The sequence below is a fragment of the Amycolatopsis sp. La24 genome, from assembly GCF_029087445.1.
Taxonomy (GTDB): domain Bacteria; phylum Actinomycetota; class Actinomycetes; order Mycobacteriales; family Pseudonocardiaceae; genus Amycolatopsis; species Amycolatopsis nivea.
The window spans coordinates 1-51,080 of sequence record NZ_JARACH010000069.1; the positions used below are offsets into that span (position 1 = coordinate 1).

The 51,080-nt window shown below is 69.8% G+C and carries 49 protein-coding genes; 23 read left to right on the top strand and 26 right to left on the bottom strand.

Going from position 1 to position 51,080, the window contains the following annotated elements; all coding sequences use genetic code 11:
- Positions 1 to 134: 134 nt before the first annotated feature.
- From PUT80_RS39155 to PUT80_RS39165, 3 genes are read right to left on the bottom strand one after another with little or no spacing between them, the layout of a single operon-like run.
- Positions 135 to 1,286, bottom strand: coding sequence for an acetyl-CoA C-acetyltransferase (locus PUT80_RS39155; RefSeq protein WP_275295134.1), 1,152 nt, complete (start codon positions 1,284 to 1,286; stop codon positions 135 to 137).
- Positions 1,287 to 1,299: 13 nt separating this feature from the next.
- Positions 1,300 to 2,100: an SDR family oxidoreductase gene (locus PUT80_RS39160; RefSeq protein WP_134728652.1), complete on the bottom strand. Its 801-nt coding sequence runs from the start codon at positions 2,098 to 2,100 to the stop codon at positions 1,300 to 1,302.
- Positions 2,097 to 3,275, bottom strand: a complete 1,179-nt coding sequence (locus PUT80_RS39165; protein ID WP_275295135.1) for an acyl-CoA dehydrogenase family protein — start codon at positions 3,273 to 3,275, stop codon at positions 2,097 to 2,099. The genes PUT80_RS39160 and PUT80_RS39165 overlap by 4 nt, the downstream gene beginning before the upstream one ends.
- A 96-nt stretch (positions 3,276 to 3,371) precedes the next feature.
- On the opposite strand from PUT80_RS39165, the gene PUT80_RS39170 reads away from it, so the two are divergent.
- From PUT80_RS39170 to PUT80_RS39200, 7 genes are read left to right on the top strand one after another with little or no spacing between them, the layout of a single operon-like run.
- Positions 3,372 to 4,250 carry an enoyl-CoA hydratase gene (locus PUT80_RS39170; RefSeq protein WP_275295136.1) on the top strand — a complete coding sequence of 293 codons (879 nt, stop codon included), beginning with the start codon at positions 3,372 to 3,374 and terminating at the stop codon, positions 4,248 to 4,250.
- Positions 4,247 to 5,401 carry an acyl-CoA dehydrogenase family protein gene (locus PUT80_RS39175; protein ID WP_275295137.1) on the top strand — a complete coding sequence of 385 codons (1,155 nt, stop codon included), beginning with the start codon at positions 4,247 to 4,249 and terminating at the stop codon, positions 5,399 to 5,401. The genes PUT80_RS39170 and PUT80_RS39175 overlap by 4 nt, the downstream gene beginning before the upstream one ends.
- Entirely contained in the window at positions 5,398 to 6,351 is a 954-nt protein-coding gene (locus PUT80_RS39180) for an acyl-CoA dehydrogenase family protein (RefSeq protein WP_275295138.1), read from the top strand. Before PUT80_RS39175 ends, PUT80_RS39180 begins: the two co-directional genes overlap by 4 nt.
- On the top strand, positions 6,351 to 7,409 hold the full coding sequence (locus PUT80_RS39185; protein ID WP_275295139.1) for an acyl-CoA dehydrogenase family protein: 1,059 nt from the start codon (positions 6,351 to 6,353) through the stop codon (positions 7,407 to 7,409). The genes PUT80_RS39180 and PUT80_RS39185 overlap by 1 nt, the downstream gene beginning before the upstream one ends.
- On the top strand, positions 7,406 to 7,837 hold the full coding sequence (locus PUT80_RS39190) for a VOC family protein (RefSeq protein ID WP_275295140.1): 432 nt from the start codon (positions 7,406 to 7,408) through the stop codon (positions 7,835 to 7,837). Before PUT80_RS39185 ends, PUT80_RS39190 begins: the two co-directional genes overlap by 4 nt.
- A gap of 26 nt (positions 7,838 to 7,863) precedes the next feature.
- Complete coding sequence (locus PUT80_RS39195) at positions 7,864 to 8,736, top strand: CoA-transferase (protein ID WP_275295141.1); 873 nt, start codon at positions 7,864 to 7,866, stop codon at positions 8,734 to 8,736.
- Entirely contained in the window at positions 8,733 to 9,503 is a 771-nt protein-coding gene (locus PUT80_RS39200) for a CoA-transferase (RefSeq protein ID WP_275295142.1), read from the top strand. Before PUT80_RS39195 ends, PUT80_RS39200 begins: the two co-directional genes overlap by 4 nt.
- Before the next feature lie 5 nt (positions 9,504 to 9,508).
- On the opposite strand, the gene PUT80_RS39205 is transcribed toward PUT80_RS39200, so the two are convergent.
- On the bottom strand, positions 9,509 to 10,120 hold the full coding sequence (locus tag PUT80_RS39205) for a TetR/AcrR family transcriptional regulator (protein ID WP_078870430.1): 612 nt from the start codon (positions 10,118 to 10,120) through the stop codon (positions 9,509 to 9,511).
- A gap of 73 nt (positions 10,121 to 10,193) precedes the next feature.
- On the opposite strand from PUT80_RS39205, the gene PUT80_RS39210 reads away from it, so the two are divergent.
- On the top strand, positions 10,194 to 11,756 hold the full coding sequence (locus tag PUT80_RS39210; RefSeq protein ID WP_343076916.1) for an AMP-binding protein: 1,563 nt from the start codon (positions 10,194 to 10,196) through the stop codon (positions 11,754 to 11,756).
- Between the two features lie 10 nt (positions 11,757 to 11,766).
- Here the strand turns inward: PUT80_RS39210 and PUT80_RS39215 are convergent, their stop codons facing one another.
- From PUT80_RS39215 to PUT80_RS39225, 3 genes are read right to left on the bottom strand one after another with little or no spacing between them, the layout of a single operon-like run.
- Positions 11,767 to 12,390 (bottom strand): flavin reductase family protein, encoded by a 624-nt coding sequence (locus PUT80_RS39215; RefSeq protein WP_275295143.1) that lies wholly within the window; start codon positions 12,388 to 12,390, stop codon positions 11,767 to 11,769.
- A gap of 53 nt (positions 12,391 to 12,443) precedes the next feature.
- Positions 12,444 to 13,649, bottom strand: a complete 1,206-nt coding sequence (locus PUT80_RS39220) for an acetyl-CoA C-acetyltransferase (protein WP_275295144.1) — start codon at positions 13,647 to 13,649, stop codon at positions 12,444 to 12,446.
- Positions 13,650 to 13,662: 13 nt separating this feature from the next.
- Complete coding sequence (locus tag PUT80_RS39225) at positions 13,663 to 14,433, bottom strand: SDR family oxidoreductase (protein ID WP_275295145.1); 771 nt, start codon at positions 14,431 to 14,433, stop codon at positions 13,663 to 13,665.
- 69 nt (positions 14,434 to 14,502) lie between these two features.
- Between PUT80_RS39225 and PUT80_RS39230 the strand changes: the two genes are divergently transcribed.
- Positions 14,503 to 15,327 carry an SDR family NAD(P)-dependent oxidoreductase gene (locus PUT80_RS39230; RefSeq protein ID WP_275295146.1) on the top strand — a complete coding sequence of 275 codons (825 nt, stop codon included), beginning with the start codon at positions 14,503 to 14,505 and terminating at the stop codon, positions 15,325 to 15,327.
- Positions 15,328 to 15,606: 279 nt separating this feature from the next.
- On the opposite strand, the gene PUT80_RS39235 is transcribed toward PUT80_RS39230, so the two are convergent.
- Complete coding sequence (locus tag PUT80_RS39235; RefSeq protein ID WP_134667758.1) at positions 15,607 to 16,839, bottom strand: NADH:flavin oxidoreductase; 1,233 nt, start codon at positions 16,837 to 16,839, stop codon at positions 15,607 to 15,609.
- Positions 16,840 to 16,978: 139 nt separating this feature from the next.
- Between PUT80_RS39235 and PUT80_RS39240 the strand changes: the two genes are divergently transcribed.
- Positions 16,979 to 17,254 (top strand): hypothetical protein, encoded by a 276-nt coding sequence (locus tag PUT80_RS39240; RefSeq protein ID WP_275295147.1) that lies wholly within the window; start codon positions 16,979 to 16,981, stop codon positions 17,252 to 17,254.
- Here PUT80_RS39240 and PUT80_RS39245 read toward each other — a convergent pair.
- The 5 genes from PUT80_RS39245 to PUT80_RS39265 are packed head-to-tail and all read right to left on the bottom strand — an operon-like array spanning position 17,248 to position 21,536.
- Positions 17,248 to 18,642 carry an amidase family protein gene (locus PUT80_RS39245; protein WP_275295148.1) on the bottom strand — a complete coding sequence of 465 codons (1,395 nt, stop codon included), beginning with the start codon at positions 18,640 to 18,642 and terminating at the stop codon, positions 17,248 to 17,250. The two genes, PUT80_RS39240 and PUT80_RS39245, sit on opposite strands and share 7 nt — an antisense overlap.
- Positions 18,643 to 18,665: 23 nt before the next feature.
- Positions 18,666 to 19,427, bottom strand: a complete 762-nt coding sequence (locus PUT80_RS39250; protein ID WP_037812261.1) for an SDR family oxidoreductase — start codon at positions 19,425 to 19,427, stop codon at positions 18,666 to 18,668.
- Positions 19,424 to 20,068: a PaaI family thioesterase gene (locus PUT80_RS39255; protein ID WP_037812262.1), complete on the bottom strand. Its 645-nt coding sequence runs from the start codon at positions 20,066 to 20,068 to the stop codon at positions 19,424 to 19,426. Before PUT80_RS39255 ends, PUT80_RS39250 begins: the two co-directional genes overlap by 4 nt.
- Positions 20,068 to 20,841 carry an SDR family oxidoreductase gene (locus PUT80_RS39260; protein WP_037812263.1) on the bottom strand — a complete coding sequence of 258 codons (774 nt, stop codon included), beginning with the start codon at positions 20,839 to 20,841 and terminating at the stop codon, positions 20,068 to 20,070. The genes PUT80_RS39255 and PUT80_RS39260 overlap by 1 nt, the downstream gene beginning before the upstream one ends.
- A 50-nt stretch (positions 20,842 to 20,891) precedes the next feature.
- Entirely contained in the window at positions 20,892 to 21,536 is a 645-nt protein-coding gene (locus PUT80_RS39265) for a TetR family transcriptional regulator (protein ID WP_051728922.1), read from the bottom strand.
- Positions 21,537 to 21,678: 142 nt separating this feature from the next.
- On the opposite strand from PUT80_RS39265, the gene PUT80_RS39270 reads away from it, so the two are divergent.
- The 4 genes from PUT80_RS39270 (at position 21,679) to PUT80_RS39285 (ending at position 25,118) form a co-directional block, all read left to right on the top strand.
- Positions 21,679 to 23,172, top strand: a complete 1,494-nt coding sequence (locus PUT80_RS39270; RefSeq protein WP_134728643.1) for an FAD-dependent oxidoreductase — start codon at positions 21,679 to 21,681, stop codon at positions 23,170 to 23,172.
- A gap of 69 nt (positions 23,173 to 23,241) precedes the next feature.
- Complete coding sequence (locus PUT80_RS39275; protein ID WP_037812265.1) at positions 23,242 to 23,742, top strand: helix-turn-helix domain-containing protein; 501 nt, start codon at positions 23,242 to 23,244, stop codon at positions 23,740 to 23,742.
- Positions 23,743 to 23,754: 12 nt separating this feature from the next.
- Positions 23,755 to 24,105, top strand: a complete 351-nt coding sequence (locus tag PUT80_RS39280; RefSeq protein WP_037812266.1) for a hypothetical protein — start codon at positions 23,755 to 23,757, stop codon at positions 24,103 to 24,105.
- The gene (locus tag PUT80_RS39285) at positions 24,105 to 25,118 is read left to right on the top strand and encodes an alpha/beta fold hydrolase (RefSeq protein ID WP_037812267.1); all 1,014 of its coding nucleotides are present in this window, start codon (positions 24,105 to 24,107) and stop codon (positions 25,116 to 25,118) included. Before PUT80_RS39280 ends, PUT80_RS39285 begins: the two co-directional genes overlap by 1 nt.
- Before the next feature lie 53 nt (positions 25,119 to 25,171).
- Here PUT80_RS39285 and PUT80_RS39290 read toward each other — a convergent pair whose 3' ends face one another.
- From PUT80_RS39290 to PUT80_RS39310, 5 genes are all read right to left on the bottom strand, one after another.
- Positions 25,172 to 26,092: a VOC family protein gene (locus PUT80_RS39290; RefSeq protein ID WP_275295149.1), complete on the bottom strand. Its 921-nt coding sequence runs from the start codon at positions 26,090 to 26,092 to the stop codon at positions 25,172 to 25,174.
- Positions 26,093 to 26,121: 29 nt separating this feature from the next.
- A complete protein-coding gene (locus PUT80_RS39295; RefSeq protein WP_238605511.1) occupies positions 26,122 to 27,306 on the bottom strand; it encodes an acyl-CoA dehydrogenase family protein in 1,185 nt (394 codons plus the stop codon).
- Positions 27,307 to 27,406: 100 nt separating this feature from the next.
- Complete coding sequence (locus PUT80_RS39300) at positions 27,407 to 29,014, bottom strand: AMP-binding protein (RefSeq protein ID WP_275295150.1); 1,608 nt, start codon at positions 29,012 to 29,014, stop codon at positions 27,407 to 27,409.
- An 89-nt stretch (positions 29,015 to 29,103) separates the two neighbouring features.
- Positions 29,104 to 29,589 carry a nuclear transport factor 2 family protein gene (locus PUT80_RS39305; protein ID WP_134667745.1) on the bottom strand — a complete coding sequence of 162 codons (486 nt, stop codon included), beginning with the start codon at positions 29,587 to 29,589 and terminating at the stop codon, positions 29,104 to 29,106.
- A 1-nt stretch (position 29,590) separates the two neighbouring features.
- Positions 29,591 to 30,439 carry an LLM class F420-dependent oxidoreductase gene (locus PUT80_RS39310; protein WP_275295151.1) on the bottom strand — a complete coding sequence of 283 codons (849 nt, stop codon included), beginning with the start codon at positions 30,437 to 30,439 and terminating at the stop codon, positions 29,591 to 29,593.
- A 159-nt stretch (positions 30,440 to 30,598) separates the two neighbouring features.
- On the opposite strand from PUT80_RS39310, the gene PUT80_RS39315 reads away from it, so the two are divergent.
- The 3 genes from PUT80_RS39315 to PUT80_RS39325 all read left to right on the top strand — a co-directional run bounded on the left by PUT80_RS39315 (position 30,599) and on the right by PUT80_RS39325 (position 33,716).
- Positions 30,599 to 31,423, top strand: coding sequence for an IclR family transcriptional regulator (locus PUT80_RS39315; RefSeq protein WP_037812275.1), 825 nt, complete (start codon positions 30,599 to 30,601; stop codon positions 31,421 to 31,423).
- A 105-nt stretch (positions 31,424 to 31,528) separates the two neighbouring features.
- Positions 31,529 to 32,677: a Rieske 2Fe-2S domain-containing protein gene (locus tag PUT80_RS39320; RefSeq protein ID WP_238605507.1), complete on the top strand. Its 1,149-nt coding sequence runs from the start codon at positions 31,529 to 31,531 to the stop codon at positions 32,675 to 32,677.
- Between the two features lie 247 nt (positions 32,678 to 32,924).
- Positions 32,925 to 33,716: an SDR family NAD(P)-dependent oxidoreductase gene (locus PUT80_RS39325; protein WP_275295152.1), complete on the top strand. Its 792-nt coding sequence runs from the start codon at positions 32,925 to 32,927 to the stop codon at positions 33,714 to 33,716.
- 23 nt (positions 33,717 to 33,739) lie between these two features.
- Here PUT80_RS39325 and PUT80_RS39330 read toward each other — a convergent pair whose 3' ends face one another.
- The 5 genes from PUT80_RS39330 to PUT80_RS39350 all read right to left on the bottom strand — a co-directional run bounded on the left by PUT80_RS39330 (position 33,740) and on the right by PUT80_RS39350 (position 39,810).
- Entirely contained in the window at positions 33,740 to 34,579 is an 840-nt protein-coding gene (locus PUT80_RS39330; RefSeq protein WP_275295153.1) for an alpha/beta hydrolase, read from the bottom strand.
- A gap of 19 nt (positions 34,580 to 34,598) precedes the next feature.
- Positions 34,599 to 36,083 carry an MFS transporter gene (locus PUT80_RS39335; RefSeq protein ID WP_275295154.1) on the bottom strand — a complete coding sequence of 495 codons (1,485 nt, stop codon included), beginning with the start codon at positions 36,081 to 36,083 and terminating at the stop codon, positions 34,599 to 34,601.
- A gap of 219 nt (positions 36,084 to 36,302) precedes the next feature.
- Positions 36,303 to 37,298 carry a ferredoxin--NADP reductase gene (locus tag PUT80_RS39340; protein WP_275295155.1) on the bottom strand — a complete coding sequence of 332 codons (996 nt, stop codon included), beginning with the start codon at positions 37,296 to 37,298 and terminating at the stop codon, positions 36,303 to 36,305.
- 5 nt (positions 37,299 to 37,303) lie between these two features.
- Positions 37,304 to 38,950, bottom strand: coding sequence for an FAD-binding protein (locus tag PUT80_RS39345; RefSeq protein ID WP_275295156.1), 1,647 nt, complete (start codon positions 38,948 to 38,950; stop codon positions 37,304 to 37,306).
- A complete protein-coding gene (locus PUT80_RS39350; RefSeq protein ID WP_037812290.1) occupies positions 38,950 to 39,810 on the bottom strand; it encodes an alpha/beta fold hydrolase in 861 nt (286 codons plus the stop codon). The genes PUT80_RS39345 and PUT80_RS39350 overlap by 1 nt, the downstream gene beginning before the upstream one ends.
- Positions 39,811 to 39,939: 129 nt before the next feature.
- Here PUT80_RS39350 and PUT80_RS39355 point away from each other — a divergent pair, with 129 nt between their 5' ends.
- On the top strand, positions 39,940 to 40,470 hold the full coding sequence (locus tag PUT80_RS39355; RefSeq protein WP_037812292.1) for a flavin reductase family protein: 531 nt from the start codon (positions 39,940 to 39,942) through the stop codon (positions 40,468 to 40,470).
- Between the two features lie 45 nt (positions 40,471 to 40,515).
- On the opposite strand, the gene PUT80_RS39360 is transcribed toward PUT80_RS39355, so the two are convergent.
- The 3 genes from PUT80_RS39360 to PUT80_RS39370 are packed head-to-tail and all read right to left on the bottom strand — an operon-like array spanning position 40,516 to position 44,738.
- The gene (locus PUT80_RS39360; RefSeq protein ID WP_037812294.1) at positions 40,516 to 42,000 is read right to left on the bottom strand and encodes an aldehyde dehydrogenase; all 1,485 of its coding nucleotides are present in this window, start codon (positions 41,998 to 42,000) and stop codon (positions 40,516 to 40,518) included.
- A gap of 24 nt (positions 42,001 to 42,024) precedes the next feature.
- Positions 42,025 to 43,335 (bottom strand): MFS transporter, encoded by a 1,311-nt coding sequence (locus tag PUT80_RS39365; RefSeq protein WP_275295157.1) that lies wholly within the window; start codon positions 43,333 to 43,335, stop codon positions 42,025 to 42,027.
- 17 nt (positions 43,336 to 43,352) lie between these two features.
- Complete coding sequence (locus PUT80_RS39370) at positions 43,353 to 44,738, bottom strand: FAD-binding protein (RefSeq protein WP_275295158.1); 1,386 nt, start codon at positions 44,736 to 44,738, stop codon at positions 43,353 to 43,355.
- A 155-nt stretch (positions 44,739 to 44,893) separates the two neighbouring features.
- Between PUT80_RS39370 and PUT80_RS39375 the strand changes: the two genes are divergently transcribed.
- From PUT80_RS39375 to PUT80_RS39395, 5 genes are read left to right on the top strand one after another with little or no spacing between them, the layout of a single operon-like run.
- Complete coding sequence (locus PUT80_RS39375; RefSeq protein ID WP_037812737.1) at positions 44,894 to 45,670, top strand: IclR family transcriptional regulator; 777 nt, start codon at positions 44,894 to 44,896, stop codon at positions 45,668 to 45,670.
- Positions 45,667 to 46,872: a CoA transferase gene (locus tag PUT80_RS39380; protein WP_275295159.1), complete on the top strand. Its 1,206-nt coding sequence runs from the start codon at positions 45,667 to 45,669 to the stop codon at positions 46,870 to 46,872. The genes PUT80_RS39375 and PUT80_RS39380 overlap by 4 nt, the downstream gene beginning before the upstream one ends.
- Positions 46,869 to 47,711: a citryl-CoA lyase gene (locus PUT80_RS39385; RefSeq protein ID WP_037812299.1), complete on the top strand. Its 843-nt coding sequence runs from the start codon at positions 46,869 to 46,871 to the stop codon at positions 47,709 to 47,711. Before PUT80_RS39380 ends, PUT80_RS39385 begins: the two co-directional genes overlap by 4 nt.
- The gene (gene acnA / locus PUT80_RS39390) at positions 47,708 to 50,251 is read left to right on the top strand and encodes an aconitate hydratase AcnA (protein WP_275295160.1); all 2,544 of its coding nucleotides are present in this window, start codon (positions 47,708 to 47,710) and stop codon (positions 50,249 to 50,251) included. Before PUT80_RS39385 ends, acnA begins: the two co-directional genes overlap by 4 nt.
- Before the next feature lie 15 nt (positions 50,252 to 50,266).
- On the top strand, positions 50,267 to 50,551 hold the full coding sequence (locus PUT80_RS39395) for a hypothetical protein (protein ID WP_275295161.1): 285 nt from the start codon (positions 50,267 to 50,269) through the stop codon (positions 50,549 to 50,551).
- The last annotated feature ends 529 nt before the right edge of the window (positions 50,552 to 51,080 follow it).

Sequence of the window (51,080 nt, forward strand, 5' to 3'; positions counted from 1 at the left end):
CCTGCGGTTCGGGGGTGCTTGTCAAGGCATCTTTCCCGCCTTGACAAGCACCCCCGAACCGTCAGCACAATCAACCTTCGGGGTGCCCCACGCAACCAAGGGCCGATGTCGCCGCCAGGCGACGAGCCACACCCCTAAAGACGCTCCAACACGGTCACGTTCGCCTGCCCGCCGCCCTCGCACATGACCTGCAGGCCGTACCGCCCGCCACTCCGCTCCAGCTCATGCAGCAACGTAGTCATCAACCGCGCCCCGGTCGCCCCGATCGGGTGCCCCAGCGCGATCCCGCCGCCGTTCACGTTGACCTTCTCGTGCGGCACGCCGATCTCCTGCATCCAAGCCAACACCACCGGCGCGAACGCTTCGTTGCACTCGAACAGATCGATGTCCCCCACCGACAGCCCGGTCTTCTCCAACGCCCGCTGGGTAGCCGGAATCGGCGCGGTCAACATCCACACCGGATCAGCCCCGTACACGCTGATGTGATGCACCCGAGCCCGCGGCGTCAACCCGTGCTCCTCGACCGCCCGCTCGGAAGCGATCAGCAATGCCCCAGCACCATCACTGATCTGCGAGGCCACCGCAGCCGTAATCGGACTGCCTTCCTCCAACGGCTTGAGACCGGCCATCTTCTCCAGCGTCGTATCCCGCCGCGGACCTTCATCCACCGAAAACTCGCCGACCGGCGCGACCTCCCGCGAAAACCGACCGGAATCAATAGCGGCCGAAGCCCGGCGATGGCTCTCCAAAGCGAACTCCTCGAGCGACCGCCGGGAAAGCCCCCACTTCTCCGCGATCATCCGCGCCGAGCGGAACTGCGACACTTCCTGATCCCCATACCGAGCCACCCACCCAGGCGACTCCGCAAACGGCGTGCTGAACCCGAACTGCTGTCCCACCACCATCGCCGAAGAAATCGGAATCGCAGACATGTTCTGCACTCCCCCGGCAACAATCAGATCCGCAGTCCCCGACATCACCCCCTGCGCCGCGAAATGCACCGCCTGCTGGCTGGACCCGCACTGCCGATCGATAGTCACCCCAGGCACGTGCTCCGGCAGCCCGGCCACCAGCCAAGCAGTCCGAGCCACATCCCCAGCCTGCGACCCGATCGTGTCGCAACAGCCGAACACGACATCGTCCACCGCACCGGGGTCGATCCCGGTCCGCTCCACCAGCGCACGGATCGCGTGCGCCCCCAAATCCGCGGAATGCATCTCCGCGAGCGAACCGCCGCGCCGCCCGACCGGAGTGCGAACCGCGTCCACCACATATGCCTCAGGCACGAATCCTCCAGAATCAGGGATGCTGACTGCTCACCGAGACGACTTCACCGGTGAGATAAGACGAATAAGCACTAGCGAGGAACACCATCACATTGGCGACTTCCCAGGGTTCCGCAGCCCGCCCGAACGCCTCGCGCCCCTTCAGTTCGGTCAGCAATTCGGCAGTGGTGACCTTCTCCAGGAACGGATGCATCGCCAGACTGGGCGACACCGCGTTGACCCGGATCCCCGACGAAGCCAGATCCATCGCCGCCGACCGCGTCAACGCCATCACCCCGGCCTTGGCCGCCGCGTAATGCGCCTGCCCCTCCTGCGCCCGCCAGCCGATCACCGACGCGTTGTTCACGATCACCCCGCGGCAACCGCGAGCGATCATCCGCCGGGAAGCCGCCCGAATACACCGAAAAGTCCCGGTAAGCGTCACGTCGAGCACCAACGACCACTGCTCGTCCGTCATCTCGGTGATCGAAGCCGTACCGCCGAGACCGGCGTTGTTCACCATGACCTCGACCCCGCCGAACGGCTCGGCCGCGTCCAGCAAAGCGGCGACCTGCTCCTCCTTGGTCACGTCGCACACCACCGACGCGACCCGTTCGGCGCCGAACTCCGCCCCCAGCTTGGCCGCCGCCTCGGCGAGCCGGCGCTCATGCGTATCCCCGATCACGACCGCCCGGGCGCCTTCTTCCAGGCACCGCCGGGCAACCGCCGCCCCGATGCCCGCGCCCGCCGCGGCAGTCACGACGACCACGCGCTCGGCAAGCAACCCGTGCCCCGGCACGTAATCAGGCGCGGGCTGTTCCGGTTTAACGCTCACGGTCGCGGCTCCCTAGGCAGGCCGAGCACGCGCTCGGCAATGATATTGCGCTGGATTTCGTCCGAACCGCCGTAAATGGTGTCGGCCCGGCTGAACAAGAAAAGCGTCTGCTGCGCATCAAGATCGTAAGCACCGGCGGCAGTCAACGCAGAACCCCCGCGGACCTCCATCGCCAGTTCGCCCAGTTCACGATGCCACCGAGCCCACAACAGCTTCGACACCGAAGCCTCCGGCCCCTGCGACCCAGCCTCATACGCACTCAGCGTCCGCAACGCGTGCACCCGCAGCACCTCGAGGCCGACCTCGGCCCGCGCCAGCCGATCCCGCACCACCGGATCGTCATAACGCCCGTTCGCCCGCGCGGCAGCGACAACGCCAGCCAATTCCCGGGCGAACCCGACCTGCTGCCCGATCGTCGACACCCCGCGCTCGAACCCGAGCGTCGCCATCGCGACCCGCCACCCGTCCCCGGGCGCGCCGACGACCAGCGACTCTTCGGTCCGGGCCCCGTCGAAGAAGACCTCGTTGAACTCGCTGGTCCCGGTCAGCTGCCGGATCGGCCGCACCTCGACCCCGGGCTGGTCCATCGGCACCAGCAAGTACGACAGCCCAGCGTGCCGCCGAGACCCCGGCTCGGTCCGCACCACCGCGAAACACCACTGCGCGTGCTGAGCGAGCGACGTCCAGATCTTCTGCCCGTCGATCACCCACTCGCCGCCCTCCAGCCGGGCCCGCGTCCGCACCCCGGCCAGATCAGACCCGGCGTCCGGCTCGGAATAGCCCTGGCACCACAGCTCGGTGACCCCGACGATCGCCGGCAAGAACCGCCTCCGCTGCTCGTCCGTGCCGTGCGCGATCAACGTCGGACCGAGCAGTTCCTCGCCGAGGTGGTTGACCCGCGCCGGCGCGTTCGACCGCGCGTACTCCTCGTGGAAGATCACCTGCCGCAGCAGGCTCAGCCCGCGCCCGCCGTACTGGACCGGCCAGCCGAGGCAGGTCCAGCCGTGCGCCGCCAGATGCTGGTTCCACGCCTGCCGTTCCTCCGGCGCTTCGTGCTCGCGCCCGGACCCGCCGAGGCCCTTCAGCGCGGCGAACTCGCCCGCGAGGTGGTCGCCGAGCCACTCGCGCACCTCGGCGCGGAACTGCTCGTCCTCGGGGGTGTAGCGAAGATCCACCCGTCCTCCTGGTCCGCCGGTGCCGGTCCCGCCACGCTACCAAACCAAGCACTTGTTTGGTAGCATCGCCGCCGAACCGAGAAGGAGTGATGCGCGTTGAGCGGAACCGAAGAAAGCACCGACGAGCAGGTCGTGACGTACGAGGTGCGCGGTCCGGTCGCGGTCGTCACGCTGAACCGGCCGCAGTATCGCAACGCCCAGAACTCGAAGATGACCTACGCGCTGGACGCCGCGTTCACCAAGGCGGTGGACGATCCGGACGTCAAGGCGATCGTGCTGGCGGGCAACGGCAAGCACTTCTGCGCCGGGCACGACATCGGCACCCCGGGCCGCGACATCGACCAGAGCTTCGAGCGCAAAGCGGTCATCTGGTGGGACCACGCCGACCGGGCGGGCGTCGATTCGCGGTTCGCCCGCGAGTCGGAGGTCTACCTCGGCATGTGCCGCCGCTGGCGGGAGATCCCGAAGCCGGTGATCGCGATGGTGCAGGGCGCCTGCATCGCGGGCGGCCTGATGCTCGCGTGGTCGTGCGACTTCATCGTGGCCTCCGACGACGCGTTCTTCTCCGACCCGGTGGTGCGGATGGGCATCCCGGGCGTCGAGTACTTCGCGCACCCGTGGGTGATGAACCCGCGCGCGGCGAAGGAGTTCCTCTACACCGGCGACCGGTTCGGGGCCGACCGCGCGCAGGCGCTCGGCATGGTCAACCACGTCGTGCCGCGCGCCGAACTGGAAGAGGCGACGTTCGCCATCGCCGAGCGCATCGCGCAGATGCCGCAGCTGGGCCTCGCGCTCACGAAGAAGGCCGTCAACCAGGCCGAAGACCTGATGGGCATGCGGTCCGGAATGGACTCGGTGTTCGGCCTGCACCACGCCGCGCACGCGCACAACGCCGAGCTGGACACCGATTCGCTCGCCGGGCTCGACGCGCGTTCCATGGCGAAGGCCAACAAGAAGGCCGCGGGAGAGTCATGAGCCCGGAATTCACCGCCGCGGAAGAGGAATTCCGCGCGGAAGCCCGCGCCTGGCTGGCGGAGAACAGCCCGGGCCCGCTGCCGTCGATGGACACCGAGGACGGCGCCCGCGCGCACCGCGAGTGGGAAGCGAAACTCGCCGAGGGCCGGTGGTCCGCGGTCACCTGGCCGGCCGAGTACGGCGGCCGCGACGCGACGTTGACCGAATGGGTGCTGTTCGAGGAGGAGTACTACCTCAGCGGCGCGCCGACCCGGATCGCGCAGAACGGCATCTCGCTGCTGGCCCCGATCATCTTCGAGCACGGCACCGACGACCAGCGCCAGCGGCACCTTCCGCGCACCGCCAACGGCACCCGGATCTGGGCGCAGGCCTGGTCCGAGCCGGAGGCGGGCAGCGACCTCGCCGGGATCCGCAGCACCGCCGTCCGCGACGACGAACGCGGCGGCTGGGTCCTCAACGGACAAAAGATCTGGAGCTCCCGCGCCCCCTTCGCGGACTGGGGTTTCGGCCTGTTCCGCTCCGATCCGGAGGCCGAACGGCACCGCGGGCTCACCTACTTCCTGTTCCCGCTCGATTCGGACGGCGTCACCGTCCGGCCGATCGCCCAGCTCGACGGCGACTGCGGGTTCGCCGAGATCTTCTTCGACGACGTCTTCGTGCCTGATCAGGACGTCCTCGGCGGGGTGGGCGACGGCTGGCGCGTCGCGATGAGCACGGCGGGCAACGAACGCGGCCTGTCGCTGCGGTCGCCGGGCCGGTTCCTCGCGGCGGCGGACCGGCTGCTCGACCTCTGGGCCGAGCGCGGAGCCGAAGCGCCGCACCTGCGCGACCGCGTGGCCGACGCGTGGATCAAGGCCGAGGCCTACCGGCTCTACACCTGGGACACCGTCGACCACGTGCAGCACGGCGGCGACGTCGGCGCGGCGGGCAGCGTCAACAAGCTCTTCTGGACCGGGCTCGACCTCGGCATCCAGGAAACCGCGCTGGACCTGCTCGGCGCAGGACAAGAAGTGCGCGGACGGTGGACGGAGGACTACCTGTTCGCCCTCGGCGGCCCGATCTACGCCGGCACCAACGAAATCCAGCGCAACATCGTCGCGGAACGGCTGCTCGGCCTCCCCCGCGGCGACCGCAGGAAGGCACAAGCATGAAGTTCCGGCTGTCCGCCGAACAGCGCGCGTTCGCCGAAGCGCTGGACGCCCTGCTGGGCGCGGCCGACGTCCCCGGCGTCAACCGGTCCTGGGCCGCCGACCGGCCGGAACCCGGGCTGCTGCTGTGGAAACAGCTCGCTGAACTGGGCGTGACCGCGCTCGGCGTGCCCGAGGAACACGGCGGGGTCGGCGGGACTGCGGTCGATCTCGTCGTCGCTTTCGAACGGCTCGGCTACCACGGCGTGCCGGGCCCGGTGATCGAGTCGATCGCCGCCGCGCCCGCGCTGCTCACCGACGCTTCGCTGCTGTCCGCGCTGGCTTCCGGCGACGCGGTGGTGACCTTCGCGAGCGCGCCGGACACTCCGTACGCGCTGGATGCCAACGTCGCGACGGACGTCTTCGTGGTCGGCGATTCGCTGGCTCGGGCGGAAATCGGCCGCTCGCTGCAGTCGGTCGATCCCTCCCGGCATCTGTTCGAGGTGACCGCCGGTGCCGAGGTTCAGCCGCTTTCCCCGGAAACCCGCGCACAGGCGCTCGATCTCGCCAGCCTCGCCTGCGCCGCGGAGTTGCTGGGCTGTGGCGAGCGAATGCTGGCCGACACCGTCGCCTACCTCGGGCAGCGACGCCAGTTCGGCCGCGTGATCGGCGAGTACCAAGCACTCAAGCACGCCGCCGCGGACGTCCGCGTGGCGCTCGACTTCGCCCGTCCGCTGGTGCTCGGCGCGGCCCGCGAACCCAGTGCTCGGGCGATCTCGGCCGCGAAGGTCGCCACGTCGGACGCGGCGCAGCTCGCCGCGCGCACCGGACTGCAGTTGCACGGCGCGATCGGCTACACGCTCGAGTGCGACCTGAGCCTGTGGCTGTTGCGGGTCCGGGCGCTCGTGGGCTGCTGGGGCACGCCTGCCGTGCACCGCGCGCGGGTGCTGGAGAGCCTGATGAGGGGCCGCTGATGCACTTCGCGCTGACCGACGAACAGCGGGAACTCGCCGCCGCCGTCCGAGGGCTGGTCACCCGGCGGGCCGCGAAGACCGATCTGCGGGCGGCGATTGACTCGCCGTCCGGGTACGACACCGAATTGTGGACCGCGTTGTGCGAGCAGATCGGCGTCGCGGCGCTGGCCATCCCCGAGGAGTACGGCGGGGCCGGGTTCAGCCTCTTCGAGACACATGTCGTACTGGAGGAACTGGGCGCGAGCCTGACTCCGTCGCCGCTACTGGGGTCGGGAGTGCTTGCCGCACAAGCATTGCTGGCCGCGGACGCGCCGGAGCTGCTTCCCGGGATCGCGGCGGGCGAGGTCGTCGCGCTGGCCTGGGCGGATCGCACCGGACGGCATCGGACCGGCGGTTCGGACGTGGTCGCGTCCTCGGGCGTGCTGAACGGCACCGCGACGTTGGTGTTGGACGGTGCGCAGGCATCTCACCTGCTCGTAGTTGCCATGGCAGATGGACGCCCCGCGCTGTTCCAAGCCGCCGCGACGCCTGAAGCGACCCCGGCGGTGGACCAGACGCTCAGGTTCGCCAAGGTGGAGTTCCGCGACACCCCGGCGACCCTGCTCGCCGCCGACTTCGCCGAAGCGCTCCCCCGGCTGCACGCCATCGCCGCGATCGCTTGCACCGCACTGCAAGTCGGCGGTGCACAGTCCTGTTTGGACCGAACCGTCGCGCATCTCAAGGAACGCGAACAGTTCGGCCGCCCGCTCGGTTCGTTCCAGGCGTTGAAGCACCGGGTCGCGGACATGCTGGTGCAGGTCGAAACCGCGCGCTCGATTTCCTGGGCGGCCGGCTTCGCGGCCAGCAACGGCGACGACGTCGTCCAGCAGGCGGCGTACGCGAAATCGTGGTGCAGCGAGGCTTTCACCGCGGTCGCCTCGGAAACCGTCCAGCTGCACGGCGGGATCGCGATCACCTGGGAACACGACGCCCAGCTGTATTTCAAACGGGCGCACGCGCTGGCGCAGCTCTTCGGCGACGCCCGTGAGCACCGCGCCCGGCTCCGGAGCGACGCATGATCCACCACGTCGGAATCACCGTGCACGACCTCGCCGCGTCGACCGAGTTTTACCGCGACCTGCTGCGCGGCAGCGTCGAAGGGCCGTTCGAGCGCAGCGGTCCGCGGATCGACGAGGTCACCGGATACCCGGGAGTGATCGTGCGCCAGAGCTTCGTGTCGACCGGCGACGGCGACACGGTGGTCGAGCTGCTGCAGTACGAAAACGGGTCGCCGAAGCGGATCGACCCGGACCACGGGCAAGCGGGCGCCGCGCACGTCGCGATCACCGTCGCCGACCTGGACGCGACGCTGGAGCGGCTGCGCGGACGCGGGGTCGCCGCGGTGTCGGAGCCGATCGTCACGAGCCATCCGATGGCGGGCTGCCGCGCGGTGTACGTGCTCGATCCGGACCGGGTCCGCGTCGAGCTGGTGCAACTGCCCGCCTGAGCAAGACGAACACACTGGAGGAACGAATGGGCGGCAAGTCCATGACCCTGGACGGCGTCACCGAGTACGTCCGGTCCGGGATGACCGTCGGGATCGGCGGCTGGGGGTCGCGGCGCAAGCCGATGGCGATGGTGCGCGAACTGCTGCGCAGCGACGTCGAAGACCTCACGCTGGTCACTTTCGGCGGGCCCGAGGTCGGGCTGCTGTGCGCGGCGGGCAAGGTGCGCCGGGTGATCTACGGGTTCGTCTCGCTCGACACGATCCCGCTCGACCCGCATTTCCGCGCCGCGCGCGAGGGCGGCCGGGTCAAGACGACAGAGTACGACGAGGGCATGTTCGTCGCCGCGCTCCGGGCGGGTGCCAACCGGCTGTCGTTCCTGCCGACGCGGGCTGGGCTGGAGAGCGACGTGCTGCTGATGAACCCGGAGCTGAAGACGGTCGCATCGCCCTATGACGACGACGTCTACATCGCGGTGCCCGCGGTGCGCCCGGACGTCTCGCTGCTGCACCTCAACCGCAGCGACACCCTCGGCAACGGCCAGTTCCTCGGCCCGGACCCGTACTTCGACGACCTGTTCGCGATGGCGTCGGACAAAACGCTGCTGAGCGTCGAGAAGATCGTGGACACCGAGGACCTCACCGCCACCGAGCGGTCGACGTCGCTGCTGATCAGCCGGATGTTCGTGAACGGCGTGATCGAAGCCCCCAACGGCGCGCACTTCACCTCGTGCGACCCGGATTACGGCCGAGACGAGGCGTTCCAGCGGCATTACGCCCAGTCGGCGCAGGACGAGGTCTCCTGGAAGCAGTTCCGCGAAACCTTCCTGACCAGCGACGAGGCCAGCTACCACGAAGCAGTGCGCGCCTTCCACCGCGCGACCGAGAAGGAGTCCGCATGAGTGCCCCCGCAACCCGCGCCGAGGTCTGCATCGCCGCGTGCTCCGACGCGTGGCGCGGCTCCGGCGAGGTGCTGGCCCACGCGGTCGGCACGGTCCCTGCGGTCAGCGCGCGGCTGGCCCGGCTCACCCACTCCCCCGAGCTGGTGCTGTCCGACGGCGAATGCCACTTCATGGCCGACCCGCCGCCGCTGGGCAAGACCGCGGCGGCGGGCGGGACCGTCGAGGGCTGGGCCCCGTTCGGGCGGATCTTCGACATCCTCAACACCGGGCGGCGGCATTCGATGATGGGCGCGAGCCAGATCGACCGGTTCGGCAACCAGAACATCTCGCTGATCGGCGACTGGCGGAAGCCGAAACGCCAGCTCATCGGCATGCGCGGCGCGCCGGGGAACACGGTCAACCACCGCACCGACTACTGGGTGAGCCGGCATTCGAGCCGGGTGTTCGTGGACCGGGTGGACGTCGTGTCCGGGGTCGGCAACGACCGGGCCCGCGCGCACTCGTCGACGGCGTTGCGGTTCCACGACCTCGGCGTCGTGGTGACCGACCTGGCGGTGCTCGACTACGACGAGGACGGCCGGCTGAAGGTGCGCTCGCTGCACCCGGGCGTCACCGAAGAAGAGGTGCGCGCGAACACCGGTTTCGAGCTGGACTTCAGCGGTGCGGGCGTGTCGCGGGTGCCGGACGAGCACGAGCTGGACCTGATCCGCACCGTGCTCGACCCGAAGAACGCCCGGGACCGGGAGGTCAAGGAGTCCCGGTCCTGAACCGCTCAGCCGGCGAGCAGCCCGCCGTACAGCATCGCGAGGTACTGCTCCGCCACGACGTCGTGGCGGAGCTTTCCGCGCGGGTTGTACCAGCGGACCGACGACCAGACGGTGTCCCGGATGAACCGGTACACGAGGCTCACCTCGAGGTCGTCGCGGAATTCTCCGGTCTCCCGGCCCGCCTGGAGCACGCCGAGCCACAGTTTTTCGATCTTCAGCGACGTCTTCCCGACGAATTCGAAATCGGCGAGGCTGCCGACGACGGCCGATTCGTTCTGGTAGAGCGCCACCGCGAACGGCCGCTCGTGAATCGTCGCGAAGGCGGTGTACACCAGCGCGTCGAACTGCTCGCGCGGCGTGCCGTCCTTCCCGGCGATCTCGGTGAACGCGGCCAGCAGGTCGTCCATGAACTCCTTGAGGATCTCGCGGAGCATGTCCTCCTTGGACGCGAAATGGTGGTACAGGCTCCCGGAAAGGATGCCCGCCTCGTCGGCGATGTCGCGGACGGTGGTCTGGGAATAGCCCCGGGTCGCGAAGAGCTGAGCGGCGATGCCCAGCAGCTCGCCGCGCCGAGTGCCGCCGTTCTTGACCGGGGCCCGGCCGGTTCGCGGAGTCATCGCATGGATCCCTTCCTGCCCGCTGCTTTCCCCTATGCTACCGAACAAGCACTTGTTCAGTGAGGAGACCCGCGTGTCGACACCTCGCACGATGCCCGCCCTGCTCGACGAAGCCGCCCGCCGCCACGGCGGCGCACCGGCTGTGGTCGACGGTACGACACAGCTGTCCTGGACCGCATTGCGGGAGCAAGTGCGGGTGGTTTCCCGCGCGCTGGCCGCGGTCGGCGTCCGGTCCGGCGACCGGGTCGCGGTGTGGTCGCCGAACCGCGTGGAGTTCATCCTGACGTTCCTGGGCGCGCAGTGCCTCGGCGCGGCGCTGGTGCCGATCAACACCCGGTACCGCGGCGAGGAAGCCCGGGTGGTGCTGGAACGGTCCGGTGCTTCGGCGCTGGTGCTGTGCAACGGATTCCTCGGCAACGACTATCTCGGGATGCTGACCGAGGCCGCCTCCCGTTCGGGCGGGTCCGGTGCGGTGCCTGGACTTCCGCAGCTGCACACCGTGATCGACCTCGGATCGGACGGCGTCGCGTTGCCGTGGAACGAATTCCTCGCCGGGGCGGAGTCGGTGCCCGCTGTCGACGAATCCGTGGTGACGCCTTCGACGGTGGCGGACATTCTCTATACCTCGGGCACCACCGGAGTGCCCAAGGGCGTGATGAGCACGCACGCCCAGACGATCGGCGTCGCGGACGTCTGGGCGAAGGGCGCTTCGCTTACCCCGGCTGACAAGTACGCGATCGTGAACCCGTTCTTTCACTCCTTCGGCTACAAGGCCGGGGTGGTCGCGGCGATCACCGCTGGCACGACCATCTACCCGGTGCTGACGTTCGACCCGGTCGCGTTGATGGAGCTAGTCCAGCGAGTTGGCATCTCAGTGCTGCCCGGTGCGCCGACCATCTTCACCACGCTGATCAACCACCCGCGCCGCACCGAATTTGACCTGTCGTCCCTGCGCTTCGCGATCGCCGGCGCGGCCTCGGTGCCGGAGAACCTGTTCTCGGACATGCTGGAAATCCTCGGCTTCGAGCAGGTCGCGCAGGCGTACGGACTCACCGAATGCGTGGTGGCGACCCAGTCGAGGCCGAACGAGGACCCCCGCCACGTCGCCCACACGACCGGCCCGGCGGTGCCCGGCCTGGAGATCCGCGCGGTCGACAGCGAGGGCAAGGACGTGCCGGTCGACTCGGACGGCGAAATCCTCATCCGCGGCGAGTTCGTGATGCTCGGCTACTTCGACGACCCGGACGCGACCGCCGCGGCGATCGACGCCGACGGCTGGCTGCACACCGGCGACGTCGGACAGCTGGACGAACACGGCTGCGTCAAGATCACCGGACGGCTCAAGGACATGTTCACCGTGGGCGGGTTCAACGTGTACCCGGCCGAGGTGGAAAACGTGCTGAGCACCCACCCAGACGTCGTGGAAGCCGCGGTGATCGGCGTGGACGACGACCGGATGGGCTCAGTGGGGCGCGCTTACGTGACGCTGTGGGCGGGGGTCGAGCTGGATGCGGAGGGGCTGCGCGAGTACTGCCGGGAGCGGCTGGCGAATTTCAAGGTGCCACGCGAGTTCGTGGCGATCGCGGAGCTGCCGCGGAACGCGAGCGGGAAGATCGTGAAGCGGGAACTGGCCTGACGGTCGCGGCTCACCGGGAACTCAGCGGAGCGGACTCCGACGTAGTGGCCCGGAAAGTCCGCCCCAGTTCTGGCCCCCGGCCGACGTAGTGGCGAAACACGTAAAACAACGGCTCCCAAGCCGCCACGCGAATGTGCCGGAGATCCGGTTCCGCAAGTGCCGGATGGACGTGCACCCGCAGCACCTCGGCCTCGACGATGCCCAGACCTGGGTCGCCGGGATGCCGCACGGCCGTCACCCGGCATTCGACCTGGAGCGGGCATTCCGCGGCCCGGTCGACCGCGACGAGGTCGGCCGGGACCGGGGTCAGACGGGCGGCGCCGAATTTGTCGCGTTCGGTCCGGAACTGGCCTGTCTTGTGCTCCGGCACCACGGGAGCGCCGGTCAGCCCGGCCAAGCGTTCGACGGCGGGCCACAGTTCGGCGCTCGGGTAGTTCAGCACGCAGTCCGGCCGCTCACGCAGGTTGGCGAAGGTGTGGCCGGTGCTGCCGAAGCCGAGCACGGCGGTGCGGCCGAGCACCCAGGCCGACGACATCGGGGCCAGGTTGGTCGTCCCGTCGGCGTTCGCACTGGACAGCAGCACGACGGGGGTGCCGGGGTAGAGCACCGGCGGGTCGATCACGACGGAATCCATGACCGCATCCTGGCGGCGGGACGGTTCGGCGGGCACCGAACCGTCCGGCGCGATCAGGCGAGCCGCTCCAGCACCATCGCCATGCCCTGGCCGCCCGCCGCGCACATCGTCTCCAGGCCGAAGGTCGCGTCCCTCGCCTGCAGGCCGTGCAGCAGCGTCGTCGCCATTCGCGCGCCCGTTGAGCCGAACGGGTGGCCCAGGGCGATGGCCCCGCCGTGCACGTTGACGCGGTCGAGGTCCAGGCCCAGCTGGTCCACGCACGGCAGCACCTGCGCGGCGAAGGCTTCGTTTATCTCGACCAGGTCAACGTCCTTGACGGACAGTCCGGCCCGGCCCAACGCCTGCTGGCTCGCCTCGACCGGACCCAGCCCCATGATCTCCGGGCTCAACGCCGACACCCCGGTTGCGACGATCCGCGCCAGCGGCTGGATCCCCAGTTCGCGCGCCCGGACGTCGCTCATCACCACGAGCGCGGCCGCCCCGTCGTTGAGCGGGCAGCAGTTCGCCGCGGTAACCGTCCCGTCTGGACGGAACACCGGCTTCAGTTGAGATACCTTCTCCAGCGTCACGCCCGCGCGCGGACCGTCGTCTGTGGACACCACAGTGCCGTCCGGCAAGGTCACCGGCGTGATGTCCTTCTGCCAGAACTCCCCCGCCGCCTCGGCGAGATTCTGGCTGCGCACCGCGAAGGCGTCTTGGTCCTCCCGGGACACTCCACAATGGTCAGCGACGTTCTCCGCCGTCTCGCCCATCGCGATGTAGACGTCCGGCAGCGCACCGTCTTTCCGCGGGTCTGTCCATTGCAGACCGCCGGCGGCCCGCTTCTCCGTCACAGCCATCGCGTCGGCGTACCGCGGGTTCTTCGTGTCCGGCATGCCATCGGCTTTCCCTTGGGAGAAGCGCGAAACGCACTCGACGCCCGCTGAGACGAACACGTCGCCCTCGCCGGCGCGGATCGCGTGCATCGCCATCCGCGTGGTCTGCAGCGAGGACGCGCAATAGCGATGCACAGTCGTGCCGGGCACCGCGTCGAGGCCGAGTCGCAGCGCGACCATCCGGCCGAGGTTGTACGCCTGTTCCCCGGCCGGTTGCGCGCAGCCGAGCATCAGGTCGTCGATCCGGCCGACCTCCGGGACCGCGGCCAGCGCGGCTTCGACCATCTGCGCGGCGAGGTCGTCCGGCCGCAGGTCCTTGAGCGATCCCTTGTACGCCCGCCCGATCGGCGAGCGGGCGGCGGAGACGATCACGGCTTCGGGCACAGCGAGGTCCTCCTCAGGCGTTCGGGGTGTGCTGGAGGAAGGCCGGCCATTCGCCGCCTCCGTCCACATTGAGCACCGCTCCGCTGACATGGCTGGCGAGCGGCGACGCGAGCAGCAAACAGGCTTGGCCGACCTCGGCCGGCGACGCGAACTGTCCGCGCGGGATCGTCCGGGCGACCGCGTCGCGCTGCGCCGGATCGCCGTAGTGGTCCTCGGAACCCGGCGTCTCGACCAACCCGCAGCTGACCGCGTTGACCCGCACCCGCGGAGCCCACTCGACCGCCAAGCTGGTCGTGAGACTTTCCAGTGCCGCCTTCGCCGCGCCGTACACCGCGGTGCCCGGGCTGGGCCGCCGCGCCGAAATCGACGTGATGTTCACCGCCGACGCCCCGGGCGTCTCGCGCAGGATCGGATGCGCCGCCTGGAGGACGTACGCCGCGGACAGGAAGTTGAGCTCGTTGATCTTGCGGTGAAACCGCGGCGACGCCTCGGCGAACTGCGCGAACGGCGCGCCGCCCGCGTTGTTGACCACGACGTCGAGCCGTCCGTGCCGCTCGCCGATCTCCTCCAGCCACTTCTCGACCTGCTCCGGCTCCCGCACATCGACCTGCGTGAACCGCGGCTTGCGGCCGTCCGCCTCGCGCAGCTGCCCGGGTTCCGTGCGCCCGCAGATCTCGACCTTGGCGCCCGCTTCGAGGAACGTCGCCACGATGCCGTCGCCGACTCCGCGCGCTCCGCCGGTGACGAGGACGACGCGATCGGTCAGGTCGAAGCTGACTAGCATGCTGCTCCTTCTCGCCGGGAGCGCTCAGCTTACCAAACAAATGCTAGGTTGAGGACGAGGAGGTTTTCCATGCCACAGGAAGCAATCCGGCGAGTCAGCATCGTCACCGGGGGCGCGCTGGGGATCGGCGGGGCGACCAGCCGCCGCCTCGCCGCGCGCGGGGACCTGGTCGTGCTGAACGACCTCGACGCCCCCGCCGCTGCCGCCGCGCGCGCCGAGATCGAGGCGGCCGGCGGCGTGTGCGAAACGGTCATCGGCGACATCGTGGCGGACGAGGCGGTCGAGGCCGTCACCGCCGCGGCCCTGCGCCTGGGCGACGGACGGATCGACGTCCTGGTCAACAATGTCGGCGATTTCCGCCCCGCTTCCCGGGATTTCCTGCACAGCACGCCGGACCAGTGGGCGCGCTTGCATGAACTGAACCTGCTGCACGTCTTCAAGCTCACGCACCGGGTGCTGCCGCACATGATCTCGCAGGGCTCCGGCGTGATCGTGAACAATTCGACGGTGGAAGCGTTTCGCGGCATCCCCGGGCACGCGGTGTATTCCGCTTACAACGCCGGGGTTTCGGCGTTCACGAAGAGCCTGGCAGTCGAGGTGGGGCGGCATGGCGTGCGGGTGAACGCGATCGCGCCGGATCTCGCGGACAGCCAGCAGACTCCCGCCGCCGCGATGCTGCGCGACAACGACCCGGCGGCGATCGAAACCTGGGTGCCGCTGGGCCGGTTCGGGCACGTGGACGAGTACGCGAAGGTGATCGAGTTCCTGACGACGGACGCGGCTTCCTACGTAACCGGCCACACGATCCCGGTGGACGGCGGGACGCTCGCGGCTTCGGGATGGTATTTGCGGACGAACCGGAAGGGGTTCACGAACTTTCCACGGCAAACGTGAGGCGGCGAGGCGGGTTCGGCTCCCTTCGGCTCACGCCACCACGGCCCCGTCCTCGCCTCACCACTGATTCGTCCCTCGCCCCGCCTCGGCCCCGCCATCTCACCACCGCGACCCCGTCCTGGCCGCACCGCGACTCCGCCCGCCACCACTTGCCCAGCCCGCGCATCACCACGGCCCCTCCCGCAAGCCCCCAACCCCAGCTCGACCCACGCGCAACCGGGCGGCAACCCGAGCGGCGCCTCGTGAGTGTTCACGCCGGTTCGAACACTCACGAACCGCTCAACCCACGTACCCCGCGGGCTGTCCCCAGTCCGCACCCCGGGTCGTAGTCCGGTCCACCAGCACGCATCGCGTCCCGGTGAAGTTCGTCGGCATGCACTTGTTGCAGTGGATGCACAACGACGGCGTCTCCGGCTCCGCCGCGATGCGGTTCACCAGATCCGGCTCGCGCAGCAACGCCCGCCCCATCGCGACGTACTGGAACCCTTCCCGCATCGCCAAATCCATCGCCGCGCGGTCGGTGATCCCGCCGAGCAGCACCATCGGCAGCTTCACCGCGGCTCGGATCTGTCGCGCGTCCTCGAGCAGAAACGCGTCCCGGTAAGGATATTCGCGAATGAAATGCTTCCCCACTGCCTGCACGCCCAGTTTCAGCGGCTGCGGCATCACCGCCGCGAACTCGCGGACTGGCGCGTCGCCTTTGAACAGATACATCGGGTTGAGCAGCGACGATCCGGCGGTCATTTCGAGCGCGTCGCAGGTGCCGTCGGCTTCGAGCCATTGCGTCACCGGGATGGCTTCGTCGAGCCAGAAGCCGCCGGGGGCGCCGTCGTCCATGTTCATTTTCACGATCACCGCGATCCGGTCGCCGACGGCGTCGCGCACCGCACGCATCGTGTCGCGCGCGAGCCGGGCGCGGTTTTCCAGCGAGCCGCCGTATTCGTCGGTGCGATGGTTGAGTTTCGGGCTCAAGAAGGAACTGATCAGGTAGTTGTGTCCTAAGTGGACCTCGATCGCGTCGAAGCCGCACTCGATGGCGCGCAGGGCAGCGTCGGCGTGGGCGCGTTTGACGCGTTCGATGCCGGCGTGGTCGATTTCCTGGGCGAAACTGAGCGTCGTCTTGTGGAAGTACCGGCTCGGCGCGAGCGCGGGCAGCCCGTTCCCTTTCGGATTCGCGACCGGCCCGCCGTGCCCGATCTGCGCCGAGACCGCCGCGCCCTCGGCGTGCACCGCGTCGGTGAGCACGCGCAGTCCAGGGAGGGATTCGTCGGTCCAGTAGATCTGATGCCGGTCGGTGCGGCCTTCCTTGGCGACCGCGCAGTAGGCGACCGTCGTCATCCCGACGCCGCCCTTCGCGTAGCCGACGTGGAAATCGACCAGATCCCGGGTGACCCGGCCGTGATGGCTGAGCCCCTCGTAAGTCGCCGCCTTGACAACGCGATTGCGCAACTGCACCGGCCCGAGCCGGGCAGGAGCCAGCGGATCGGGCGGGGTGGGGGTCGTGGAAGTCACCCTGTCACGGTAGGAAACGGAGGGGCTGGCCCGCTCTGGCGATCTCGGTGACCGGGAGAGCGGCGGGCTCTCGAGCGCGGTAACGCCGCGGCCGGGCCCGGCGACTTCTCTTCATGCCTCACCGGAGGAGAAACCGCCCATGACCGATTTCAAGCCGCGCCCCCGCTATCACCCCGACGCGTTCACCGGACCCGTCGCGATCGCCGAGCGGCTCAAGGAAGCGTCCGAGACGGACGGGCCGACGGACTACGCGAACCGGATCAACCTGGAGATCCTGGGCCAGCTCGCGGCGATCCGACGGCACGCGCTGGTCATCGCCACCATTGTCGTGCTGTGGGCGATCCTGACCTCGATCGGGATCATCGTCATCATGGCGCAGCTGCTGAGCAGTGCGTCGCCCGCATACCGCTACTGAGGGACCGGCCAGGGAGCCGCGTCCTCCAGCTGCGCCGCCAACGACAACAACACCCCCTCCTGCCCCAGATCCGCCGCGAACTGCACTCCCAGCGGCAGCCCGTCGTCATCGTTCCCGAGCGGAAGTGAGATCGCAGGCATCCCGGTCACGTTGAAAACGCTCGTCCACGCCGAGAACCCAGCCGCGTGCTCATAGATCGACGCGGGATCCGACGTGTCCAGCAAGCCCAGCGGCGGAGTCGGGAGCGGCAGGGTCGGCGTGAGCAGGACGTCGTAGGAGGTGAAGACCTGCCCGACCTCCCACCCGATCTCCTGGGCCCGCCGCAATGCGCGATGGAGTTGGTTGGCGGTCAGGCCCCGGTAGTGGTCCAGCAGCAGTTCGGTGAACGGCTCGACATCGCCCGGCTGGAGTTCGCGGCCCAGGGCTGCCAGCCGGTCTTCCACGATCACCACCAGGTCCGCGCCCATCAGCACTCCGCCGGTCGTGCGGACGTCCGGGAAATCGAACGGGGCCACGGTTTCCTCGACGTGATGGCCTAGTTCCTCGCACAGTTTCGCCGTCTGCTGCACCGCGGCCAGGCACGCCGGATGCGGGTCGACGCCGGTTCGGGCTTGGGTGGCCAGGCCGATGCGGAGGCGGCCGGGAGCGCGGCGAGTTGCGTCGAGGAAGGTGCCGGGAGGCGTCGGGGCGGCGAAGGCTTCACCTGGCAGTGGTCCGGCGATCGCGTCCAGCAGGGCGGCGCTGTCACGGACCGTCGTGGTCACTGCGTGGGCGACGGAGACCGGGGCGGCGAGGGTGCCGGAGTCGGGGGCGCCGGTGGTGCGACCGCGGCTCGGTTTCAGGCCGACCAAACCGCACATGGCCGACGGGATCCGGATCGAGCCGCCGCCGTCGGTTGCGTGGGCGGCGGGGACCAAGCCCGCGGCGACGGCGGCCGCGGAACCGCCGCTGGAGCCGCCGGGTGAGCGGGACGGGTCGTGCGGGTTGCGGGTGGGGCCGTGCAGTTGCGGTTCGGTGCTGGCGTTGAGGCCGAACTCCGGGGTGTTGGTGGTGCCGAGGATGACCAGACCGGCGCGTTTGTAGCGGCGGATCAGTTCGCTGTCCACTGTGGACACTGCGGTGGCGAAGAGCGCACTGCCCTGGGTCGCGGGGAGACCGGCGATTTCGGTGCCGAGGTCCTTGACCAGGAACGGGACTCCGGTGAGCGGGCCGTCCGGGAGTCCGGCGTCAATTTCCGCGAGCGCGGCTTCGAAGCGACGGCCGACGACGGCGTTGATCTGCGGATTAGCCTCCTCGATGCGGACGATCGCTTGCTCGGCGGCTTCCCGGGCGGACAGGTCGCCACGGCGGATGGCGGCGGCGGTGTCGAGGGCTGAAAGGGTGGACACAGCGAGGTCTCCTCAGAAAGGGCTCAGCCGAAGAAGGCTTGGCCGCCGTCGAGCGGCACGGTGGCTCCGGTCAGGTAGCGCAGGTCGGAGCCGACCAGCGCGACGACGGCGCGGCCGATGTCCTCCTCGCATTCCCCGATCCGGCCCATCGGAATGGTCGCGACGAATTTTTCGGCCTCTTCGGGATTGTGCTCGGTCCACCATTTCAACCCGGGCGACAACGCGTGCGGCGCGATCGCGTTGACTCGGATCCCGTCGCGCGCCCACTCCACTGCGGCAGTGCGCGACAGCGAGCGCAAGGCTTGTTTCGCTGCGGCGTAAGCACCGTAGGTGGTGGGATCCCAACGTACCATCGCTGATGTGACCAGGTTGACGATCGAACCGTCACCGGTCGCCTTCAAATGCGGGTGTGCAGCTTTCATGAACGCGAAAGCCGCGAACGGGCCGGTCTCGAAACCGCGCGCGAAATCCTCGTCGCTCATTTTTAGCAATGGACTGAAAGCGCCGGAGTACGCATTGTTGACCAGAATGTCCAGCCGGCCGAACCGCGCAACAACCTCGTCGACAACGCCGGGAATAGCCGTAGTATCCGCGACATCGCACTCGAACGGCTCCGCGGAACCTCCCCGCTCACGCACGAGGCGACAGGTCTCGTCGAGTTTGCCGCGCGTACGCCCGAGAACCGCGACCGACGCCCCCTCCCCTGCCAGCGCCAGCGCGATTCCTTGCCCGACGCCTTGTCCGGCACCCGTCACCAGGGCCACCCGGCCCGCGAGCGTGTTCATCGGCCTCCTTCGTCTGGGGCAACCGGTCGCGCGACGTGTTTCGCCACGAAAATGCCGTCGGCGGAAACGCAAACCTGGCCGCCGGCGAGAATTTCGCCGGTGGTGTGGATCCGGCGGCCCTCGCTGGATTGCTGCCGCGCGCGAATCGTCAGTTCCTCGAACAGCGGGGTCGTCCGGTGGTAGCGGACGCTGAGCGTGCCGGTCATCCCGTCCGGCCCGGGCCCCCAGCTGTTGGCGACGCCGAGCGCGTGATCCAGCAGCAGCGCGGAAATCCCGCCGTGCACGCAGCCCGGCGGACCCTGATAAGGCAGGCCGAGCGTCACGGTTCCGGTGACCGAGCCGTCCGGCAAACCGTGCAGGCGCAGCGGCGGCGCGAGCGCGTTTTCCGGGCCGGTAACGGGATCGTGGCGCGGTCGTCCGGCCCACATTCCGACGAACCGGTCTTGCCGCTCCGGCGCGTGTTCTTCGAGCTGGTCGGCGATCCGGTCGAGTTCGCGGGCGATCTCGGTCATCGGCGCGGTGCTGTCCGCACCCGCGTGCAGGAGCGCGCTGACCACCCGGCGGGCCGCCGCGACGGCAGCGTCGATGCCGTCGTCGTTCGGAACGGGCGACAACGGGACGTTCTCGGCGTAAGTCGTCATCAGTAGTGCGCCGCCGGGCGGAGGGTCGCCTCAGCGCCGCCGTCGACGTAGACGACCTGGCCGGTGATGTGCGTGGTCGCGGCGTCGGCGAAGTACGCGAGGACGCGCGCGACGTCTTCCGCAGCTGCATAACCGTGCAGCGGCATCGGGACTGCTTTGTCCATCACGGCTTTCATCTGCGGGTCGGCGAAAAGCCCGTCGGTCATCGGCGTCCGGACCACGCCGGGCGCGACCACGTTGACCGCGATTCCCGCGTCGGCCCAGCCGGGCGAAACCGACGTCCGGCGCGCCCATTGCGCGATCGCGGACTTCGAGGACGGGTACAGCTGGAGCGCGCGATTGTCCGCGATCGCCGCGCGGGCGGCGGTCAGCGCGGCTTGCTCGTCGCCGCGCAGGCAGGCGTCGACCACGGCGGGGTCGTTCGGCTGGGTCCCGGAGATCGAGCCGACCAGCACGACCCGCGGCGCCTCGGATTTCGCGAGCAGCGGCTGCAGGGCTTCGATGAACTCGGTGCTGCCGAAGTAGTTCACCGTGACCATGGCTTCGCCGGGATTCGACGTGCCGGCGCAGGTCACCACGGCGTCCACCGGCCCGGTGCGCTTGCCGACCTCCTCGGCGGCAGCGGCGCGACCGTGCGGGGTCGAAAGGTCCGCGTCCACGTCGCTGCCCGCGAGGTCGACGCCGAGGACCCGGTCGCCGCGTTCGGCGAGGAGACCGCTGAGCGCCGCCCCGATCCCCGAACTCGCTCCGGTGACGACGACGGTGCGCGGCATGAGGGCCTCCTGAGGTGGGGTTCCGGGAACGGCCCCGACGCTACGAGGACTCAGCCCGGCGCGGCGGTCCCATCCCGGTCACCGGGAGAACCCGGCCCGCCCAGCCCCGCCAGCAGCAACCGGCAAGCCAGCACCGTGTCCGCCTCCGCCTCCTCGGCGGTGATGTGCCCGTTCAGCTGGGAGGTCAGCACGCCGTACCAGGTCTGCTCGATCAGCCGGACCAGACGGCGGTCGTGCTCGCTCGCCTCGGCCACCCCGGCGACGCGCAGGATCAGGTCGGCGAACTCGACCGTCGCGGCCATGTTCGGCGACTCCCCCGCGACGGTCGCGTTGTTCGACTGCAGCATCGCCTGCGCGAGCCGCGGCCGTTCCAGCAGGCGGCGGGCGGCGTCGACCAGCACGCGCGCGACCGCCTCAGCCGGTTCCTGGCCGGGCTCGACCGGGACGCTGTTGCGGTCCAGCTGCTCGACCTGGCTGTGCAGCAGCGCGGTGAACAGGACCGTCTTGGACGGGAAGTACCGGTAGAGCGTGGCGATGGCGACGCCGGCGTCGCGGGCGACGTCGAGCATCTGGATCCGGTCGAGGCCGTGCTCGGCGCCGTGGTCCGCGGCCGCTCGCAGGATGCGGCGGTAGCGCTCCTGCTGCGCGGGCGAACTCGGCGTGGCCGGCGCCCGGTTTTCGGCGACTCTCGGCACCGCGACTCCTCCGCTCGTGATCAGGCCATTCTCGCGCACGATCCTCCCACCGGGCGCCGCCGCTACCGGTGAGTGGGATGACCGCGCCCCGGCGCGCCGCGGATGCGGTTGGCTCGCCGGGTCGCGACGACTTGGAGGACTCATGGCTTTCGACGACCAGTTCGACGTGGTGGTGGTCGGGTCCGGCGCGGGCGCGCTGACCGGCGCGTACCTCGCTGCCCGGGCCGGGTTGCGCACCGCGGTGGTCGAGGCCGCGGACCGGCTCGGCGGGACTTCCGCGTACTCCGGCGCGGCCTGCTGGCTGCCCGGCACGCAGGTCCAGGAGCGGTTCGGGGTCGCGGATTCCACCGCCGCCGCGCGCGAGTACCTGCGCGCGCTGCTCGGCGAGGACCGGACCGGGCGGCAGGAGGCGTTCCTGGCGAAGGCGCCGGAGCTGGTCGCGGCGCTGGAGGCGGATCCGGCGCTCGAGTTCGAATGGCGGGCGTTCCCGGACTATTTCGACCGGCCCGGCCGCGTCCCTGGCGGACGCTCGTTCGTCCCGGTCGACCTGCCGCTGTCCGAGCTGGGCGAACGGGCCGAGCTGGTGCGTCCGCCGGTAGACCGCGACCGCGCCGGCCGCGGGCACCGCGACGCCCCGTTGGACGGCGGCCGCGCGCTGATCGGCCGGCTGCTGCTGGCCTTCGACGCGACCGGCAACGGCACCGTCTTCACCAGTACGCCGGTCGACGAGCTGGTGGTCGAGAACGGGCGGGTCGTCGGCGTCGGACCGCGGCGGATCGGGGCGACCTACGGCGTGCTCATCGGCGCCGGCGGGTTCGAGCGGAACGCGGACCTGCGGGAACAGTCCGGCGTGCCCGGCTCGGCGGCGTGGTCGATGGCACCCGCGGAAACGAACCGCGGCCAGGTCCTGGCGGCGGCGATCGCACTGGGCGCGGCCGTCGACCTGATGGACGAGGGCTGGTGGTGCCCGGGAATCGCGATGCCGGACGGCGGCGCGTCGTTCACGCTCGGCTTCCGCGGCGGACTCGTCGTCGACCGCGACGGGCGGCGGTATGCGAACGAATCGCTGCCATACGACCAGATGGGTCGTGAGATGGCAGCGGACCCGGCGCGGCGGATCCCGTCGCACATCGTGTTCGACAGCCGCGAGGGCGGACGGCTGCCCGCGATCGCGTTGCCGGGCGGACGGCCGGACGACCATCTGGCGGCCGGCACCTGGGTAGAAGCGGACACGCTCGCGGAGCTGGCGAAGCTGATCGATGCTCCGGAGCTGCCGGAGACGGTCGCCCGCTTCAATTCTTTCGCCGAGGCTGGGCACGACGCGGATTTCGGCCGGGGTGAGGACGAATACGCGCGGCACTTCGCGAATCCGGTACTGGTGCCGGTAGATCGCCCGCCGTTCCGCGCTGCCCGGCTGGTGCTGTCGGACCTGGGCACGAAGGGCGGCCTGGTGACCGATCCGGACGCCCGGGTGCTGCGCGAGGACGGTTCGGCGGTGGAAGGCCTTTACGCGGTCGGGAATTCAGCGGCTTCCATGACCGGCGGTTACTACCCGGGGCCGGGTATTCCGTTGGGCACCGCGATGGCTTTCGCTGCCCGGGCGGTCGACGATCTGGTGGCGCGGGCCGGAAGCTGATCCGGAGCCGCAATTTTTAAGGAACGATCGTTCTTGACTGATCGTTCCTCAAAAGGCTACCGTCAGGACATGGGCAGGCGAAGGGCATTCGACGAGGACGAGGTGGTGCGCGCCGCCGTGGGGTTGTTCGGCGGCCGCGCGTACGACGGAGTGTCCGTCGACGACCTCGTCACGCACCTCGGCGTGCACCGCAACAGCTTGTACAAGACGTTCGGCAGCAAGCGCGGCCTCTATCTGGCCGCGCTGCGCCGCCATCTCGCCGACGACGTCCGTCCCCTGGCCGAAGCGCTCGCCGCGGCGCCGGACGCCGCGACGGCGCTCCGGCTCGTCGCGTCGGCTGACCTCGGCATGCTGCTGCTCGCGGCGGTCGAACGGGCGCCGGCCGACGAGGAGGCGGCTGCCGAGGTCGCCGAGGCGCTGGCCACGCTCGATCAGGCGATTGCCGACGCGCTCGGCATTTCCACCGCACTGGCCGCCGCCCTCACGTCCGCCGCACTGGGCCTCCGCTTGCGCGGCGACCCCGGCGACCCGGGCACCGCGCTGGCCCAACTGCTCGATCCCCTTAACTGACAAGGAAAAGACATGGCATTGGTCACCATCGACGGCGGCAACCTCGTCGTCGTGATCGAAGGTCTCGACAAGCTGTGGGCCTTCAAGAGCAGCCTGACCATCCCGCTGGCCAACGTCCGCGGCGCGACCGCGGACCCCGGCATCGCCGCCGACCCCAAGGGGATCCGCGCGCCCGGAGCCCACGTGCCCGGCGTGATCACGGCGGGCACGTTCCACCTCGACGGCGAAAAGGTCTTCTGGGACGTCAAGGATCCGGCGAAGGCCGTCGTGCTCGAACTCGCCGACGAGCGCTACGCCCGCCTCGTCCTCCAAGTCGACGACCCGCGCACGACCGTCGCACTGGTCGAGAAGGCGCTGCGCTGATGCTCTCCCACCTCGCAGCAGTCGCACTGACCATGGCCGCCCCCGTCGCGGCGGTGCCCGATCTCGTGCCCGCTGCCGACCGCGAAATCGTCTTCACCGTCGAGGGGACGCCGACGTACGGCACCCTGCACGTTCCCGCGCACCGAGCCGGCCAACGTTTGCGCGCCGCGCTCCTGCTGCCCGGCAGCGGCCCCACCGACCGCGACGGCAACCAGCCGCGCATGTCCCCGAACACCCTGGCGCAGGTAGCTGATGCGCTCGACCGCGACCGGGTCGTCACGCTGCGGTTCGACAAGTACGGCACCGGCGCCACCGGGCTCGGCGCCTACCGCGACCATCCCGAAACGCTCGACTATCCGGCGTTCGTCCGTCAGGCGAAAGCCGCCTACGAGACGTTGCGCGAACAGCCGGAGACAGCACCGCACGCGCTGACTGTCGTCGGGCACAGCGAAGGCGCGATGACCGCGCTGCTGCTCGGTGGCTCAGTCCGTCCCCGCCCGGCCGGCCTGGTGCTGCTGCAACCCCAAGCCCTCCGCTTGCTGGACCTGGTCGCGCTCCAGCTGCACGCCCAGATCGCCGAGGCGGCCCGCCACGGCCAGCTCGACCCCGAGCAGCAGCGGACTGTCGACGCGGCGATCGACGCCGCCGTCACCGCCCTGCGCGAACACCGGCCGGTCGACGCCACCGGCCTGCCGCCCGCCGTCGCGCAGCTGTTCCAGGGCTTCCAAGGGCAGAACGGCCGGTTCGTGGACAGCGACGACGCCGTCTACCCGCCTGCCACCGCCGCGGCGCTGCGGCCGGGGACCAGGGTGCTGCTTACCTGTGGCACGAATGACGCGCAAGTTCCTTGCGCTACAACGGATGCGCTGACCGTCGCCCTGCGCCGCGCGCACGTCGGCGGACCGGGCCGGGTGCGGCTGCCCGGAGTGGACCACCTGCTGCACGACGCCGGCCATCCGGATACGCCCGCGCCTGCTGTGCTCGACGCCCTGCATCGGTTTACGGGGCGCTGAGGGGTCGTGAGTGGCGATCGCGGTGCTAACCGGGATCGCCACTACACCTACCCTCACTTCGGCGGGGTGAACGCCGCCAATTGCTCCGACCCAGACCAGTCGTGCCCCCAATAACTGTCCCGGGTGATCTCCTCCGCCGTATAGAACCGCTCGTCCACCAGCATTCCCTCGGTCCCGTACTCCAGGTCCCATCCACCAGGCGCCCGGACGTAGAACGACACCATCTTGTCGTTCGTGTGCCTCCCCAGCGTCGAGGACACCGAGAACCCGCGTTTGCCGACCTCGTCCAGGGCTCGGCCGACCGCGTCGAGGGAGTCGACCTCGACCATCAGGTGGACCAGGCCCGGTGGTTCGCCGTGCGGGGCCGGGCAGATCGCCAGGCTGTGGTGGCGCTGGTTGACGCCCATGAACCGCACCCGGCGGGGTTTCTGGTCCGGGGCCGCGCCGCCCATCGCGACCGCGCCGCGCGGGAGGAAGCCGAGCACCTCGGTGTAGAACGTCTCGACCTCGGCGAAGTTCGTCGTCGGCAGCACGACGTGGCCCATGCCCTGCGCGCCGGTCACGAACTGCTGCGTCCACTTCGTCCGCACCGGGTCGTGGTCGAGGACCGGGCCGAAGAACACCTCGACCGGGGTGCCGGACGGGTCGTCGAAGGTGAGCGCCGAATCGACGCGGCGTTCGCGGCATTGCTGTTCCGACAACACTTTCACCGCGGTGCCGGACGCCTCCACCGCGCGCCCGACGGCGGCCAGCGCGAACTGGTCGCGCACCTCCCAGCCGACCGCGAGCACCCGGTCGTCCTCGCCGGGCAGCACGATCAGCCGTGCCTCGCGCTCGTCCATCCGGAGGTACAGGCCGTCGGCGACCGGGCCGGCCGTCTCGGCGAAGCCCAGCGCCTCCACGGTCAGCTCGCGCCAGCGCGGCACGTCCCGGCTCTGGACTCGGAGGTATCCGAGCCCTCGGATCTCGGTCATGGCGAAACTCCTTGCGGGGTGGGAAAAAATCAGATCATGGACAGCATCGGGCCGGGCGGCGGCTCGACGTCGAGGTCGGTCAGCGCGGACGCGTGGAACACCGAACCGGGCACGTGGATCGCGTGCGCCAGGCCCATGTGGCCGTCGCGCCAGAACCGCTGGATCGGGTTGTCCATCCGCAGGCCGTTGCCGCCGCTGCGGGCGACCACCTCGTCCATCGCGCGCACCGCCCGCCACGCCGCAGCGACCTGGGTGCGGCGCGACGCGGCACGGTCGGCGAGCGTCACCGGCTCGCCCGCGGCGGCCTTGTCGTAGAACCGGGAAACGTTGTCCAGCATGGCGATTCGCGACGCTTTGATCTCCTCCGCGGCGGCGCTGATCGCGTACAGCACGTACGGATCGTCCTTCACCCGGGTCCCGGTGATTTGCACGCGCGTGCGTTGATATGCCAGATGCGCCGCCAACGCACCTTCCGCGATGCCGATCACCGCGGACGTGATGCCGAGCGGGAAAATCGTCGTGAACGGGACGCCGTACGTCGGGTTGGTGCGGCCGGATTCCCGCAGCGCGCTTCCGTCGGTCATCCGGCTGAACGGCACCGCACGGTACTCCGGGACGAACGCGTCCTTGACGACGATGTCCTTGCTTCCGGTGCCGCGCAGGCCGACGACGTCCCAGGTATCCTCGACGATTTCGTAGTCCGCGCGCGGCAGGATCACGTGGTAGTTCCGGGGCGGCTGCAGCACATTGCCGTCCGCGTCGCCGAGAAAACCGCCGAGGAAAATCCAGTCGCAATGATCGGTGCCGGACGAGAACTGCCACCGTCCATTGAAGACATACCCGCCGTCGACCGGTTTCAGCACGCCCATCGGCGCGTACGGCGAAGCGATCCAGGTGTCGTTGTCCGCACCCCAGATTTCTTCCTGCACGCGACGGTCGCAGAGCGCCATTTCCCACGGGTGCACGCCGATGATCCCGGCGACCCAGCCCGTCGAACCGTCGAGCGAAGCCAGCCGCATCACCGTTTCCGCGAATTCGCGCGGATGCGCTTCCGCGCCGCCGTAATCGGCGGGCTGGAGCATCTTGATCGCGCCGGTTTCCCGGAGCACCTTCGCCGCTTCGTCGGCGAGCCGGCCGAGCCGCTCGTTTTCCGGTCCGAGCGCGGCGATCTCTTCGGACCGTTCCTCGACGGCGGCAAGAGCGGGATGGGTCATGGCGCTTCCCTTTCTCCGGTCCGGATACGGTGCGGTCCCGGCTGCCCTGAGCCTCCCAGCGGAACCCGCGAGCGCGTGGGTGCGCTCCCGGTCAACGGGATCAGGGCCGCGGCACCTGGTTCCGCACGACCTTGCCGGTCACGTTGCGCGGCAACGGTTCCGTTCCGATCCGCCACCGCGACGGGACCTTGTAATACGCCAGCCGCTCGGCCGCAAACGCCCGCAACTCCGCCGCGTCGACCGGTGCCGAGACCACCACGACCGCAGCCACTTCCTGCCCCAGGTCGACATGCGGCACGCCCAGCACAATGCATTCCCGCACCGCCGGATGTTCCGCGAGCACGTTCTCCACCTCGGCCGGATAAACGTTCTCCCCGCCGTGCAGGATCAAATCCGAACGCCGTGCGGTGAGCCGGAGCTGTCCCTCGGAGAGAACCCCGATGTCGCCGGTGTGCAGCCACCGATCGGCGTCGACAGCGGCCGCGGTGGCCTCGGGGTCTTCCCAATAGCCGAGCATCGTGAACGGACTGCGGACGCAGATCTCCCCCGCGCTGCCGTCCGGCATCACCTCGCCGTACGCGTCCCGGATCTCCAGTTCCACCGTCGCGATGGGACGACCGACAGTACCGGGGAAAGCGGCCAGATCATCCGCATTGGCAACGGAAATCGCCGTGGACGATTCCGTCAGCCCGTAACTGTCGACTAATCCCTGTTCCGCTATCGGGAGTTCCGCGCGCAGCCGTTGTTGAAAGGCTGGTGAAGAAGGAGCAGCACCGAGCGTGAACGCAGTCAGCGAGGAAAGGTCATACCGCTCGAGGTTGCCGTGTTCCAGCAGCCGGTGCGCCATGGTCGGCACGACGCCCCAGTTCGTCACCCGCTCAGCTTCGACCAATCGCAGCACCCGCTCCGCGTCGAAACCGCCCTGGTGCACCACAACCGCGCTGCCGTCGGCGAGCCGGGGCACCACCAGGTTGTGCAGTCCGGCGATGTGGAACAGCGGCACCCCGAGCAGGTACCGCCGCGCGGACGGCTCCGCCGGGTCGCCGAGCGCACGGGCGATTTCGCTGTTCAGGCGGTGGAACTCGATCACTGACGTCAGGTTCCGGTGCGTGTGCACCGCGCCTTTCGGCCGTCCGGTCGTGCCGCTGGTGTAAAGGATGACTGCCGGATCGTCCTCGGCCACAACGCACGAAGGCAGCGGTACCTCCCGGCGCGCCAGCCGGGGAATGTCCTCCTCGACGGTCAGCACCGGCACGCCGTCCAGCAGCGCCGCCCGCTTCGAGTCGGCGACCGCCAGAGACGGTCGGGTATGACCGAGCGCGTACGCCAGCTCCCGCCGTGACCACCACGCGTTGTAGCCGACCGCGATCGCGCCCAGTGACACGGTCGCCCAGAACGCGACCACCCACTCCGGACTGTTCGCGGCCGCGATCGCGACCCGATCGCCCTTGCCGATCCCGTACTCGTCGCGAAGCGCACAGGCCACCGACGCCACCTGCCGGGCGTGTTCGGCGAAGGTGATCCGCCGGTCAGCCGTCACCAGATACTCGCGTTCACCGTGCCGCGCCGAGGCCGCGAGCACCTCCCCCAGCGACCGCGCGCGATGGGCGAACACCGTCATCGGCACGCCCAGCACCTCTTCGGTGCGCAGTTCGCACGGTCCGCCGGGCGCGGTCAGTGCCTGCCGAGGATCAGCGGAGAGGCTCATCCAAGGTCTCCCTCCTCGCACCGGTGCGGGCGTGATTGTGCCTGCTCGCAGCGGGGAGCGCCGGGCCGATTCCAATGACCGGGACCGGCTCAGCGGAACGCTGGCTCGCCGTACGCGCCCTGCCGCAGCAGCCCGGGCGACTCGGCCCGGCCGTCGAGAACCCGGTTGGTGCGCCGGGTGACCTTCCAGCCCTCGCCGGTGCGGGCGAGCGCCCAGTGGTTCGCCGTGGCGCGCCGGATGACAAAGCGGTCGTCCTGATATACCACCATCAGCGAGTGGCAGACCGCGATCGCCGTGTCGCCGTCGACGGTCACGTGCGGCGGGCCGACGAAGTGCGCGCATCCGCCGGAGATCCAGCCCTGGTGGGCGCTCGACCGCACCATCCGGGCCAGCTGCTCCCGGCCTTCGAGGTAGATCTCGTCGACGTCGTACGCGCCGTCCTCGGTCCACAGCGCGGCGACGTCCTCGGCCGCGCCGGCGTCGACCAGCGGACCGTACGCGGCGATCAGCCTGCTGATCTCGCGTTCGTCCTCCAGCCGCGCGAGCCGCGCCTCCAACTGGGCGATCCGGTCCACTTCAGACCTCGCTTCCTAGCTCGGCGAGCGCTTCGAGTTGCTCGCGGTAGTGGTCGGCCGAGTGCGCGGCGATCCGCGCGCTGACCGTCGTCGCCCCGGCCTCGACGACGCGGGTCAGCCGCTCCCGGCAGGAGGCCGCGCCGGGGTCCAGCGGCCGTCCGGGCGACAGCACGACCTGGAAGCCCTCCGGCAGCGCGACCGTGCCGAGCATCCGGCGCAGATCTTCCAGTGACAATCCGAACGGGACCCAGCCGTCGGCCAGCTCCACCGCCCGCCGGAGCGAGCGCTTGGTTCGGCCGCCGATCCACAGCGGGACTTTCGCCTGGACGGCATGCGGTTCGACGATCATCCCGGCGAAGTCGTAGTGCGGTCCGCGGTACTCCGGCAGCCGCTGCGACAACGCGGCCCGCAACGCTCGGAGCGCATCGTCGGCCCGCTCGCCGCGCTGTTCGAACGGCGCGCCCAGCAGGTCGAACTCCTCCCGCAGCGATCCGACTCCCAGGCCGAGCACGAGCCGTCCGCCGCTGACCGTGTCGAGCGTTCCGTAGCGCTTCGCGATCTCCAGTGGGTGGTGATATCCCAGCACGAGCACCTGCGTGGCCAACCGGATGCGGCTGGTACGAGCAGCCAGGTAGCCGAACGTCGCGAGCGGATCCCAGTACGTCGAGCCGCGCTGCTCCGCCACCCCGACCGGCACCGCGACGTGCTCGCTGCACGTCAGGTGATGGAAGCCGAGGCGGTCCGCGGTCTCCGCGATCCGCGCCAGGTCTTCGATGCCCGCGCTGTCCTCCCAGGCGTTCGGATCCCCCGGCAGCCGGGTCACCACGGGGCTCACGAGGCCGATGTCCATGCCGCCATGCCTACCGGCCGCCGCGCCAGCGCGAGCGCGTTCTCCCGCTGATCGGGAGCCGTGCCGCACTCGTGACCCGCCGCGTGTTGACGCTCCGGGAGGCCGCCGTGTTACCGTCAAAACTAGAAATGATTTCAATTCGTCCGCGAGGAGCACAGCATGACGGTGGTCGCGATCGAAACGGACTCCCTCGGCACGGATGTCGCGCGGGACCGCGCCCTGCCGCCGTCGATGGTCGAGCGGATGACGCTGATCCTCGACGCCTTCGACGCGCCGAGCACCCGGCTCACCCTCGAGCAGGTCGCGCGCACGACCCATCTCCCCCGTTCGACCGCGCACCGCATCCTCGACCAGCTCGTGCGGCTGCAGTGGCTGTCGCATTCGTCGTTCGGCTACGCGCTCGGCGCACGGGCGCTGAACCTCGGCGGCACCGGCGGCAACCACCTCGAACTGCGCGAGGCGACCGCGGCCGTGCTGCACGAACTGCAGTTGCGCACCGGGATGGTCGCGCACCTGGCGATCCTCGACGGCGCCGACGTCCGGTATCTCGACAAGGTCGGCGGCCGGTTCGCCGCGGTCGTCCCGTCGCGCGTCGGCGGCCGGGCGCCCGCGCAGTGCACCGCGCTCGGCAAGGCGATGCTCGCGTGGCTGCCCGCCGAACAGGTCGAGGACCGGGTCATGCCGACGCTCGGCCGCCAGACCAGCCGCACGATCTGCGACATGGTGACGCTGCACCGCGAACTCGGCCGGATCCGCGACCGCAACGGCCTCGCCTTCGAACGCGGCGAATGCTTCTCTGACATCTCTTGCGTCGCCGCTGCCATCCGAGGACCGGAAGGACCCGAGGCGGCGATCTCTCTCGTCGGCGACGCCCAGACCGCACTGGAGCGCGTCGCACCGCTCGTCGTGGTCGCCGCGCGGCAGGTCACCCAGGAGCTGTACCCGATGGTCCGGCTGCGCACCGCCGAACCTGCCTGGAACTGACCGTCCACAGAGGACTCTCAGTCACCGAGACGCCACCTGCCTCGGGACTGCCCGCCGTTCTACGTTCAGCCTCGCAGAAGCGGGGCACTGGAAGGAGATCCGACGATGACCACAGTGGAGCCGGCACCGGACGAGGTCCGCGTGATCGAGGCCGGCGCGGCGCCCACGCGGTTCGCCCGCGGGTGGCACTGTCTCGGGCTGGCCGAGAGCTTCGCCGACGGCAAGCCGCATCCGATCACCGCGTTCGGGCAGAAGCTCGTGGTGTTCGCCGGCGAGGACGGCAAGCTCAACGTGCTCGACGCGTACTGCAGGCACATGGGCGGCGATCTGTCGCAGGGCACGGTGAAGGGCAACGAGGTCGCCTGCCCGTTCCACGACTGGCGCTGGGGCGGCGACGGCCGGTGCAAGCAGATCCCCTACAGCCGCCGGGTTCCGCTGCGGGCGCGCACCGCCGCGTGGACGACGATGGTGCAGGACAAGATGTTGTTCGTCTGGAACGACCCGGAGGGCAATCCGCCGCCCGCCGACGTCGTCATCCCGCGCATCGAGGGCGCCACGCGCGCCGACTGGACCGACTGGACCTGGTACGAAACGCACGTCGACACGAACTGCCGCGAGGTCGTCGACAACGTCGTGGACATGGCGCACTTCTTCTACGTCCACTTCGCTTTCCCGACCTACTTCAAGAACATCTTCGAAGGACACGTCGCCACCCAGCTGCAGCGCGGGACTTCGCGGGAGGACGTGCGCCCGCCCGCGAAGGACGGGCAGCCGAAGGCGCTTGGCAACACCTCCGTCGCCTCGTACTACGGGCCGTCTTTCATGATCGACGAGCTGACATATCACTACGAGGGCATGGACATCGACGCCGTCCTCATCAACTGCCACTACCCCGTCACGGCGAATTCGTTCAAGCTGCAGTATGGGATAATCGTGAAGCGCACCGACAAGCTTTCCGGCGCCGAAGCGGAGGAAACCGCGCGCAAGATGGGCGATTTCATCCGAATCGGCTTCGAACAGGACGTGCAGATCTGGAAGAACAAGACCCGGATCGAGAACCCGTTGCTGTGCGAGGAGGACGGTCCGGTCTACCAGCTGCGGCGCTGGTACGAACAGTTCTATGTGGACGTCGCGGACGTCACGCCGGAGATGACCGAGCGGTTCGAGTTCGAATTGGACACCGCGAAGCCGAATGCCGCGTGGCGCAAGGAGGTCGAGGAGAACCTCGGCCGCCGGACCGGCGAGCGCGTCTGATGGCCGTCCGCGCCGACAACCGGCTGCTGGACGAGCCGATGCGGCCGGTCCGATGCGGAACGTGCGAGGCTTGGCTGAAGGTGCGCAAGAGCAGCTGGTATCAGACGAGCATCCAGTGGGATACCACGGCTTCCGAGCGCTGTGTCGAACGATCCGCCTGTGCTGAGGACCTGTTCCGCGGCTGTCACGCGCTCCAGGATTCAATTGACCGGGCAGTTGCGGACGGGGGAATTCCGGTGGCTGGCGAATGAACACGCACGAGAAGTACGGGCCGTGGGCGGTCGTCGCGGGCGGTTCGGAGGGTGTTGGCGCGGCGTTCGCGCACCAGCTCGCCGAGGCCGGGATCAATCTGGTGCTCATCGCACGCAAGCCTGAACCGTTGGCGGAAACTGCGGCGGCGGTCGAAGCGCGGGGTGTGGAAGTCCGCACTGTGCAAGCGGATCTGCTCGATCCGGAGGCGTTTTCGGCGATCCGGGAAGTGACAGACGGGCTTGAAGTCGGTCTGCTGATCTTCAACGCTGGCGCGAACAGTTACGGGCACGAGTTCGTGACCGGGGATTTGTCGAAGGTGCGCGGAGTAATCGATCTGAACATCACCGCGCAGCTCGCGTTGACACATCACTTCGGCGCGCTGATGGCAGCACGCGGGCGAGGTGGGATCTTGCTGGTCGGCTCGCTGGCGGGGTATCTCGGACAGGCGGAGATCAGCGTGTACTCCGCGGTGAAGGCGTTCGGCCGGGTGTTCGCCGAGGGGTTGTGGCTGGAGATGCGGGACCGCGGCGTCGACGTCCTCGAGCTGGTGCTGGGGGTCACCCGGACTCCGGCGATGGAGCGGGCCGGGCTGGCGTTCGACCTGCCCGGGCTGAACGTGGCCGAACCGGAGGACGTCGCGCGGGAGGGTCTGGCGCACCTCGCGGACGGGCCGGTGTGGGTCGCGGGCGGGAACCTCGCCACCGCGGAGAAGCGCAGCGGATTCCCGCGTGCCGAACTGGCGCTCGCCGCGCACGAGGCAACGCGAAAGCTGCTCCCGGCGCGGTAATTCACGCGGAGGAAGGGGCGGACTCAGGCCGAGTCCGCCCCTGCTTTCGTTAGAAATCCGCTGACCGCGGCGTGGAACCCAGCCGGGTCCTCCACCCACGGCAGATGACCGGCTGGCAACTGGACGCGCGACACCACCGGCAAGGCGCGTTCCAGCGAGTCCACCGCCGAGCGCGGCCGGATGTCCGCTGTTCCGTCCACGATCAGGGTCGGCACCTTCAACCCTTCGCACTGACCACGCAGATCCGGCCAACGCTCGCGGTTCAGCGCCGCGTTGCACTCGAAATTGACGCCGAACCACGGGTCAGCCATGGCTTCGGCGTGCTCCAGGGCGCGTTCCCGGCCGGCGAAGTCCGCTGACCATTGCAGGACGCAGTACTCCCGGTCTTCCTCCGCGGTGCGGTCCTTGGCTGCCAACGATTCCCAGCGCATCAGGCGGCTTTCCAGGGCGTTGCGGAGGTTGCGTTCGTAGTCCGCGTGCCAGGTCGAGTCGTCGTCGATTCCGGTGCCGGAGACGTAAACCAGCTTCGTCACCCGATCCGGATGCGCCAGCGTGTAGCGCAACGCCAGCTGCGCACCCCACGAGTGGCCGAGCAGCGCGACGCGGTCCCAGCCGAAATGGGCTCGGACCGCGTCGAGATCGGCCACTGTCGTCTCCACCGAGTACGGTCCCCGCCGCTCCGACCGGCCGCATCCGCGCTGGTCCCAGCGACAGACGGTCGCGGCTGCCGAAAGGTCAGCCGCGACGTCCGCCATCATGTCCCACAACCCCGGGCCGCCGTGACAGAAGACGACCGGTTCGCCGTCGCCCGTCTTCGCCGCCCAAAGCCGGATACCGTCTTCCGTCCGCACCGCGTGCTCCACGCGACGCAGTATGCCGCTGTCAGGCCCGCGCGACCGCCACCCGGGCAGCCGTGTCGCTTTCCTCGACCAGCCCGCCCTGCGCGGGTTTGCGCCCGTGCTTCATCACCAGGATGATCGCCACCCCGACGACGCCGACGACACCCGCCCACAGGTACGACTGGGTGAACGCGGCGTCGCCGTAGATCACCGCGTGCGACTGGGGCAGCGTCATCCGGACGTGCCCGGACATGATCGCCCCGGTCACCGTCACCGCGGCCGACGCCGCCAGCATCGCGATCACGCCGGCGATGCAGTTGCCCGCGCCGCCGAGCCGCGCGGGCAGGGCGTCCTGCAACAGGTTCGCGTTGGAGGAATGCAGGAACCCGACCGCGAACCCGGCGACGAAGCTGGTGATCGCGACCTGCCACTGCACGGTGAACATCCGCGAGCCGAGGAACATCACCACGAGGAAGCACAGGCTGGACGCGAGCAGCACCTGCCGCGCGCCGATCCGCTTCGACAGGTAGCCGCCGAGCGGGCCGACGACCATGCCAACGACGCCGAGCGGGAACGTCCACAGTGCCAGTTGCAGCGCGGAAAGTCCGACGCCGTAAGTGTTTCCGGGGATGTGCGGGGTCTCGAACATGGTCGGGCTGAGGATGCTGTGCGCGTTCATCATGTACGACACCAGCCCGACCGCGACCACCGTCGGCAGGAATTTGCGGCCGACGAGCACCCGCAGGTCGATCAGCGGTTCCTTGGCCTTCAGTTCGCGCAGCACGAACGCGGCCAGCAGCAGCACCCCGAGACCGAACGCGCCGACAGTGGTCGTCGAGCCCCAGCCCCACGTCCCGCCTTTGCCGACCGCCACGAGCAGAATGCCGAGACCCGCACCGAGCAGAATGGCACCGAGGATGTCGAACGACGATTTCACCCGCACCGTGCTTTCCGGCACCAGCCACGCGTGCAGCGGAAGCAGTACGCCGACGTAGATGACCATGAACCAGAACACGCTGCGGAAACCGAAATTGTCGATCAGCGCACCGGCGAGAAACGGCCCGGCTACCGCACCCATGCCGATTCCGGTGACCACCGAACCGAGCGCGATCGGCACGTACGACCGCGGGATGACGTCGCGGACGAGTGCGTAGGAAATGTTCACGATGCCGACCAGGCTGCCCTGCAGCAGACGGCCGATCAACAGCACGGCGAACACGTCGGTCGTCGCGCAGAGGATGCTGCCGAGCAGGAAGATCGCGCCCATCACGAGAATGATCCGCTTCTTGCCGTAGCGGTCGGCAGCCTTGCCCGCGAGCGGCAGCACGACCGCGCCGGCGAGGGTCACCACCGAGGCCGCCTGCGCCACGTCGAGGGTCCGGAAATGCGCGGCCATCCCGGGCAGCGCCGGGTACACCATGAGGATTTCGAACGTGGCGATTTCGGAGAGCAGAATGATCAGCGCGCAGACCGCGATGATCCGCCCGCGGGAAACAGGTCCGTTCGCCGGATTCAGGTCGAGTGCCATGCCGGTCCCTTTCCAGAAGTGATCAGGGGAATCCCCGCCGGAATACGAGGTCCCGCACTGATGAGGCCGGAATCGACGTGAGCGTAATCACGGCCGCCGCACCGCCCTCGCACGATCCCGCTCACCGGGAGTCCGCGTCAGATGGGCGACATTGAGGACCACGTCGATGCCGCGAGTTCAGCCGCCGAGGCCGAGATCGCGGACCGGTCCATGCCCACCTCACTGAACTTCGTACGTAACCTTGACCTCGTCCGTCCTAGGCCGGGCCTGACAGGCCAGGATCAACCCGTCCGCAAGATCCCGGCCATCCAGGACTTCGTTGTGCGCCAGATCCACTTCACCGCTCACAAGCACGCAAGCGCAGGCACTGCACGCACCCTCCCGGCACGAGAACGGCACGTCCAAACCGGCCGCCAGGAGGACGTCGAGCAACGCATTCTCCCGGGGCCAGCGCAAGGTCAAAGTTTCCCCGTCAAGCTCGACTTCCACCGAGCTCGCGGGACCGGACTCGTCCACCGTCACCGCCGCGAACGGATCTCCGGTGAGCGACGTGAACCGTTCTACGGTAATGCTTTCCACTCCGAGTCCATTAAGGACCGTCGAAGCCAAGTCCATGAACGGTCCAGGTCCACAAAGGAACGCTTCCCGATCTCGGTACGGCGCGGTCAACGCCCGAAGCCCGGCCTCGGTCGGCAAGCCCTGCACTGACTCCAACCAGTGCAGCACAGTCAACCGATCCGGATGCTCCTTCGCCAGCCGCAGCAATTCGTCCCGGAAGATCACCGACTGCTCGTCCCGATTCGCGTACACCAGGGTCACGTGTCCTGACCCGGCCCGCAGGCAGGACTTCAGGATCGACAGCACCGGCGTGATCCCGCTTCCGGCGGCGAGCAGCAACACGTCGGCGTCGAGCGAACGCGGCGTGAACGTGCCCGACGGCCGCAGCACCTCCAGCACAGTCCCCTCGACCGCGTTGTCCACCAACCAATTCGACCCGTACCCGCCGGCGGTGCGCTGCACCGTGATTCTCGCTGGTTCGTCGCAATGCGGGGAACTGCACAGCGAATAGCACCGCGTGACACTGTCCTTAGTGGACGGGATCCGCACGGTGAGGAATTGCCCGGGCAAATAGTTGAAACTGCCCTCGATCGGTTCCAGGACCAGCGAATGCGCGTCAGCGGTCTCGCGGACCACCTCGGTCACCCGCACGCGCATCGCGTTCATGCCGAGCGCGCGGCCGCGTGCTGCGCCGCGAGATAGCCGAAGACGATCGACGGGCCGATCGTCGCGCCCGGGCCGGCGTATTCGTTGCCCATCACCGCGGCGGTCGTGTTGCCGGTGGCGTACAGGCCGTCGATCGCCGAGCCGTCGTCGCGCAGGACGCGGCTGTTCTCGTCGCACACCAGGCCGCCCTTGGTGCCGAGGTCGCCGACCTCGATGCGGAACGCGTAATACGGTCCTCGATCGATCACGTCGAGACACGGGTTCGGCAGCGTCGGATCGCCGTAATACCGGTCGTAGGCGGAATTCCCGCGACCGAAGTCCGCGTCCACTCCGGTGCGGGCAAAGCCGTTGAACCGCTTTACCGTTTCCGCCAACGCGTTGTCCGGAACGCCGATCTTCTCGGCCAGCCCGGCGAGAGTGTCCGCGCGATGCACGATGCCCGCCGCGTAGTACGGCTCCGGAATCGGCGCGCCGGGCAGGATCTGCGCGAACGGGTACCGCGCCCGCGCTTTGGCGTCCATGACGAACCAGGCGGGCACGTGTCCGCCCTCGAGCTGGGCGTGCACGAAGGTGACGTACGGTGCGGACTCGTTGGTGAACCGCGTGCCCTCGGCCGACACGATGACCGAACGCGGGATCGACCGCTCGGACACCAGCGGCACGACTGCACCCGACGGATGCCGCACCGACGGCATCCACCACGCGTCGTCCATCAGGTCGGTGGCCGCCCCGACGCCCAGCCCGGCCTCGATGCCGTCGCCGACATTCTCGCGCGCACCGCCGCTGTAGTCGTCCCACGCGGCTTCCGGTAGATAACGTTTCCGCAGATCAGCGCTGTGCTCGAAGCCGCCGGTCGCCAGCAGCACGCCGCAGCGGGCACGGATCCGCCGCGGCGCGCCGTCGTGCTCGGCGACGATGCCGGTCACCCTGCCGTCCTCGACGACCAGTTCGGTCATTGGCGACCGCAGCCACAGCGGGACCCCGGCGTCCTTCAACGCCATCCGCAACCGCGCGACGAGCGCACGACCGCCGGTCGCCATATGCCGACGCCGCACCACGTTGGACGACACCCGCCAAGCAGCGATCACCGAGGCCCACCGACCGCGCCAAGTCCGCTTGACCATCGCCAGATCGTGGTAATCCTTCGCGGTGACCCACAGGCCGAGCGGCCCCTTCATCGTGTTCGGCCGCTGGTACCGCTCGTCCTCGCCGAGCTGCCGGGTGTCGAACGGCTTCGCCTCGACCGACCGGCCGAGCGGGCGACCGCCCTCCAGCTCCGGGTGGTAATCGGCGTAACCCTTCACCCAGAAGAACCGCAGCCACTTGCTTCGCTCCAGCAGCTCCATCGCCGCCGGACCGTGGTCCACATACGCGTCGAGCCGCTCAGCGGGCACCCGCCCCTCGGTGAGCAGATCGAGGTAGCGACGGATCGACGCCCGGCTGTCGTCGTGCCCGGCCGCGCGCAGCGTCGGGTTGTTCGGGATCCAGATGCCGCCGCCGGAAATCCCGGTGGAACCGCCGTACATCGCGCCTTTCTCGACGACCAGCACTTCCAGCCCGGCCGCCGCGGCGGTCAGCGCCGCGGTCATCCCGCCGCCGCCCGAGCCGACGACGACGAAGTCGTATTCGGCGTCCCAGGCCATCACTCGCCGTCCTTCCGGAGCAGGAACGCGAGGACGGCACTCTCCCACGCGTCCTTCTGCTCGATCATCGTCCAGTGGCCGCAGTTCGGGAGAATGTGCAGCTCCGCGTGAGGAATGGTGCGCATCGGAAGCAGCGCCATGTCGAGCGGGCTGACCCGGTCGTCGCGGCCCCACGTGATGAGCGTGCGGGCGCGGATCTTGCGCAGCGTCGCCCACAGCGGGGTGACGTCGAAAGCCGCGGCCGCCTGCGCCTGCAACACCCCTTTGCCGTACATCTTCTTGGCGCTGGCCAAGGAATCCGGCGCGGTAGCCAGCTTCCACCGCTCCTCGATCAGCTCTTCGGTGATCAGGCCGCGGTCGAACACCATCGAGTTCAGCCACTGCACGAGCCGTTCGCGGGTCGGGTCCTCGACGAACTCGGTGAGCAGGTTGATGCCCTCGCCCGGGGCCGGGCTGAAGATGTTCGTGCCCATCCCGCCGACAGTCACCAGCCGGCGAACCCGGTCCGGATACTCGATCGCGATGCGAGTGGCGACGAATCCGCCCATGGAGTTGCCGACCAGGTCAGCGGCGGCGATGCCGAGCCCGTCGAGCAGGTCGAGCACCGCGCGTTCGGCGGCGGGCATCGGCGGCGCGTCGACCGGGTCGCTCACGCCGAAGCCGGGGAATTCCAGGATCAGGCACCGGAAACGCGCGGCGAACGACGGCAGGTTCGCGCGGAAGTTCTGCCATCCGGTGACGCCGGGACCGGATCCGTGCAGCAGCACGACCGGCGGGCCGTCGCCTGCTTCGTGGTAGCGCAGCACGCCCCGGTCGGTGCGAAGTTCGCGCAGCGTCGCGTCGTGGCTCAGTTCCGGCATGGCTGACCTCTTGCTCGTGGGTGCGGGATGCCGCCGAAGCTAGCCAGCCGCCGAACCCGCGCGCGGCGGCAGTCCCGGTCACCGAGAGAGCCGGGATCAGGGTTCGCCCGCGGCTTTTACCGTCGAGTCATGCAAGCCACCGAAGCACCGAGCCCGCTGGAGATGCGCCGCGCACTGAGCCGGTTCGCCAGCGGGGTCACCGTGGTGACCGGCGTCGACCACGACGAGGCGGTGGGGTTCACCTGCCAGTCCTTCACGTCGGTGTCGCTGGAACCGCCGCTGGTGCTGTTCTGCGCCGACCGCGGCGGCCGGGCCTGGCCGCGCATCCGCTCCGCCGGACGGTTCTGCGTCAACGTGCTCGCCGAACCGCAAACAGATCTCTGCGCCCGCTTCGGATCCCGCCGCGGGCTTCGCTTCGAAGGACTGGATTGGGAGCTTTCCCGCTGGGGCACGCCGGAATTGCCCGGCGTTCTGCTGCGCGTGCACGCCGAGATCGAGACCGTGCACCGCGCGGGCGACCACGACGTCGTCCTCGGCCGGGTGCTCGCCCTCGACCCCGGAGCTGACGAACGGCCGATGATTTTCTACCGCGGCGATTTCGGCGTCGAAGGAAGTCCGGACGAGGTGCCGGGTTATCTCTGGGGGTGGAGCGACCGCTGAGCCGCGCCGACGGCGAGCCCTCGTCAGCGCGGCCTCGGTCGCCGCTCAGGCGCGCGGGTTGAACGGATCGGCGATGCGGTTGCCGGTGTCGATCCACGCGGTTTTGACCTCGGTGTACTCCTCGATCGCGTGGAACCCGTTCTCCCGCCCGATGCCGCTTTCCTTGAACCCGCCGAACGGGGCCACGTAGTTCGTCTTGCGGTAGTTGTTCACCCAGACGCTGCCCGCGCGCAGGCGGCGGACCATCCGGTGCGCGCGGGCGACATCGCGGGTCCAGACGCCGGCCGCCAGCCCGAACGCGGTGTCGTTGGCGATGCGGACGGCGTCGTCCTCGTCCCGGAACTTGATGACGACGGCGACCGGCCCGAACACCTCCTCGCGGGCGATCCGCATGTCGTTGGCGACCCCGGTGAACACGGTCGGGCGGACGAACAATCCCTTGCTCAGGGCGGGATCTTCGGGCCGGCCGCCGCCTGCCGCCAGATGCGCGCCGTCGGCCTTGGCGACCTCGATGTAGTGCAGCACCTTGTCGTACTGCGCCTGGCAGGCGACCGTCCCCATCTCGGTGTCCGGGTCGAGCGGGTCGCCGAGTTTGATCCGCTCGGTGCGCTCGATCAGCGCGGCGGCGAACTCGTCGTGAACGTCCTCGTGGACGAGGACCCGGGACCCGGCCATGCACGTCTGCCCGGTGGCGGCGAAGATCCCCGCGACGACGCCGTTGACCGCGTTGTCCAGATCGGCGTCCGGGAACACGATGTTCGGGGATTTCCCGCCCAGCTCCAGCGAAACGCGGGCGAGCCGTTCCGCCGCGGTCACCGCGATCTTCTTGCCCACCGCGGTCGATCCGGTGAAGGCGATCTTGTCGACGCCGCGGTGCCCGGCGAGCGCGGCGCCTGCCTCGCCCGCGCCAGTGACGACATTGACGACCCCGTCTGGGAACCCGGCCTCCTGGATCAGCCTGGCCAGCACCAGCGTGGACACTGGCGTGATCTCGGACGGCTTGACCACCACCGTGTTCCCGGCGGCGAGAGCGGGACAGAGCTTCCACAGCAGGAGCGCCAGCGGACTGTTCCACGGCGTGATGGCCGCGACCACGCCGATCGGCTCGCGCACCGTGAACACCTGCATGTTGGGCACGCTGCTCGCGAGCGTCTCCCCCACCGGAGCTTCGGCCACACCCGCGAAGAAGTAGCAGTGGTTGGCCAGCGCGGCGGTCTGACCGGCGACCTCGCGGATGAGCTTGCCGTTTTCGAGCACCTGGATGCGGGCGAGTTCGTCGGCGTTTTCCTTGATGAGGTCGCCGAATTTCCGCAGCAGAGCGGCGCGTCGCAACGGGGTCGACTGCGCCCACGGTCCCTCGTCGAACGCGCGCCGGGCCGCGGTGACCGCGTCGTCGACGTCCTGGACCGTGGCGGCGGGCACGTGCGCCCACTCCTGGCCGTCGAACGGGTTGACCGACGGGAAGGTGGCGCCGTCGGACGCGACGCGCCATTTTCCGTCGATCAGCATCTCGTAGTTCTCGGTGGACATGAAAGCAGTTCTCCCAACAGGTGTTCAGGCGGAGGCGGAGGCGGCCGGTTCGGTCGCCGGGGCGGCGGACCGCCGACGGCGCGAAGTACCGGCGACAGCGACAAGCGAGATGGCAGCGGCGACAACGGTCAGCAACGCGAGCGGCCACCACCGGGTGCCGTTGCCGACCACGGCTTCGGCGATGAAAGGCGTGGGAGCGCTGAAGATCAGCGCCCCGAGCGCGTTGCTCAGCGCGGTGCCGCTGTAGCGGACGCGGGTGTCGAACTGGTCGGCGATCACGCTGGAAATCACGGAGTACACGGTGGCGTGCGCGCCCAGCATCATGACGGTGATCACGACCCCGGTGACGACCGGGTGATCGCCGTCCAGCAACCAGAAGAACGGGAACACGGCGACGGCGGTGAAAGCGATTCCGCCGAGCAGCACCGGGCGCGCGCCGATCCGGTCGCTCACCGAGGCCACGAGCGGCAGTGCGAGCAGGTCCACGGCGGCCGCGATCATCACGATGAGCAGTGCGGTGTTGCGGGGCATGCCCAGCGACGCCGTCGCGTAGGTCAGGAAGTACACCGAGATCAGGTAGAAGACGACGTTGACCGACGCCTGCACGCCGGTGCCGGCGGCGAGTCCGCGCAGCGCACCGGTGAAGACTTCGCGCAGCGGCAGCCGCGCTGTCCGTCCGGCCGACTTGAGCTCGCTGAACTGCTCCGGTTCGGCGACTCCGAGCCGGATCACCAATCCGACGCCGACGAGCACGAAACCGGCGAGGAACGGGATCCGCCAGCCCCAGGCGAGCAACTGGTCGTCCGGCAGCGCCGACACCGCGGACATGACGGCCGTGGCGAGCACCAGGCCGAGCGGGCTGCCCATCTGCGGAGCGGACCCGAACAGCCGCCGGCGCGACGGCGGCGCGTGCTCGACCGACATCAGCACCGCGCCGCCCCATTCTCCGCCGACCGCGAGGCCCTGCAGCAGCCGCAACGCGATCAGCAGGATCGGGGCCGCGATGCCGATCGAGCGGTAGGTCGGCAGCACCCCGATCAGCCCGGTCGACGCTCCCATGACGCCCAGGGTCGCGATCAGCGTGGTCCGGCGGCCGAATTTGTCGCCGAGGTGGCCGAAGATCGCGGCTCCGATCGGCCGGGCGACGAACGCGACGCCGAGCGTGGCGAACGACGCCAGCCGTCCGCTGTGCGGGTCGGCCTCGGGGAAGAACAGCTCGCCGAAGACCAGGGCCGCGGCGAGCCCGTAGATGAAGAAGTCGAACCATTCGATGGTGGTGCCGACGAGGCTCGCGACGGCGGCGCGCCGGGACATGCTGCGGGTGGACGGGTTCATGGCTGTCTCCTGTGGCCTCAAGCCGCGGTGCTCGGGGTGGTGGAACGGGACGCCGCCGCTTCCCCGGCGACCCGGCCGAAGCAGAGGGCCCGCAGGACGGAGGTCGCGCCGGGGTATTTGCCGTGGTAGATCCCGGCGGTCTCGCCGACGGCGTACAGGCCGGGAATCGGTGCGCCGAGGCGGTCCACGACGCGGGCGTGTTCGTCGGTTTTGAGGCCGCCGAAGGTGAAGGTGATGGCGCAGGTGACCGGCCACGCGACGTACGGCGGCTCGTCGATCGGGCGGGCCCAGTTGGATTTCGGCGGTTCGAGACCGCTGGTCGCGATCCCGTCGAGCGAGGTGACGTCGAGCGGGCCCGGCCTGGCCGCGGCGTTGTAGGCCTCGACGGTCGCCACGAGCGCGGCAGGGTCGAGATCGAGCCGCTGCGCCAGCGCTTCGAGGGTGTCGGCGGTTTCGGGCTCGCGGTCGGTCAGCACGGCGCGGGTGATGTCCTGGCGCACCAGTTTCTGGTCCGCGACGACGTAGGCGAACTGGTCGGCGTCGCGCCAGATCCGGTAGGCCACCGACTCGAAGGTGTTGTCCGGGGTGTCGGAACCCTCGTCGAGAAACCGCTGCGCGCGGTGGTCGACCAGAATGCCGTACGGGTAGACCATGACCAGCGCTTCCGGCGAACGGGTGCGCGGATCGACCGGCTCGCCGTGGAAGCGCTCGAACTGCCCGTCCGTCGCCGCGCCCGCCCGCACGCCCATTTCGATGCCCTCGCCCTGGTTGGCGCGCCCGCCGGGGGCGATCGGCGAGAGTTCGTGCCCGCGCTCGCCGAGGTGGCGGTCGAGCAGTGCCGTGCTTCCTTCGAAACCGCCGCAGGCGAGCACCACTGTCGGCGCTTCCCAGTGCGTGCCGTCCGCCGTGACGACGCCGGTCACCGCGCCGGTCTCGTCCTGGACGAGGTCGTGGGCGGCGGTGTTGTAGCGGATGGTCCCGCCGAGGGTTTCCACCCGCGCGGCAAGGGTTTCGACGATCGCCGCGCCGCCGCCGACGGGCATCAGCCGCGGACCCTTCGAGGTCAGGAAGTAGGTCAGGTCCGGTTTGGTGGCGACGCCGTTCTCGTTGAGCCACTCCATCGTGGGCCGGGCCAGTGCGGCCAGCCTGCCGATGATCGCCGGATCGGTGCGTCCGCCGCTCAGGTCGCGCATCCGGGCGGAGAAGTCGGCCGCCGGTTCGCCGTCCGGTTCGAGCCGGAAGAACGCGCCGGTCCACGCGGTGTTGCCGCCGCGCTGAGCCTTCGACGTCCGTTCGAGCACGACGACCCGGCCTTCCGGACGGCATTCGAGAAACCGCACCGCGGTCGCGAGCCCGCCCGCGCCGCACCCCACCACGACCAGATCTGCCTGTTGTCGACTCACGAAACTCCCTTTCTCGTCCCGAGCGCGCCATTGAGCGGTTCAAGAATTCCGCTGTCCAGTCCGAGCATCGCGGAAAGTAGGAGAACACGCGCTCAAGGCTCAGTCAACCCACAATGCGGTTTACGCGAACCATCTGACGGTCTATGGTGGTGGACATGGCTGAGACTGGTACCGCTTCCACGCGGGTCGACGGCGGCGTGCGCAGCATCGCGAGAGCTGTCGAGGTGTTGGAACTGTTCGACGCGGCGCATCCGATCCGGCAGCTCCGCGAGCTGGTCGCACTCACCGGCCTGCCGAAGACCACCGTCGTGCGGCTGCTCGCGACGCTCGAATCCCTGGGGCTGATCGTGGACCGCGGCGACTCCTCCTACGGACCCGGCGCGGGTCTCCTCCGCTGGGTCAAGCTCGCGGAAGCGCTGTGGGAGGTGGGCCCGGAGGCGCGCCAGATCATGGCGCGGCTCGCCGAATCCTGCGGCGAGACCGTGAACGTCTACGTCCGCCGCGGCCTCGACCGGACCGCGATCGCCCAGGCTGAGGGCACCGCGACGGTCCGCAGCGTGGTCGCCGTCGGCGTGCCGTATCCGCTGGCGAGCGGGGCCAGCGCCAAGATCCTGCTCGGCGGCGCGCCGGACGAGGTGCTGCACGAGCTGGCCGGCCGCCGGTCCGGCCTCGAACTGGAGCCGCTGCGGCGGGAGGTCGCCAGCATCCGCGAGGCGGGCTACGCGGTGACGCACGGCGAACGCGAACTGGGCGCGTCGGCGGTGGCCGCCCCGATTTTCGCCAAGGACGGCCGGGTGATCGCGGCACTGTCCGCGAGCGGGCCGACCTCGCGCTTCACAGCCGATCGCGTCGGCCGCTACGTCGACGCGGTGACCGCGGCCGCCCGCGAGATCAGCGAAGCCGGGCTCGGCCCGGTGGAGGTGTTCCTGTGACCGCCGACCTGCTCGAGGGCGTGCGCGTCCTCGACCTCACCAACGTGCTGGCCGGTCCGTTCGCCGGGTACCAGCTCGCGCTGATGGGCGCCGAGGTGATCAAGGTCGAACCGCCCGGCACCGGCGACCTCGCCCGCCAGCTCGGCGCCGATCCGGGGCTGTCCGGCGAAGGGCTCGGCGTCTCGTTTCTCGCCCAGAACTCCGGAAAGCGGTCCGTGACGGTCGACCTCAAGAGCGAGGGGGGCAAGGACGTCTTCGCGAAGCTGGTGGCGCGCGCCGATGTGCTGCTGGAGAACTTCCGTCCCGGAGTGCTGGAGCGTCTCGGGTTCGGCTGGGACCGGCTGCGGGAAATCAACCCGAGACTGGTCTACTGCGCCGTCTCGGGATTCGGCGCGACCGGGCCGATGCGGCGCAGGCCGGCTTACGACCAGGTCGTCCAAGGGCTTTCGGGCATCATGAGCGTGACCGGAACGCCGGAGGTCGCGCCGCTGCGAGTCGGGTTCCCGGTGTGCGACAGCTTCGGCGGGCTCGCCGCGGCGTTCGCGATCTCCTCGGCGCTGCTCCGCCAGCGCCGCACCGGCCAAGGAGCTTTCCTCGACACCTCGATGCTGGACGCCGCGCTCACCGCCATGGGCTGGGTGGTGTCGGATCATCTGATCGGCGGCCGCGAACCGGCTCCGATGGCCAACGAGAACATCACCTCCGCGCCGTCCGGCACCTTCGAGACCGGCGACGGCGCGCTCAACATCGCGGCGAACAAGCAGGAGCAGTACGAGATCCTCTGCCGGGTGCTCGGCCGCGAGGAGCTGATCAGCGATCCGAGGTTCGCCGTCCGCGAGGACCGCAAGCGCAACCGGGACGCCCTGCGAGCGGAGCTGGAGACCTCCCTCAAGGAAAAGAGCGCGGCGGAGTGGGACGAGATCCTGCTGGAGACCGGAGTTCCGGCCGCGCCGGTGGTTTCCGTGCCCGAAGCACTGGCGTCGGAACAGATCGCGCACCGCGAGCTCGTCACGACAGTCGAATCGCCCGCCGCGGCCGGCGGAGCGATGCGGGTGCTCGGCGCCCCCACCCGGGTCGACGGCGCACGGGTCGCCGCCGGCTCGCGACCGCCGCGGCTGGGCGAACACACCGACGCGGTCCTGCGGGAACTGGGGTTCGCGGAACCCGAGATCGCCCGGCTGCGGGAGGAGAAGGCGGTATGACCTCCGCTCGCGAAGAAGCGGTCCGGGCGACGTCGACCCGGGACGTGACCGAATGGTGGTCCACCGCGGTCTCAGACATCGAGCCCGGGAGCATCCGGCTGCGCGGCTATCCGGTGCAGGACTTGATCTCCGGCGCGGGCTTCGCGGAGACGGTCTGGCTGATGGTGCGCGGGGAGCTGCCCGGCAAGGCACAGGCCGCGCTGCTGGAGAAGGCCCTCGTCGCCGCGGTGGACCACGGCCCGCAGGCCCCGTCGATCGCCGCGGCGCGGATGGCGGCCACGTGCGGCGTCGGCCTGCACGGCGCGATGTCCACCGGCGTCGGCCTGCTCGGCGACGTGCACGGCGGCGCAGGACAGCAGTGCATGGAACTCCTCGGCCAGCTCCGCGCGGAGTCCGAAAAGGACGGTCTCGAGACCGCGGTCGCCAAGACGCTGACGGACTTCCGCTCCCGCCGGCAGCACATACCCGGCTTCGGGCACCGGTTCCACCCGCGCGACCCGCGCCGCGACCCCCTGCTGGAGGCGGTGGCCGACCAAGCCGCGGCCGGGGTGGTCGACGGGCGGTTCCTCGCCGTCGCCAGGGAACTCGAACGGCAGCTGGCGGCCGGGCGGGCCAAACCGGTCCCGATGAACATCGACGGGGCGACCGCCGTCGTCTACGCGGAACTCGGGTTCCCGCCGGAACTGGGCCGCGGGCTGTTCATCCTGTCCCGGTCGGTGGGGATCCTGTCCCACGCCTGGGAGGAAAGCCAGTCCGGACGCCGGATCAAGGGGCCGATCCCGCCGCCGCTGCTGCCCGCTTACACCGGGGCCTCCGAACGTCCGGTGCCGCAGCCGTGACCCTCGATTCGTTCCACGCGCTGCGGACGCTGCCCGGCGGCACCCGGTTCTTCAGCCTGCCCGCCGCCGAAGCGAACGGCGCGGGCCCGCTCGGCCGCTTGCCCTACTCCACCCGCGTCCTGGCGGAAAACGTGCTGCGGCACGAGAACGGCCGCACGGCGACGGCCGAGCACGTGCGCGCGCTGGCCCGCCGGGACACCGCCGCGGCGATCCCGTTCCACCCGGAACGGGTGCTGCTGCAGGACGCTTCCGGCATTCCTGTCCTCGCCGACCTGGTCGCGCTCGCCGAGCGGGCCGCCGGACTCGGGCTCGACCCGGCGTCGGTCGCCCCGCGCAAGCGGATGGACCTGGTCGTCGACCACGCGCTGGAGCTCGACACCGCGGGCTCTCCCCTGGCCGCCGCGACGAACCTCGACCGCGAGTACGCCCGCCACGCCGGCCGCTACCGGTTCCTCCGCTGGGCCCAGACCCGGTTTCCCGGCCTGCGGGTGGTCCCGCCCGGCATCGGGATCTGTCACCAGCTGAACCTCGAGGTGCTCGCCGACGTCGTCACGCCCGGCCCGCTCGCCGGGTTCGATTCCGTCGTCGGCACCGACAGCCACACCACGATGATCAATGGGCTGTCCGTGGCGGGCTGGGGAGCCGGCGGCATCGAGGCGACCGCCGCCGCTCTCGGCGAGCCTCTTTATCTGCGGGTGCCCGAGGTGGTCGGTGTCCGGCTGACCGGAGCGGTCCGGCCCGGCGTGCTGGCGACCGACGTGGCGCTGACGCTCGCCGCGCTGCTGCGCACGCACGGGGTCGTGCAGCGGATCGTGGAGTTCCACGGACCCGGCCTCGCCGGTTTGGCCGTGCCCGACCGCGCGACCATCGCGAACATGGCACCCGAGTACGGCGCGACCATGGCCTATTTTCCCGCCGACGCCCGCACGCTCGACTACCTTTCCGCGACTGGCCGCCCCGCCGAACCGGTGCGCGACTACCTTGCCGCGCAAGGGATGCTGTACGGAGCCGAGCCGGACTACGACGACGTGATCGAGCTGGACCTCGCCGCGGTGGACCGGACGCTGGCCGGACCGTCCCGCCCGCACCAGCCGCTCCGGCCCGCCGACCTGTACGACCCCGCGGCGGCCCGGCCCGGCTCTGGCGATCTGCCCGACGGAGCCGTGGTGATCGCCGCGATCACCAGCTGCACCATCACGTCTAATCCTCGGGCGATGGCTGCCGCTGGGCTGCTGGCTCGCAACGCCGTCGCCCGCGGCCTCGCAGTCGCCCCGTGGACGAAGACCTCGCTGACCCCCGGTTCGCAGGCCACTGCGAACCTCCTCGCCGCCGGTGGCCTGCAACCGGCGCTGGACGAACTGGGCTTCCAAGTCGCCGGATTCGGCTGCGGCACCTGCATGGGCAACTCCGGCCCGCTCCGCCCGGACGTCGCGCGGCAGATCGAGGCCCGCGATCTCACCGTTTCCGCCGTGCTGTCGGGCAACCGGAACTTCCCCGGCCGGATCCACCCCGACGTGCGCAACGCCTATCTCGCCTCGCCTCCCCTGGTCGTCGCGTTCGCGCTCGCCGGGCGCACCACGATCGACCTGGACCGCGAACCGCTCGGCACCGGCCGCGACGGGAATCCCGTGCTGCTGGCGGACCTTTGGCCCACCGAAGCGGACATCGACGCGGCCGCCGCACTGGCGTCTCCCGGCGCGTCCTCGCCCATGACGACGGATCGCTGGCAGCGCCTGCCTCATCCGGACGACGAAACCTACCAGTGGGAGGACGAAACGGGGACGATCCGGCGGCCGCCGTTCGCCGACGCCGAGATCTCCAGGCCGGTCCGAGAGGGGGACATCCGAGGCGCGCGGCCGTTGCTCGTGCTCGGCGACGGCATCACGACCGACCACATCTCCCCGGTCTCGCGCATCCTGCCCGATTCGGCGGCGGGCCAGTGGCTCGCCGAACGCGGGGTGGCGCGCGAGGACCTCGGCACCTACAGCTCCCGGCGGCTCAACCACGAGGTGATGCTGCGCGGCGGTTTCGCCAACCCGCGGCTGCGCAACGAACTCGCCGGGGAGCGGCCCGGAGGCTGGACCCGCCTCCTCCCCGACGGCGACCTCGTACCGGTGCACGTCGCGGCCGCCGCCTACGCCGAGCGCGGCACTCCCGCGGTCGTCGTCGCCGGCCATTCCTACGGCGCCGGGTCGGCCCGCGACTGGGCCGCGAAGGCCACCCGGCTGCTCGGCGTGCAGGCGGTCCTCGCCCGGAGTTTCGAGCGCATCCATCGCACGAATCTCGTCGCGTTGGGCGTGCTGCCCGTCGAATGCCCTGAGCTGGGCGCGTTCGACGGCAGCGAGGAGTTCGACGTCCTCGGCCTGGAACACGGACCGCTCGTCAACGCCCCGCTCACCGTCGTCGTCCGCCGCGGCGGGCGAACTGTGTCCGAACACCCCGCCGTCGCCCGCGTCGACACCCGCGCCGAGGACGAATGGATGCGCGCGGGCGGTCTGCTCGCCGGGCTGCTCAAGACCGCGCAACTCTCCCACCGTTGATTCGAAAGGCTTGTCATGCAGTTCATGGTTCTCAGCCGCCGCCGCACCGAGACGTTCGAGGAGGCCGACTTCACCGAGGTCATCCCCGCCGAGACAGACCGGGTGCGCCGCCTCTACCTCGACGGGGTCGTCCGCCAGATCTGGCTGCGCGACGACCTCCCCGGCGCCTGCTTCGTCGTCGAAGCGCCGGACGAATCCACGGCCCGGTCCACAGTGGACGCTTTGCCGATGGCCAGTTCCGGGCTGTCGGAGTTCACGGTGATCCCGCTTCAGCCCTACCGAGGGTTCGGGCCGCGGTAAGGCCGGTTCCGGACGCGGAGACCAGCCCGCCGGACTCGGCCCCGCGCCAAACGGGTAGCCGCGACGTCGGGTTTCGAGGCACTCGTTCCTGCCGCGCCCGACTCCCCGAAGGACACGGTGCCAAGCGCGCAGCCGACAACGCCGCAGCCCGGGCCGCCGAGGCCCGTGGCAGCCCGCTGTCCGGAACGGCTTCCCTCGACCCGGCGACTGTTCCGGGTCGAGAGAGCGTCGTCGCCTCCATCCGCGAAAGCCTCCGAGCAGGAACCGACCAGCTCCGAAATACGGCGGGAACGCATACGGCACACGCGTTTTCGGCTGAACTCCGCGCTGGGCGATCCGCCAAGACTCTTCTCTCCGCTCCCGGGTTCGCGGCTGTCGCGCCGGGAGAAACCTTGTTTTCGACTGTCATCTCGCAGGACATGGGTGACGGTTCTGCATCAGGAGATCGGTGACAGTTCGGGCGGGGTTGGTGGTGACACTTTTGCCGTGAGGCTCGGGCGGTGGCTGTCAGTGAACCCATCGATCCTCG

Bases quoted from the DNA above. Each gene is read 5' to 3' on its own strand.
- PUT80_RS39175 (WP_275295137.1), top strand. From the start codon at position 4,247: ATGAGCCCGGAATTCACCGCCGCGGAAGAGGAATTCCGCGCGGAAGCC.
- PUT80_RS39180 (WP_275295138.1), top strand. From the start codon at position 5,398: ATGAAGTTCCGGCTGTCCGCCGAACAGCGCGCGTTCGCCGAAGCGCTG.
- PUT80_RS39185 (WP_275295139.1), top strand. From the start codon at position 6,351: ATGCACTTCGCGCTGACCGACGAACAGCGGGAACTCGCCGCCGCCGTC.
- PUT80_RS39190 (WP_275295140.1), top strand. From the start codon at position 7,406: ATGATCCACCACGTCGGAATCACCGTGCACGACCTCGCCGCGTCGACC.
- PUT80_RS39195 (WP_275295141.1), top strand. From the start codon at position 7,864: ATGGGCGGCAAGTCCATGACCCTGGACGGCGTCACCGAGTACGTCCGG.
- PUT80_RS39200 (WP_275295142.1), top strand. From the start codon at position 8,733: ATGAGTGCCCCCGCAACCCGCGCCGAGGTCTGCATCGCCGCGTGCTCC.
- PUT80_RS39205 (WP_078870430.1), bottom strand. From the start codon at position 10,120: ATGACTCCGCGAACCGGCCGGGCCCCGGTCAAGAACGGCGGCACTCGG.
- PUT80_RS39215 (WP_275295143.1), bottom strand. From the start codon at position 12,390: ATGGATTCCGTCGTGATCGACCCGCCGGTGCTCTACCCCGGCACCCCC.
- PUT80_RS39225 (WP_275295145.1), bottom strand. From the start codon at position 14,433: ATGCTAGTCAGCTTCGACCTGACCGATCGCGTCGTCCTCGTCACCGGC.
- PUT80_RS39230 (WP_275295146.1), top strand. From the start codon at position 14,503: ATGCCACAGGAAGCAATCCGGCGAGTCAGCATCGTCACCGGGGGCGCG.
- PUT80_RS39240 (WP_275295147.1), top strand. From the start codon at position 16,979: ATGACCGATTTCAAGCCGCGCCCCCGCTATCACCCCGACGCGTTCACC.
- PUT80_RS39250 (WP_037812261.1), bottom strand. From the start codon at position 19,427: ATGAACACGCTCGCGGGCCGGGTGGCCCTGGTGACGGGTGCCGGACAA.
- PUT80_RS39255 (WP_037812262.1), bottom strand. From the start codon at position 20,068: ATGACGACTTACGCCGAGAACGTCCCGTTGTCGCCCGTTCCGAACGAC.
- PUT80_RS39260 (WP_037812263.1), bottom strand. From the start codon at position 20,841: ATGCCGCGCACCGTCGTCGTCACCGGAGCGAGTTCGGGGATCGGGGCG.
- PUT80_RS39270 (WP_134728643.1), top strand. From the start codon at position 21,679: ATGGCTTTCGACGACCAGTTCGACGTGGTGGTGGTCGGGTCCGGCGCG.
- PUT80_RS39275 (WP_037812265.1), top strand. From the start codon at position 23,242: ATGGGCAGGCGAAGGGCATTCGACGAGGACGAGGTGGTGCGCGCCGCC.
- PUT80_RS39280 (WP_037812266.1), top strand. From the start codon at position 23,755: ATGGCATTGGTCACCATCGACGGCGGCAACCTCGTCGTCGTGATCGAA.
- PUT80_RS39285 (WP_037812267.1), top strand. From the start codon at position 24,105: ATGCTCTCCCACCTCGCAGCAGTCGCACTGACCATGGCCGCCCCCGTC.
- PUT80_RS39290 (WP_275295149.1), bottom strand. From the start codon at position 26,092: ATGACCGAGATCCGAGGGCTCGGATACCTCCGAGTCCAGAGCCGGGAC.
- PUT80_RS39295 (WP_238605511.1), bottom strand. From the start codon at position 27,306: ATGACCCATCCCGCTCTTGCCGCCGTCGAGGAACGGTCCGAAGAGATC.
- PUT80_RS39300 (WP_275295150.1), bottom strand. From the start codon at position 29,014: ATGAGCCTCTCCGCTGATCCTCGGCAGGCACTGACCGCGCCCGGCGGA.
- PUT80_RS39310 (WP_275295151.1), bottom strand. From the start codon at position 30,439: ATGGACATCGGCCTCGTGAGCCCCGTGGTGACCCGGCTGCCGGGGGAT.
- PUT80_RS39315 (WP_037812275.1), top strand. From the start codon at position 30,599: ATGACGGTGGTCGCGATCGAAACGGACTCCCTCGGCACGGATGTCGCG.
- PUT80_RS39320 (WP_238605507.1), top strand. From the start codon at position 31,529: ATGACCACAGTGGAGCCGGCACCGGACGAGGTCCGCGTGATCGAGGCC.
- PUT80_RS39325 (WP_275295152.1), top strand. From the start codon at position 32,925: ATGAACACGCACGAGAAGTACGGGCCGTGGGCGGTCGTCGCGGGCGGT.
- PUT80_RS39335 (WP_275295154.1), bottom strand. From the start codon at position 36,083: ATGGCACTCGACCTGAATCCGGCGAACGGACCTGTTTCCCGCGGGCGG.
- PUT80_RS39340 (WP_275295155.1), bottom strand. From the start codon at position 37,298: ATGCGCGTGCGGGTGACCGAGGTGGTCCGCGAGACCGCTGACGCGCAT.
- PUT80_RS39345 (WP_275295156.1), bottom strand. From the start codon at position 38,950: ATGGCCTGGGACGCCGAATACGACTTCGTCGTCGTCGGCTCGGGCGGC.
- PUT80_RS39350 (WP_037812290.1), bottom strand. From the start codon at position 39,810: ATGCCGGAACTGAGCCACGACGCGACGCTGCGCGAACTTCGCACCGAC.
- PUT80_RS39355 (WP_037812292.1), top strand. From the start codon at position 39,940: ATGCAAGCCACCGAAGCACCGAGCCCGCTGGAGATGCGCCGCGCACTG.
- PUT80_RS39360 (WP_037812294.1), bottom strand. From the start codon at position 42,000: ATGTCCACCGAGAACTACGAGATGCTGATCGACGGAAAATGGCGCGTC.
- PUT80_RS39365 (WP_275295157.1), bottom strand. From the start codon at position 43,335: ATGAACCCGTCCACCCGCAGCATGTCCCGGCGCGCCGCCGTCGCGAGC.
- PUT80_RS39375 (WP_037812737.1), top strand. From the start codon at position 44,894: ATGGCTGAGACTGGTACCGCTTCCACGCGGGTCGACGGCGGCGTGCGC.
- PUT80_RS39385 (WP_037812299.1), top strand. From the start codon at position 46,869: ATGACCTCCGCTCGCGAAGAAGCGGTCCGGGCGACGTCGACCCGGGAC.
- PUT80_RS39395 (WP_275295161.1), top strand. From the start codon at position 50,267: ATGCAGTTCATGGTTCTCAGCCGCCGCCGCACCGAGACGTTCGAGGAG.